Below are 40,473 nucleotides of genomic sequence, written 5' to 3'. Positions count from 1 at the left end.
TCCAGGCCGCCAGCCATGGGTGACGGTAGCGCCGCCGTTCTGCGCCCATCGCCAGTCGGTGCGCCGGTAAAGCGCATCGGCAAGCCGCCGGATTTCCAGTTCGATTCATCGTCCTCGCCAAAATAGGCGCCGGCGGCCAGCGCACCGGCAAGCAGAAGCGCCGTATCGACCGTGGACAGCTCACACTTCCAGACGCGGCGGCCGGTCTCCATGTCGAGGAAATGGTAGTAGAAGCCCTTGTGGCCCGTTGCGTCGGCTTCGGGCCCTTGCGGCGCGTTCCAGAAGAAGCGAAGCGTGGCGAGCGTCCGTTCAGCGGCGGCGGCGCGCGTCATGAAACCGCGCTCGACACCGACGGGATAGGCCGACAGGGCGAGCCCGACGGCGGCGATGCTGGCTGGTGACGCCGGGGTGTTGCGGTCGGCGATCAGGCCATTCGCCGGGTTGGCCTCTTTGAGAAAATAGTCGAAGGACAGGCGCTGGATGTCCGAGAGAAGCTCGTCGTTCGGCGGGTGGTCGCTCGATGCATCCATCGCTGTCGATATAGAGGGGTTTCGCCGAGCTTCCCACCTTTTTGGTCGACTTGTCGCCTTTGGGTCATGTCACGACGATGCTCGCGCTGGCCCAGGTGTCTCTATAACTAGGTTCGAACACCAGAAGCTGGGCCGGATGCTGTTTCCTCGAGGATTGCAATGATCGTACATTTAGTAGACGGCACATACGAGTTGTTTCGCCCTTCTACGGCCAACGCCGGTTCAACAACGGCCAAGACAAGCCGTTTGGCGCCGTCGTCGGCGTGCTGAACACAGTGCTGGAGATGATCGAGAATGGCGCCACACACATTGGGGTGGCTACCGATCATGTAGTCGAATCGTTTAGAAATCAGCTCTGGCCCGGCTACAAGACCGGGGATGGCATCGAGCCGGCATTGCTCGCGCAGTTTGACCCGCTCGAGGAAGCCTTGGCGGGGATGGAGTGGCGGTCTGGCCGATGATCGAGCTGGAAGCCGACGACGCGCTGGCCTCCGCGGCGCACAGCGCGGCTACCGATGCGCGTGCAGAAGGTGTGCATCTGGACGCCGGACAAGGATCTCGCGCAGTGTGTGCGCGGTGACCATGTGGTCCAGATAGACCGCAGGACCCAGAAAATTCGCGATGCCGCCGGTGTACGCGAGAAGTTCGGAGTTGAGCCCGCCATGATTCCAGATTTCCTCGCGCTCGTCGGTGATGCCGCCGATGGTTATCCGGGTCTCGAAGGCATCGGCCTAGTCTCGCCGCCCGGCGGCGACCGCGGATGAGCTGTGTTGGGTTGATCAGGGGCGGTTCTTGAAGCACGGGACGATGCCCGCACCGACCTGAATGTCCCGTCTTGAAAACTTCGTAGCCCGAAGCTGCCTGCCGCTACCGGCCCATTTCAGTCGTGGCGATCGCAGGCAGGGGCGTGAAATCGGCGTCGCATTGTGGGCAGGGAAGGGCGCATTTCTTTCCCCAATAACGCCCCCGGTGGACACTGGCTACTTTTGCTTCTATCAACCGTCGCGCGCCAGTTTGGCGTGCGCGACATAGATGCTCAAGTCACCCATTTCAAAGCGAATTTTGACTAAGGCGTGACACAGCGTGACTCAGCATGCCCGACGGGTATGCAGCGGGATCATTATGCGTCGAACCACTGTGGCACATTCATGTTATTTATCAATCGCTTGTAACTTTCTTGCGGAAAAGTGGTGCCGTCAACTGGGGCATGTATCGAGTGACCACTTGTGATCTTCCACGCTTGGGCATGATCGCGTTTGCTCAGCTCTCTGACGTCCCGATCAACCACGGATTCCGAACGCCCATTTTCTCTAACCAACGCCTCTTGGACCGAATGAACCGCCTCTCTGCTACTCTGGCGGTGCACTCTTTTCCAGCGGCAGTGCACGTGTGGGTCTGCAGACGACGAGGATCGATTTGTCCCAGCGATCCAACTCGCCCCTCGGATAGAGGCTTGATTTGCCGATCTTGAGGAACGATGGCCCGATCCGCAGGCAACGCCAGTTTCGAAGAGTCCCTTCGCTTACCCGTCCCCGATAGCGAGCCATGACTTCTTCAGGCATGAGGTTCGGGTCAGGCATGGGCGTTAGAGATAGCAGAGTTGTGCAACAGATTGTTGCACCCGCGACCCCGTCGTCTAGAGAACTGAGGAAAATGCCGGCGGCGTCACCGCAGACTTCTCGTCGTGACCCGAAGCTGTCAATAGGGCTCCCGCGATGACCAAATCGGTCGTAGAGTTCTACTTTGCGAGTGCCCGAAAGCTGACATTCGGGCGACCGCGCTAGAGAGCCGCCAACCACTCAATTGTCTGGGAATTACCAAGCGTCGGCTATCCGGAACAAATTACCCGACAGCAGCTTTGGCCAATCGAGTTAACGCTCGTGTCGCGGGTTCACCAATCGAAGTATGCCGCCGCGAACGAATGCGGCCTCGGCCGGCAGGAGAAACCCGATGTTTGCAGATCAGATTGCAACAAGACGCCTGAAAATGTTGGTCGAGCAATATGTCGAAACCAGAAAAAAGCGACATGACGTCATTTCTACCTCGACGGCAGAATCCGCAATTCGGGAGGTACTCCCGAACTGCCCGATTTCCGGAAAAGCCTTTGATGACCTGATAGCAGCCAGCGCCATCGCACATGGTCTAGGCGTATGGTTTGACAGATCGATCTCAACGGAGAGCCCTGGCTGAGTAAGCTATCGACGGGTTCACGCGGCCGCGTGGATATCCACGTTTGGTACGTTTCCGACGCTATTCAACATGCGTGCCGCATTTAAAAGTCGAGCAACGCGGAGCAACCATGCCGAGATTCTTCTTTCACATTCGGACCCGGGACGGCCAGCTCCTCAAGGATCCAGAGGGGCAGGAGTGCGCAAATTTGCAAGTGGTAGAAGACGATGCCATGGCCTCCGCCAAGGAAATCCTGGCCGAAGGACTGTTGGCCGGGAAGCCGGTCCTCACCGGCAATTCGTTCGAAATCTTCGATGAGCGCGACGTGCTGGTCTTGGAATTCCCCTTTTCACGCGCGGCGGAGAAGCCGGGTGCCCGACCGTAAATGCCTAGCGTGATTAGGCGTTGTTGCCCGCAGAACCTATATGTGACCTATCGTTCGCACGTTTTCACGGGCGCGAACGGCTGGGAGATCACTGAGCTCTTGCCCTATGGAGGGTGGAGTCATGTCTAACCAGCCAAACATCACCTATCGCAATGCCCTGTTGAAGCGACTTTCTCGCGCAGACCTCGACCTACTCGAGCCAGATCTGAAACGGGTGGATCTGCCGTTGCGCACTCCCCTTGAAACCGCCAAGTCCCCGATCGAATACGTCTATTTCCTGGAAAGCGGCATCGCATCCGTCGTTGCTAAGATTCCGAAAGGCCGCGATACGGAAGTGGGCCTGATAGGTTTGGAAGGCATGACCGGCGCACTGGTGGTGCTTGGCGGCGATCACGCCGCACACGACACCTACATGCAGATCGTCGGGGAGGGCTTCCAGGTGCCTGCGTCAGCGTTGTCGGCAGCCATGTCCGAAAGCGCGACGCTTAAGGCCCTGCTGCTTCTCTACGTCCAAACGCTCTTTATTCAGACCAGCTACACCGCCCTGGTGAATGCCCGGTCGAAATTAGACGAACGGTTAGCGCGCTGGCTGCTGATGTGCCAGGACCGGGTGAGGGTTGACAGATTTGCCATCACCCACGAGTTCATTTCCGTCATGCTCGGCGTGCGGCGCCCCGGCGTGACCGTCGCCATCCAGGAACTTGAGGGCAAGGGACTGATCAGGGCTACCCGGGGCGAAATTCTTATCCGGGATCGTCACGGCCTCTTGCAGATCGCCGACGGCACCTATAGCGAGCCGGAACATGAATACGAGCGGCTGCTCGGTAAAATCTAGCCATAATCGGCAGCGGCGGCGAAGGTGACGATCGCGACGACCGTCCCATCGTCGAGCGCCACCTCATACGAGGCATCACGTATCAAAGGTTTCCCCGCGCGCAATTCCTCTGCCATGAGATCCTTGGCAGCCCGAATCGCTTCGCGAATGGCGCTTTCGTTATCAGGGAACTCACTGCCTTCCGGATCAAGACGTCGCCGTCCGGCAAGAACTAGATGCAGGAAGAAGCGTGGCAACCGGTCGTCTCCGCCAGCGGCAGTCCGGCCGCTATAGGGATGTAGGCCAGGAAACAGCGACTGCAACCGTACCAACGACTGCTTTTAACGTCGACAGCGCTGTCCCAAAGTAATTAATAAGCTGGGCAAGCAGATTTTTGAGCTCCGGTTTTGGGTCGGGAACTCTACCGCCGCGGTGGGGGTATCAGTTATGGAAGAGAACGCTATCAGGCTCGAAACGTATAAGTCCTTATCGCATGTTCTTTCTGATTACCGCAGCTGCGACGTCATCTCAACGGCCGTAGTTGTTGCCGACATTCGAAATCGGCTCCCTGCCTGCGAGTGCAGCGATGAAGAGCTGGTTGAGCTGATCGTTCACGCAGTGGCAAGACAAGGGAAGGCCATCAACTTCGATCAGCGGGGTGATCTGTGGTACGTGGATACAGAAGTTGCCCGGGAAAAACGTCACCGTGATTTCCGACGCGCCACATAATCTTGCTTGCGCCCCTGGCTCCAAAGCCACGCTCTACTCCCTGCACGACGCAGGACGGCTCGCCTTCTTCGGATCGATGGCGCACCTGTCCGCGCGGCAGGCATTCGTGCGGCACCTGTCGCCGGTCCGCAAGAAGCACTGGGTGGTGTACGCCAAGGCGCCGTTCGCCGGGCCGGAGGCGGTGCTCGCCTATCTGTCCCGCTATACCCACCGGGTTGCGATCTCGAACCGCCGGCTGATCGCCTTCGACAAGAGCGGCGTCACATTCCGCTACAAGGACTACCGCCGCGACGGCGCGAGGCTCAGGTGACCTGCATGGGCAGCCCGGTAAACGGGTCCGGCAGCACGGAAGATGTCGGCGACCTCGACGAGGCGCGCACGGCTCAGATGTCGGGCGAGACCTCTCCCGGCTTGAACAGCCCGAGCTTGTCGAGCGGGCTCGTCACGGCACGCACCGTCCGGGTCGCCACCTTCGCGTAAAGGGCGCTGTTGTTGAGCTTGGCATGCCCGAGCAGGACCTGGATGATCCGGATGTCGGTGCCGTCCTCCAGCAGGTGGGTGGCGAAGCTGTGGCGTAGCGTGTGCGGCCCGACCCGCTTGGCGATGTCGGCGGCCTGGGCCGCCTCGACGACGATGCGATAGAGCTGCCGCGTGCTGATCGGCTTCATCGCGTGCTGTCCGGGGAACAGCCAGCCGTCGCGGTGCATTACACCCTGCTGGCGGCCGACCTTCCACCACTGGCGCAGCAACAAGAGCAGGTCTTGCGACAGCATGGCGTTGCGATAGCGCCCGCCCTTGCCACGCTCGACGCGCAGCAGCATGCGCTCGCTGTCGACGTCGGCAACCTTCAGCATCGACACCTCGGCGACACGCAGGCCCGCGCCATAGGCGACCGACAGCGCGGCCTGGTGCTTGAGACACGTGGTGGCGTTGAGCAGCCGGGCCACCTCGTCGCGGCTGAGCACCACGGGCAGGTTGCGCGGATGCGCCAGCCGGACAAGCCTGCGCGCCAGGTCTGGGCGGTCGAGCGTGTGGGTGAAGAAGAAGCGCAGTGCCGACACGATGCTGTTCATCGTTGGCACGGGAACGCCGTCCTCCTGCTGCTCGATCTGGAACCGGCGCAGGTCGTCGGCGGTAGCGGTGTCTGGTGAACGCCCGAGGAATGTCGCCAGGCGTCCGATGTCGCGGAGATAGTTGCGCTGCGTCTCGCGTGAGAAACGCCGCATGTTCATGTCGTCGATCAGCCGCTGGCGCAGCGGGCTGATGGGTGCATCGAGAACGGGATGGGGCATTGGTCAGGCTCCTTGTTGAAGAAGCCCGTCATGCTCTGCCCCCGCCGGACGACGCTCAACGCCAGCGCGACGACCGGTTCTTGATCACTACCTCAACCGCAGGCGCCCCTCCCGCGCAGCGGGTTCGTTCCTCGGCCCCAATGCTGCCAAACCGAAAAGTCCTTTGATGTTGGCCATTCAGAAGACGTCCCTTGGAGCTCTGCGAATTTCAAATGTACACGAAGTCTTCACGATGCGGACGCGGCAACCTCGGTTCGTACTCCGCGTCCAAACTCGACGTCCCAGCTGCGCTCCTGGGGTGCGGCTTCGCCACTCCGGCCGTGTGGGGAAAAGCAATTCGGCGACGTTCAACGCTTCTTCCAGATGCGGGTAGCCGGACGCGATGATGGTTTCGATGCCGATCTCCTGATACTCGCGAATGCGCGCGGCAACATTGTCGGGATTGCCGACCAGAGCTGTTCCCGCGCCGCCGCGCACCAGTCCAGGTCCCGCCCACAGGTTCGGGCCGAAAGTGGATAAAGAAGCGGGCGGAGACCCAGTCCCTCCCACAGCCCCCACCATCGGCGTTCATCCCGGTTCAGATTGAAAGCACTTCCGATCGGGCCTTGCTGCGACAGAGCAGCATGGCTGCGGTGGATTTGCCGGGGACTTGCGATGGGGCACGTAGGTCGGCATCTGCCGGGTCGTATCGGCGTCGCCCGTCCCGACCGACAAGCCTCACCCGCAGTTTCTGCTCATCTTCTTCCATCACAAGGTGTCCACCTATTTTGGTGGACACCTTGTATGGGGATTTCGTTGTCAAGGGGCCTTCACTGATTTCGCGGTAAAGCGGTCAGGATAGCCATAACAGAACGGTTGGTCACTGCCTTGTGCATTGGTCCGCGAGCATCAAATTCGAGGGGAGCCTGCCTTTGGGCGCATCGCATTACGCCGCAACCTTGTATTCGGTGGGTCTGCAAAAGACCCGGACCATGAAGCAGTCATTGGCTTCAGCAGCAAGGCTCCGAGGCGGCGGGCCCATTCTCATGACGGCAAATAACGCCATGGTGTCCATCGGGACACCGCCACCTCGAATCGATACGCGCGGGCGTCATTACGGCGGTTGATCCGTCAGGCGCCCTGCAGTGTGTTCAGTTCATCGGGCGCAATGTGACGCCCATCGGGATTTCGCCGACGGTAACCAATCGCCAGAGCGCGATGAGTAACTTGCGTGCGAGCGCCACGATCATCGTCGTCTTGCGGGCGCCCTGTGCCGCTCGTGCCTGGAACCATTGCGTCAGTTCGCTATTCTTTTGGAATCTCAGGAAGCGCCAGGCCAATTGGATCAGCCCGCGTCGCACCCGGGCGTTGCCTGCCTTGGCCAACCCCTTTTCGCGTCGTTTAGATCCGCTCTCGTCGGGGGAGCCTGTCAGACCGGCGTAACGCGCCACCGCGCGCCGGTCTCTGAGGTTGCGGCTAAGCACCTCGTGGACCAGCATGTCGGCTGTCTCAATCCCGACACCAATCACGCGCGCCAATAGCACAACCATTGCATTATATCCCGACGCGGGCGCCTGCTCAAGCTGGGCAATTCTGGCTTTTTCAATCGTCGTGATCTGATCGCGCACCACCGCAAGCCGAGCCATGTCGCGCCGCATCTCTTCCAGCATATTCGGCGGAAACGGCTGTCCTTCCGAAGTGCGCAGGTCCGGCAACTTCTTCGGCGCCCGGCGAAGCTCGGGCTTGAAGCCACGGATGCCGAGCCGAGCCAGCGCCCCTTTCATGCGATTGACTATCCGCGTTTTCTCGCTGACCAGGTTCTCCCGCTCGCGGCTCGGCCGCTTGGCATCCTCTTCCGCCAGTGATGGGATCGCCACCATGCGGCAGTGGCCACGCTCGCCACGCAGCCAACCCAGGAACACGCGCATCAGCATGGCCGTGTCTAGCCTGTCGGTTTTCGCCCGTCGGTGTTCACGGTTCACGGCGACGCTGGTTGAATGGATGACGTGAGCGTCTATGCCTCGCGTCTGCAGCCACCGGGCCAGCCAGAAGCCGTCTCGCCCAGCCTCGAAGGCCAGCGACCCGGTCTATCGGCATGCCCGCAGCCTCCGCCTCCGATCGCCAACGCGCGATCAAACCGAGCAATGCATTGGGATCGGGATCGAGTTTCTTGAGGGGGTGTCGCTGAACGCCGGGAAGCATTCCGGCCACCAGCCAGTTATTTTGACTCATTTCTACAACGACGAGCACAGTGCGAGCTTGATCCAATACAGTGATTGATCGGCTGAGATCGTCGACTTTGGACATGATAGTCTATCCTTCGGGTTGATCGTACGACGATGGTGCCACCTCGCCGCTCCCCCGCATAGCTTCTCATGCATCAGAGCACTCAACACCAAAAGGTGCGGGGAAATTCGCGCTTACAATTGATCCGCATGAAGAAGCGCTGCGCCGACGTACTCAGCAGCGAAGACACGTATGGCAGCGATCTGCGTCAGCTCCTGCTTGCTCATTGCGCGACGCTAAGGAGACTGTTTGGGAGTGTCGGATCGGGCCGTGATGGCTCAGACAACACTCTCCTGGCGTCACGGCCCGGGAGCCCGTCACTCGCGAGGTGGCGGGCTTCTTTGCGCAGGGAATGCTGCGCTTCACCATGCGCGTTCGTGATCCCAAATTGAGGCGGTGACAGAGTTCGTGCAACACCTCATGCGCGCCTCGCACAAAGCGCATGACATGATCCTTGGCTGAGTTTGCCGAGAGACGCTTTGTCCGGGACATAAATCCGCGTACGGGCACATTAGTCCTGCCTGTCTCGGGCACGGGACAACCTAAGCAAAGAGCGGCGGCCGCGATCCAACTGGCGCATCACTGGAGTGACCATGACACCGTGCATGACAATTGAACTCAAAACGGCGAAGCAGACGGTTACCCAAAGAGTTGTTGCACCCTCAAATTCGGCCTGCCCCAGTGCGAAGGCGAGATAGTAGAACGATCCAAGGCCGCGTATTCCAAAAAAAGCAATGAAGGCCTTTTCGCGTGATGGCGCCGGAAATCCGATCAGTCCGAACCATGCCGCGATCGGTCGCACAATGAATAGCACCAGCGCGGTAGTGGCAATCACCTGCCAGCTCAACGCGTTAAAAATCGACCCTTCAGCGATCGCTGCCCCAAAGCAGACCAGCAGGACCATCATCAGCAATCGCTCAATCTGCTCCGCGAAGTCGTGCAAGCTTTCATGATACTCATGCTGCCGTTCGATGGATCGCAGGGCGACTGCTGCGACAAACACTGCAAGGAAGCCGTAGCCGTGAAGGACTTCGGTCGAGCCGTATGCGAGGCAGGTGATACCGAGCGCAACAAAACCGTCTTTCGTCTCTGACAAGCCCGACCGTTTCGGCAGACGAAACGTAAGGTAGCCCATGACTTTTCCGCCCAGCCAGCCAATGACAAGGCCGGCTGCAATCTTCCAAAGGACATCCACGAGGACCCAATGTGTGAAGAACGGCTCGCCGGACGCTCTGAACAGCGCAATTGCGATGGCGAGATAGACGAACGGAAACGCCGCTCCATCATTGAGGCCGGCCTCTGAGGTAAGGGCAAAACGCACCTCGTCCTCCTTGCCGGATTGAGGTGGGCCAACCTGTATGTCGCTTGCCAGAACAGGATCTGTTGGCGCGAGAGCGGCGCCAAGCAGGAGTGCGGCGGCAAGACCGAGCCCCAGAATTGACCAGCCGATGAACGCAATTCCTGCGATCGTCAGTGGCATGGCGACGCCAATAAGGCGCCAGGAGGACTCCCAACCGCGCCAGCTCACTGGCCGGTCCAGCTTCAGGCCAGCCCCCATAAGGGCGATGATGACCACCAACTCGGTGAGACGCTCTGTCAGGACCCGGTTTTCAAGTGGGTTCACTCCAATGAGCGGAGAGAAAGGTGACCAAACCAAGAGAACCCCGACCGCGATGCAAACCATTGGCAGCGAAAGCGGAAGCTTCCTGAGGAGCATGGGCAACCAGGCTGTAAGGAGCACGATTGCTCCAAAGACCGCCAACACAAGGGCATAGGACTGCATGCCGGCCTAGACCGTTGAATCCGTGTTCGAGGCGCGAAGCTGCTTCCAACCCGAACACAAGCAGGCACTCCTACTCACCCAACCTTCGCCCGCCATGTGCTCCCTCCACCGTCGCTCGACCGAGGGTCAGCCTACACGGACATGCGTAGAGAATCCCAGGCACACATTTAAAGATGATCTTGGATAGGCGGTGTCGCTTAGAAAGGCTCTCCTAATCTGGCCATGAATTTGTACGACCATTTCCGCGCGCCGAGGCGACAGCAATCGTTCAGCTTGCTGCCGCCGACCGTTTGAAAGCGATGGTCACCTTCGTTCCTTTGTTGGCGCTGGACTCTACGGCTAGCTGGGCCTTGGCGTTCTCGGTCAGCGATCGCGCGATCAGCGCTCCGAGCTTGCCTGGCTTGGGCCACATCTCGCCGTCCGGCAGCCCGATTCCGTCGTCCGCCACTATAACCCGGCAGCCGTCGCCATCGACGATGCTGTGCAGCGTTATCGTGCCGCCATCGCGGCCCCGGAACGCATGCTTAAGGGAATTGGTCAGCAATTCGTTTACGACCAGTCCCGCCGGCATGGCGACGTTTATTGACACCGGATATGTATCCACCTTCATATCCAGCCGGATCCCCTCGACCGCATGCGAGCTCATGACCGCGGACGCGATCTGGCTGAGATACACACCAAGGTCGACCTCCTCCTTCGGCTCGTCGGCGGTTAGCGTCTGGTAGAGGATCGCCAATGCGTCGACGCGACCGGCGAGCCGCTCAAACCGTCTCCGGTCGGCCTCGGTCGCGTTGCGGCTTTCCAGCCGGATCAGCGCGGTGATCATCTGCAGGTTGTTCTTCACCCTGTGCTGCAGTTCGCGAAGCAGTGTGTCTTTCTCGCTGACACGCTCCTCGGCCGAGCGCTGATCTCCCACCTCGCCGTGAGCCGATACGTCGACCAGGGCCACCAGTCGGAAACAGACCTTGCCGTTGTCGTCCTCTATCTCGTTGGAATAAACGTCAACGATCGCGGGTTTATCCTCGCTGCGCTCCAGCCTGAAGGTGCCGACCAAATCGGATTCCTCGACCACCACCTCGGCTAGCGGCCTGTCCTTTTGCTGATGGAGGCCTGTGCCTAAAAGGGCCGCCCAGTTTTCTCGGGTGAGCCTTGCGGACGTCAGGCCTGACAGTTTCTCGAATTCCGGATTGGCGTAGACCACGCGCTCTTCAGCGGCAAGGTCCGAAACGGCAATGGCAATCGGCACCTGGTCAAGGAATTTCTTGAACTGTTCACTTTCCAGTGCGGTTGCAAGGTCAGGTGTATCAAGCAACTGCTCGACGGCCTCAGCCTTCTCTGAATCCGATGTCATTTGCGCGCCTTTTCTGCGCGGATCATATCAACAATGCGGCGCGCCTGCCATCGCCGAAACTTGAGCTGCATCTCACGTTTCGCATCAGACGCAGTTCCGGGTGGCAGCATGTGCGGGGCCATCGCGTACACAACTCAGACTCGAGGTGCCTGGCCGCGGCCAGACTTAAGACTCCGCTTTGGGGACGAAAAGTTTCGCGCCCAGCACAAAAGATCTCGTGGGAAGGGAGATGGCCGGCACCCATCGGGGCGTTGGGAGGGCTTGGAATAGGTGCCGGCAGGGGAACAGCCTGAGAACAGATTGCTACGCTTTTTGCAACTCAACGCTACGGTACCGGGCGGGACGACGTGGCACAAACGGCGCTTCCGAGCGTTCGCACCGTTGACGGATAAGGCTTTGCAGGGATGCTGCGGGACGGCTCGGGATCACTGCAAGCGAATTTCAAGACTGGTGCCTTATACCGCTCGGCCTCCCAGAGCGCCGGCTCCCGTCCCAGGTCTATTCTTCTGCAGGGTCGGTCGTTTGCAAGCTCACGCTCTGAACCCAGCGGGCACGATCCTTTTTGCGACAGTGATCGTCCGTTGCTCAGCAGGGCGAGTGCGTCGCTCGTAAAGCGTGGGGAAACGCGAAGCCACGTCGTCCAGCGCCGCTCGCCCGGATCTTGTCGATGAGCCCCATTCCCCGGGGTGGCTTGTAAATCGGGATATGCCTACCGCGGTATTGCCGATATTTGGGCGAGCCGTGCTCGTCGCGCTCTTGCACATCTCTGAGTGTCGCACATATGTCGCCTGAGCCCAAGTTGTCGCCTAGATTGTGACCTCATAGGTGTCGCCCGCCCGTTCCTCCGGGTAGGTGGATTTTCCCGCGACCGTCAGTCGCGTGGTGAACCGATAGAGCGGATTGTCATCATCTGAGTCCCAAGCGGATTGCGGCGTGTAGACGTTGTACTTGATGGCAGCTTCGTCACTCGCATCGCATCGCTGACGTTTGGACGAACTGCCGACCCGACAAGGTGAGTGCCAAACACCTTGTTTACGAGCTGATCTTACAAGCCCGTCGCGGCCAAATCATCTCCGTCAAAGAGACTATCGCAGACGTGCGCCGAGAGGGGCCACATCTGGTGGAATGTGACTGCGAGCTGGTGGAGCTTATTGTCGAGATTGCCCCAGCCTTTGGCCTGTTTGTCGCGTTCGACCTTCGCGAAGCCGCATGGCTCTCCACTGATTGCTCCCGCCCAGTCTACGTCAGAACCAATACTCCCGACCGGAAGCTAGCCGCAAAGCAAGTCCTTCTCTACATTCCACCCATGGCAATCCTTTGGTTCTCACCTCCGGTGTACGTGAAGACGGAGCATGACGGCTTCCGCTACGGGGTCCACCACGTTGAGGCTGCGGCCGAGGAACTCGTCTTGTGGACCAAGCGTGGCCCTAAGTGGCAAAGGCGGAGCGCGCCTGTATGAGTGCCATCAGCGGCAAGGTGTCTCCACAGCAGGCCCGTGACGCGTTCGAGGAGGCTGCCAAGGAGGAGGGCATGTCTTTCCTGAATAGGAGTTCTCATGGCTCGCCCATTGGTTCAACCCTCGGTCCCCGTCGAGACCGAGCGCCCAGGGGAAATCCGCAACGTCAACAACGCCGAGACAGCCGGCGAGGAGCTGATGAAGAGGACCAAACGTGGCCCTTGCTGGGACCTCGCAGTGCGCGTTTGCCACGCCGTGATATTCGACGAGATGTAGCCTGAGGAGGCTCGTAAGGCATTCCTGGCTGCTGCCGAGGAGGAGGGGACGTTACTCCCCCCAATGGCAACTAGCTAACTGGAACTGCGGTAAAGATTCTCTTACCAACACCCCGTTGGCGAAAGGAGTCCGCCGCCCGAAAGGATGAGGCGACGGACCCCCACAGCGGCTGCACACGCTCGAAGAATCCACCGCTGCGAACTCTAAACCCGCGACGGCCTACGTTGTTCCTTACAACCTGGGTTGATCGGTTGATCGGCAGGCTGGTTCCGCTCTAAATTTCCTCTATGGCTCTCCATTGGTTCAACCCTCCAGTCTACGTCAGGACCGACAGACCTGGCATCCGGTACGGGGTTAGCCATGTCGAGGGTGCCGCCGAGGAACTCATGAAGTGGACCAAGAGGGGGCCTACGTGGACGCTGGCGGTGCAGTCCTGCATCGACGCCTTTCAGGACCGAGTGTCACCCGACGATGTCCGTAAGGCCTTTGAGGAGGCCGCCAAGGAGGAGGGCGTGCTCGTTCTGGAGTAGGAAGCCGCGTGGCAATGTTATCCCCTCGTCTTCGTAAGGAGGTCGATTATACCCGCGATTCTCGACACTCGCGCCTGTGCGCGTGACAGTCCTCATGTGAACTTCTTCGCCGAATACGAAAGAGCTGGGCCGAGAATGTACTCCCTCCATTCGTTTCAAATTGTTTCAGAATATTTTTCCACTCGTAAGTTGCGTTCCGAAACATAGTCTGGTGTAGCAATCCAATAACTCTCCGAGATCGTTATCGCTGAAGTAGCAGGCATTGAAACTGCTGCTGTGAGGCAAGTATCAAAGGAGAGTGTCATGGCAAATTTCGTTAAGAGTTTCGCCACAGCTTTAGCCGGTGGTGCACTTGTTTTATCTCTGTCATTTCCTTCCAGTGCGGCGGGAATTAACCTCGGTGCCGGCGCATCAATTGGCGGCCCAGGCGGCATCAACGCTGGTCTCGGCGCTTCGATCGGCGGTAGCGGCGGCATCAGAGCGGGAGCCGGCGCCTCGATCGGTGGGCGCGGCGGAGTGAATGCCGGCGCTGGTGCTAACATAGGCGGCAGCAGGGGCATTACCGCCGGTGCCGGTGCTAATATTGGCGGCAGGAGTGGTGTCACCGCTGGTGCTGGCGCCAACATAGGCGGCACGAACGGCGTCACCGCTGGGGCAGGCGCTAACATAGGTGGCAGGAGTGGTGTCACCGCCGGCGCCGGCGCAAATGTAGGCGGTACTGGCGGCGTTACGGCGGGGGTCGGCGTCAACGTTGGTGGCACGGGTGGCGTCGGCGTGGGCGTCGGTGTCGGCGTTGGTGGCGGTACCGTTCCCGGCACCCCTGGCACTCCCGGAACGCCGGGGACACCTGGAACGCCAGGGACGCCGGGCACCCCGCCGAGCGTTGTTGCTCAGCTGTCCAGCAGCCAGCTGATTCGCATGAAGAAGCGCTGCGCCGACGTGCTCAGCAGCGAAGGCTCGTATGACAGCGATCTGCGTCAGCTTTGCATGCTGATTGCGCGTCGCTGAGGAGAGTGCGGCGTTAACGGGAGCGTCGAATCGGCCGTGAGGCTTTGACAACACTCTCCTGGCCTCGCGGCCGGGCCCGTCACTCGCAAGGTGGCGGGCTTCTCTTGGTTAGGGTCGTTTCGCTGGGCGGGAGGAAGCGAGCAGCGGGGCTACACTCCCTCTACTGGTCTCCTGTGTCCCTGTGCCGCCCTCGGCCCTGAGGAGAACTTCAGGGGAGACTATGGGGTACCGCGCGGCCGTCATTCCATCTCCGGGACGTCGCCGCCGACAAAGAGCGTCGTTGGCTCGCCGTATTCGCCAAGCGCAGGGTCGGCTTCACGCGACCACGCAATGACACCGGCATGTTTCCCCGCAAGACCTTGCAGTCCTAATCGCCCGGTCTTCTGTCTGCTGCTCGGCTGGCCCAAAGACAGGCTGAAGGTCGCCAATCTCATCGCGGTCGAAGACGGTAACGAGGAGGTCCTCTTTCCGCTAGGCTAAGAGCCGGTTGAAGTTGAGCGGTGGAGGGGGCAGAACCTCAGTAATCTCGAATAGAGGCACCGATAGGTCCCCTTGCTCTGGCGCTACGTGCTTTGCCTCAAGGTCCGTTATTTCCTTGTCGCGTCTGGCAATCCGGCTCTCCAGATTGGCGACACGCTCAGTCAGCAAATACCGTCCAATAGCGAACCCGCCACCTCCGAATAGCACGGCAAACGTGGCGAAGACTGCCGGGTTGGCCGCCAGCAGCGCAGAGTTGCTTCCAATGAAAGCGATAAGGTCATGCATCGAGCGCGGCCACATTCGAGGCCGACTCGTAGGGAGCAAAATGAGCTGCAAACGGTGTGGCAAGAACGACTACATGCACGCCGAGACGCAAACACGCATCGGCGCGGGAGGGGCAGGGCATTCGGGTTACGCGGCTCGCCGAGATCAGGATGCTGCGACGGGTCATCTGGAGGGATGAGGACTGAAGGCCGCCTGAGCCAGGGGCGGAACGTTCCAAAGACGGGAGATAAACAGCGGGTCTCACCGATTTGGAAATTAGTCTTTTGGCTCGATCCGAACTGAGTATCGAATGGGACCGTTGCTAACGTATCCCGAAGGGGGGCCTTCGAACTTCATCTCGATGATCTCATCGAACACAATTAGTGGTTCGAGCTTCAGTGCGATTGCCGCCAGCTTTTTTTGAACGGCGAGGCTATAGGGCCCAACGACCGGAGAAATCTGGCATCCAACAGATAGGATATGCAATCGGCGACGGTACCATACGCGGACCACTTAGTGCTGTAGTGGAGTTCCCCGAGGTTTCCGTTGTCGATAGACATCTATCCTCCGCCAATAATCGACGTCAGATTGTCGATGTTCTGGATACTGACGCCACTTCTAAAGCCAATAGTTTGCTACTTAAGGCCACACCTGGATAAAGGACGCCAAGCGGGATATGCGTGGCTTCTGTCGGGCTTTGAGATGGACCGGCAGAACTTCGAGAGCGCGGCCAAACAGGGGCGCGGCAATGATTCGGCAGCCAACCCTGTGAGCAAAGTCCCCGGTATCCACATACAAATTTCAGCGCAGGCATCAGGGAACCGAAGCTGAAAAGAGTTTTCAATGCCCAACTGGCTGAGAACGAGATACGTGCCTCCGAAAAATCACGACCCAGTGCAGCTCGATCTACTCGACTGGGCAGCGAGCGCCCGATCGCCAAGATCATCGGCGCCATCCCCGGCATCGCGGACCTGGAGGGAACGCTGCACATCGTGCCGATGCGGAGGCGGGCATGAGCCTGGCGGCCTTACTGATGCAGCCTGAGCCGGTCCATGGACGCGTTTGCTTCGGCCAACCTAGCCAGCGCTTGCTCGACCTTTTGAGCCGAGGTGTCAGTGCGCTTGATGTGCCGGATCATTTGCCGCGTCAGTCGCCCGAGCCTGGCGGCGCGATATACATCGCCATATCTCGCAGTTTCAAGGTGGAGGGTCGCGAGCCTCATGGGCGACGATTCCAATTGTCTAGCGGTAGAATTCGCGAATCCGCCTTTCGTTCCGGTGTCGACCTTACGCTTGCAACGAGCTGGCCGGAGGGCCGTGACAAATGAGAGGCCGGCCCTCACATTTTGCTGCGCGGTCTGATGCGCTAGCCGTAACACATGGGGCAGCGGCGCATCGGAAGGCTTTCACGGCCCGGATGGTTCAACCTGTGCGAACTCCATCAGCGCTGGTGGGATCGATCTTCGTCAACCGGGATCTGGCCTCCAGCACGCGCCGTTGCGCAGTCCGTATCCTGCTGCACAGCGCGATATTGATGCCGACACCGCAGTCTTCATCCAGCATTTCATTCGCACGTTTAAGGGAAAGCTCCGCTCTCTTGAGCCGCTGTCTGGCTCTCGCCAGTTCCATATCCAAAAATTCCATTATCCTGCATCCATTGCAGTCCCTTCTATTGGTAAACCGCTCGTCGTGGCCGTTGGTTCCGGCTGGCGCGAGCGTCCACCCCAAGCGTCGATATGGAATCTCCGGAGTTGGTTCAGTCGGCGGAGCTGGCGTGCAAACTTACCCGAAGCGTTCGTTCAACCCTCATAAGGCCACACAACTCCTCCGCCACCCGCAAGGAAGGAGCGTATGTGAGACCATGACGATCTGACCGCATTCCAGTTCGGCCAGGGCCTGATCAGCCCCACCGGAACCAGGTGGACGACCGCATTGCGGCATGGCTTTGACGCCGTCATCGAGACTGGTCTCATCCTCCTAAGCCCTTGCCGCCGCAGGCGGGATTATGGTGCAGCCGCTCGAACGGCGACCGGATGTGAGGTTGACACGTGCAAACGCGCAGATCAGGAAACGGGCTCAGACCTCAGGTTCATGTGGCGGTAGGGATCGCGCTGCTTGTGCCGAATGCATGATTGAAGGGCCGATGGTCAGCGTCGTTCTCGTGAGACTGTCCCTGGGATCTCTACACGACCTCTCTTCTGGCTGGTCTGGCGCAGGTCGGGCCTCTGCCTGCAACGGCTTCCCCGACCTTCTTCCCCTGACCGCGAGCGGTCATTCCTCGCGCAACAACAAGCTCGGCTGCCGCCGTCCTTTGCTGACGCTACGGTCCACAGGATGCAGTCGGCCCGATCGTCGCCTCACGACCGCTATCGAGGCCGCACAGGGCGGCTTCGGCAACTAGTCAGGAGAACGACAATGGCTACCATCGGCAACTTCCAGCAATCGGACAACAACGAGTTCAGCGGCGAGATCGTCACCCTCTCCCTCCAGGCCAAGAAGGTCCGTATCGTCCCCGATACGCGCGGCAGCGGCGAAAACGCTCCCAGCCACCGGGTCTTCGTCGGGCGCATCGAAATCGGCGCCGCCTGGTCCAAGCAGTCCAACGAGGGTCGCAGCTACCTGGGTCTCAAGCTCGACGACCCGAGCTTCACCGCTCCGATCTACGCCAACTCGTCGAGGGCGAGGACGGCCTGGGCTACAGCCTCATCTGGTCACGACCGAACCGTCGCAACGGCGACTGAGCAGCCTTGACAGGACGCCTCGGACCGAGCGGGCGTCCTCTAGAAACGACCACTCACAGCTCAGAGCCACAGCTCGCGATGGGCGCGGCCCGAGGGCGTCAAGGGCGAGTTCTCGCTCATCTGGTCCCGCCGGGGCGGCGAGTGATCCGAGCTAACACGAAGCCCCGCGCAAGGCGGGGCTTCGCCATGTTCAGGTTCGCCACTGCACCTCCATCTGGTGCAGCACGCTACGCTTTGACGGGTGTCTTGCGCGCCTTCTTCACCGGCGACTTGACTGCCGTTGCGGCTGTTGTCGCTGCTGCCGCGCGAGCAGCTCGTTTTGGTGTTTCTGCCGCAGCTATTTCTGGCGCTGCCGCCTTGCGTCCCAGGCCTATTGATTTCGCCAGGGCCGAGCGGGTGGCCGCGTAATTTGGCGCCACCATCGGATAGTCGGAGGGCAGGTTCCATTTCTGCCGGTATTCGTCGGGACTCAGATTGTAATGCGTTCCGATATGCCGCTTCAAGGATTTGAACTTTTTCCCGTCTTCCAGGCATATGATGAAATCAGGTGACACTGACTTCTTGATCGAGACCGCCGGCTCCAGTTTGGCTGCGGTCGGAGCCACAGGTGTACCGATCCCTTGCAAAGCGACATAGACATCCCCGATCAACTTCGACAACTCGCCGACCGGCAGCGGATTGTTCGAAACGTAGGCGGAAACGATGTCGGCGGTGATTGATACGAGATCAGCCTGGTCGCTTGGGTCTGGAGAAACGGTCATCGAATATTCCTCTTGTCCAAAGGGCGCTTTGAAAACGGGTGGTCTGTCTATTCACCAATCATGCAAATAATTCGTTATCCCGCCAACAAACCTCATTCCGTGCAAATATCAAGCAAGCAATTTTCGTGGGATCGTTCGGTCCGGCGGCAGACAAAGTTGCCGATCGCGTCGAGGAAGCAGGAAGGCTTTCCCGCTCGCTTCTGCGCGCGCCAAGCGCACAGCCCAACGCAACCCAGCGCCACGAATCATGGCTCCTGCGTCGCAGGATTGAGCCATGAACAATTGTCGTCGCGACACTCTGCGCCGCGACCAGGACCGCGCCGCCGGCATTGAATTGGCCGCGCGCGTATCTCTTGTGGGCTCATCCAAGCTCTTTCAGGTGGGCTGCACCGCCTCGGGCCGATCGGCAGGATGGACCTTGCTGATATGGCAGCCCGCATGCGCCCGAACGGCTGCCAGCCTACTGGCCCAACGAATAACTGACGAACGGCGTGGCGCTTTGAAGCACTTGCCATCCCGCAGCTGACAACTCGTTTGCCACCACGGCGCCGCGAGCCCATCGAGCCCTCCTTTGCAGACTCGACTTTCATCGGTGTGCAGGATCTGTCGCTGAAGATTGGAGCGCTCTACCTTGTCATCGTCGACCGAGCCGATCGTACCTATTCCCGCTGCCCCGACTGACGCCCTCAAGGCCGGCTGTGCAGAAGCAATCGAGCAGCTCTTCTCCGCGGCCGAGGATATGGTCGGAGTAACGAAGGACCGGATTTTTCGCAGGCAAGATCGCCTCCAGCTTCGCCTTGCGCTCAAGAAGAGAAAGACTTGTCAGATCCTCGCCGTCGAGCTGCAGCAGATCGAACGCATAAAAGTCGATAGTCGTCGGGGCACTCTTCAATGCATTTTGAAGCGCCTGGAAGTTAGATCTTCCTTCCGCATCGACAACCACGGCCTCGCCGTCAATCAGGGCGGAGCGCACCTTGAGCTGGCGAGCTTCGGAGAGGATCGAGGGAAAACGGCTAGACCAGTCCAGACCAGATCTGTGTAGGCTCGCGCCTCGCCACCGCCGACGGCAACGAGAATACGATAGCCGTCGTACTTATCTCATGGATCCAACGATCGCCGCCAGGGACCGTGTCCACGAGCGTTGCAAGCTAGACCGGCCGGAAAGCGGGCGGCGCAAAGGTGACCTCGTCACGAGCGGGCGACTTCGCTTGACTAGCGCTCGACGCATTGATTGCCTTACCAGACGTTGGCTCGACCACTCTGACCTAAACCATACGCAGAGACGAAACAGCGTTTTCCGCCGTCCAACGCCCGACTAATTCTTTAGTTTCGCTGCCGCCGTTTTGAGCTTTTCGGGATCATTGCCGACGCGCTTGATTAGCGCCTCGGCCTGAGGCCGTGCTTCCTGCCTCCGGCCCTTCCATTCCCGATTTTCGCGCACAGCTCACAGGCAATAATCAAGAGAAGGAACGTGCCCCCAAATGCCGCCACAGCGTATCCGCTTTCTGCCATCGGCTTTAGAAGCCCGATATTCCGGTTCCGGTCCCTAAACGGCCTGTCAGCTTCGCGCCGATATTGTTGAAACAGTCCGATACAGTTGACCGTGTCAGCCGGAAGGGCTTTGCTAGGGCGTGCGGAGACCTTGCGATGCTGTTTTCAATAAATTTTATTCGCTTTCGTCCTCTGGTCGGTTACGGTTTCGGTCTTCTCCTTACGTTTTCAACAGCCGGCGTCGCCCTCGCCGACCCGGTCGCGAGCTTCACTGGACCGGCAACGGGCGTGTTCACGACGCCGGGGAACGATGCCAGTGTCGATAGTGCCCGCGGAACGCTCAATTACACCTACAGTTTCGAGTTGCCGCAGGCGCGCGGACTCGCTCAGCCGCGCTTGTCGATCACCTATCGCTCTTCGGCCGGCGACGCGGAGGCGGGCTTTGCCTGGGGGCTCGATGTACCCAAGATCGAAAACCGGCCTCTGTCTGGCTGGCCCGAGAGAGGCAGCGGCGGCGCCGCATCGCGAGAGCGCTTCGCGATCGATGGCCGGCCGCTCGTCGCGATCTGTACGACCGGTGGTCCAAATGTCGATGTTCCCCCATGCGAACCCGACTTGCTGATCCCGAGTTGGGCACAACCCGGAGGTGCGGGTTGGATCTACTATCGCGAGCAGAACGACCGCAGCTTCAGTCGCTACTTCCTCAGTCCCGATCGGGCGACCTGGCGTGTCCAGCTCAAGGGCGGCGTCATCCAGGAGTTCGGACGGCCATTGCACATGGCCAATCTCGCGGGCGCCGCCTACGAGACCGATGGCAACACCATTGTGCGCTGGCGCCTCGTGCGCCAATTCGAGGCGGCGCGCCCCCAGAACGCGGTCGTCTATCGCTGGCGGGTTTATGGCAAGCGCGGCTTGCTCTACCTCACCGACATCTGGGACACGCCGCGCGCCGACGGAACGCTCGATGTCCGCCACTTCGCGCATCACACCCAACTCGGCTGGACAATCCCCGATTTCAGGACCATCTCATATGCGAGTCGCCTCAAGTCCACCCCCGACCTGAACTTGTCGGCGGTCGGCGTCACCAGTGCTAGCTGGGAGGCCACAGGAACGCGCGACGTCATCCGGCTCTACAATCTCGTCTACATGCAACCGCGTACCGTACCGCTCCAGTATAGCGAGCAGGCGCCGCTGTTCCAGCATTCGTTCCTGCAAGCCATCGGGATGCAGGGGCGCTGCGGCTATCGGGAGACGGACGACGGCGATCTCCCCCGGCTGATCAACTGTCCCTATCTGCCACTCACCACCTTCACCTACCAAAAGCCGGGAGGCGACGCCTATGGCGGCACGTCGACCGATAATCCCGGCTATAATCCCGGTAGCTTCGGCGGCACCATTTCGAAAGTGAACGGCGCCGATCCCGGCATCGCCCAGCGGAACGGCGTTCTGCCCTATATCAACAGCGCTGCGGTTGTGGATTTCAACCGCGATGGATTGCCCGACCTCGTACAAAGCTGGGAGGCCGAAGCGGTGTGCTTCGGTAAGGCCGGGTATGTTCGCGTCCGGTTCCCCACCAATGGTCTGCCGTCGCAACTCGAATGTGTCAACGCCACCAGCGAACGTGTCATCCGAAGCACGCGCCCGATGATGGGCTGGCTCAACACCAGTGCGTCGATTCAACCCGAGTTCACTTATCAATGCATGGATGGGGGCGGTGGGGCGCGCGGCACCTTGCCGTGGTTCATCCGCGAAGGCCTTCCACCGTCCAACAGGCCGCGCCTCGCCAGCTTCCTTGCCGGACAGGGCGCGCCGACGATCCTCGGCAATTTCGGCGACAGCCCGCTCATCTGGGGAGGCGGCGAAGCCAGCTTCCGGCCGTTCCGAGCCACACGCGTGCCGGCCGAGGCGGCGTTTTGCGACAAGCCGGATACGACGCCCGGCTGGCGTTGGGAGCCTGGATCGTTCGATCTACAGGCGTGGCCGAAGAATACGGGCATACTGGGCAAGGAGGATGGGGTCAGCGGACCGCGCTGGTTCGCCGATATCGACGGCGACGGTCTCGTCGATCAGCTGGGCAGCGCCACCGGCTCGACCTTCAACGGATATCTCGACAATACGACACCCCTCTATACGCGCCAGTACGCAGAGGGCGAACGCTTTGCCGGGGGCGGTGCCGGACCGGCCCAGGTGCCGTTCGTCTCACCAGGCAATAACAACGCCCTCGTTCCGAGCACTCGCGCCCCGGCTGGAACGCGGTTCTTCTACACCGACGTGAACGCCGATGGCCTCACCGACCTGGCGTATTTCCCGCCGGTCGGTCCGCTTGTGGTCAGGCCGGGCGACGGACGCGGCAATTTCCGCTGCGACCCCGCGCGCGAGCCGCTGGGCTGCAGCGGAGACGAATATCTTGCAACCACACCCGACGCGGCGCCGTGGAACGTCACAGGTGTAGCCTGGAACCCGCGCTTCGAGCGCTACCTCCGCGACGTCAACGGCGATGGTCTTGCCGATATCGTGATGTTTCGCGACGACACCAATCCGCAGCTGTCGGGCTTGGTTCAGCTCTGGATCAACGTCGATGGCCACACCTTCCGCTGCGCCACCGCGCCGGCCCCGGTGCCCTGCGTCGTCAGCCGGATGGTGGATGACGTTCATGGCTCGACGCTCTTTGGGGCTCACCGCGTCGATTTTGCCGACATGGATGGCAATGGCGTCGACGAGATGGTGCTGATGACGCCGGCCGGCGCTGCGGTCACGCAGTTTGAGCCCATCCTCTCCATAAGCGATTTCGGCTCGCCCCGCCTCGGTTTGCTCACCCGGGTCAGCAATGGCGTCGGTGCAATCACCGACATCAAGTATGCGAGTCTGGCGCAGTTGATGGCGCGCGCCAGCACGCCATGGAAGACTGTCGTGCCGACGCCGGCTTTGGTCGTCGACACGATTCGCACGCACAATGACGTGGCGCCGACCGAGACGGTTGCCGATCCGATCCGCTTCAGCAGACGCAAGGTCTACACCTATCGCGATCCTGCCTATGACAGCTGGACGCGTTCGTTCCTCGGCTTCCGCCAGGTCGACGTGCAGACTGGCGACGAATATGCCGTCACCCGTACGACCTATTGGTTTGGCCCCTGCCAACAGCCGACTATCACGCAGCAATGCCTTGGTGGCAGCGACAACGATCCCGAGGGACCGCGCACCGGCCTGCCGATCCGCATCGAACGTATTGTTGCGGGCACCGATCCCTACAAGCCGCAGGAGGTGCTCTCCTCCACCGACATGTCCTACGAGAACCGCGTTCTGTTCCAACGGGACCGCGAGCGCGACGTGCGAACGGCGTTCCTCGTCGGGCGCGAGACACGCGTCTATACGCCCAAGGGCCCGTTCGGTCCCGGGCTAGAGGAACAGGGAGGCGGCGGCGATGTTCGCGTGCACTCGCCGACGCAGAACGGCGTCGTCCCCGTTGCCGAAACGGCGAGCTACGACAATCTTGGGAATCTGATCAAGAGCCGGCGGCTTGGCCGGGTGCGCGACGGCGTGAACACCGGCGTCAGCAGCCCCGCCGGCCCTGATCCGGTCCTCGTCACCTGGCATGGCAGCCCCAGCGGCAGTGGCGGCGATATTCCCGGGCCGATGCGCTGCGACCGGGAGCTTTGGATCTGCTTTGACGAAGCGATCACCACCACTACCGACAAGGCGCAGGATCACGGCTACCAGACCCTCCGCAAGAAGCGGATCGGCTACACGTCGCAGGGCGATATCGCCTCCATCGAAGGCTGGCTCAATGCCGCCTACCCGCAGCTCAATCGCCATCATGTCAATGGCGCGGCGGTCGCTCCGTTGCCCACTGGCCTTACGACGGGCGCCGGCTGGCATCGGCTGCTCACCAGCAGCTACGACCAAACTTATGGCGGTCTGGTGCGCCAGCAATTGCCGGGCGACCCCGGTGGGTGCACCGGTTATGCCTATGACACGCCCTTCCGCCAGTTCGTTGCTACCGCCCGGCAGTATTACGCCGGATGCGAAGGCAGGGCGCTTGAACAGATCACGGCCTATGAACGCGCCTTCGGCTTGTTGTCTCGCTCAGTGGGACCGGCCGGGGAAACCACGTCGATCATCTACGAGACGTTCGGTCGTCCTCAAAAGGTCGAGTTGCCGCTTCCCGATGGCGCGTCCGCCGGTCAGACGGTCGAAACCTTCAACTTCACCTATGCCGACAACAAGGCGTTCAGCATGGTCTCGACGCTTCAGCATGTCGGGACCGACACGCTGGGGGCCGTCGACGTCGTCAACGCCCTTGGGGAACACATCGCCAAGATTCAGCTTATCGACACGAACTCGCTGCTGGTGAGGGACTGGGTGCAGCGGAACGGGTCGGGGCGCATCGCGACGCGCTATCAGCCGTTCCTCTCCAATGTCGCCACGATCCTCGCTGTTCCCGGCACATTCACGCTGAGCCCGGCCAGCGGCACGCTGAAACTCGAGACGTTCGAGGATTCATACGGCCGGCTGGACGCGGTGTTTCGAAATGGCGACCGCGTGCTGCGCTACGCTTATGAACCCTATGAGACCATTATCTCCAATGCTGCGCAGATCGCCGGCACGGACGGACGAACTCTCATCGAGCACGATGGGTTCGGGCGAATCGTCAAGTCGCTCGAGCAGCAGGGATCGGCGTCCATCGAGACGGAGCTGACCTACACGGCGACCGGCGAGGAGAAAGCCGTCGCGCGCGGCAGCGGCGGAAGCCTACGCACCATCACCACGCGTGAGTTCGATACGCTGGGCCGGCTCGTTCGGCAGAGCAATCCCAACAGCGGTGCCTTCACCTATGGTTGGGACGATACGGGGCGGCTGGTCGGCACCAGCGACGCGCGTGGCTGCGGCGAAAATCTGTTCTATGATGGTCTCGGCCGGCTCAGGGGTGAGGATTATTCACCCTGCGAAAGGCAGCATGCGCCCTATTCGCCGGTCACCGGCACCTCCAGTGACGGCTTCGAGGTCGCCTACACATACGATCAGTATCCCGTGCCCGTCGCGTCCGACGGGACCTTCCAATCCGCGACCGGACTGGCCCTCGGCAAGCTCACCGAAATCCGCGACCGCGGCGCGCGCTCGCGCATGGGCTACGACAATCGCAGCCGGTTGCGCAGCCTGAGCCGCGCGCTGGCCGTTCCCGGCGCACCGGCGGGCACGTACTCGCTGCCCTTCCTGCAGCGCTCCGACTATGATCTGGGCGAGCGGTTGACGATGATCACCACCGGCGCTCGGACGCCGGAGCTGTCGGTGGGCGGGACGAGCCGGTTCACCTTCGCTCATCTCCCGCGGGGTTTGATCTCTACCATAGGTAGCTCATTCGGCACCATTCTGGACAATATCGAATGGGCGCCGACCGATATGATCACGCATCTGCGTTATGGCGATATCGCCACGACCGAGGCGAAGTTCCAGTACGACCCCATCGGACGGCTTTCCGACTATGCCGTCTCCCGATCCGCGCCGTTCATCTGGATGCGGCCGCCCGGGGACTACAGCCAGCCTGATGGCACGACGACGCAGACTGATCTGTTGCACCACGTCTATTCGTTCGATGTGCTGAACCGGCCCACTGCCATTGACGATCTGAGCGCGTCCATCTGGCCCAGCGGTGCCGACCCGCAACGCTTCCGACAATACGCGTACGATGATCTGGGGCGCCTGTTGTCCGCTGGTATCGCCTACACAAGCGGAGGAAGCTGGAGCAATCCATTCGGCGCCGAGGAGGCGGGTGAAAGCGCGTTCCAGTTTCCAACGCGCAAGGCGGCCAGCCGCGCCAAATCACTGAGCTTTGCGTTCGATGCGCAGGGCAATCTCAGCCAATCGACCGACGATCTCAACCTTCCGTTCGACCGATCGCTGGGCGCCACAACTCTCGGTACGCCCGCCGCGGTCTCCGACCAGCTGACCGAGGCCGCGGCGACGTCCGCGCAGTACGACCGGTCGGGAAATGTCACGCGATTGTATGTGACGCGCCGAAGCGACTGTGCGTCGACGGTCGTCACGTGCTCCCACCTCTTCGCCTTCGATTGGGACGAAGTGGGTCAACTCGAACGCTCGCGCCGCTGGGACTTCCTGCCTGGCGGCATCCCGCTCCTCGGGTCGGGTGTCCCCGACGATACGCCGACATGGGACCGCCGCAATGGCTACAGCCTGGGCCAGCGCGTTCTTTCCGGACTGGCCCCCAGGACTGGGGCCACACACTACGATCTCGATCCGCTGGGGACCTTGCACATCAGCGGTGCCACAGTTCTGTCCGACGACTTCCAGATCGGCGCGGACAATGAAGAGGTGCGCCTCTCAAATATCGCCTCGATCCGCTACGACGCCGTTGGTAGTTTGCCAAAGCTCTCCTCCGCGCAGCAGCTGCACGTCTTCTTCCACATCCCGGACGCGCTCGGTTCACCCACCGTGACCATCGATGGTGGGACGAGCGAGGTCGTCGAGCGGACCACCTATTTGCCGTTTGGCGCGACCGACAGCGATTATCGTCCGCAGCGCTGGGGATCCTACCGCAATACGCGCCGCTTCATCGGCAAGACCGAGGATCCCGAGTCTGGACTTCTCGACTTTGGGACCCGGTTCTATTCTCCCTATCTCGGCCGGTTCCTCAGCCCCGACCCCTTGTCGGTTCACGCGCTAGATCCCGACGGCAATGCCTACGCCTATGCTGCGGGCAATCCGATCGGCAATCTCGATCGCAACGGCCTCGACCCCTATACCGACGCCAATGGCGTCGTGCATATGGATCCGGCCTATATCAATGGCACGCCACCGCCACCGCCACCGCCCGCTCCTCCGACACCGCCCCCCACCGCTGGATCCCAGGCGACTCATGCGGGAGCCGCAGGTGTGCTGCCGCTCGACCGCAATACGGCCCTCAATGCGGCGATCGACAATGACCAGCCCATCCACATTCCCTTCACGGACAATTCCTTCTTCACGATCAACCATACAAGGAACGAGATGCTGAACGGCATCATCAACGGCCTTATCGACCAGGCCGATCCGCTCGGGCTGGTCGATGGCGTGCGCACCGTCTCGGGCGGCAAGGCGGATTTGCGCGCGGCGGTGCATCAGGAGACGGGCGGCGATTCAAACGATGAGAGTAAGACCGTCGGCCGCGTTGCGCTAGTCCTGCCGCTGATCTGGAACATCCGCGGCTGGGCGGAGATTTCCGCCTTTGCCGCAGAAGACGCCAAGCTCGTCTCGATCATGAGAAACGTCGAGGCGCTGGAAAGCGCCAAGACCACCCAGCAAACCATCGCCGTAGCGGTCGGACGCGATGGCAGCATCGCTGTCGCGACATCTCGTGCCGGCTTCCTGCCGGCGACCGAAGCCTGGATCAAGTCGCAGGGTTACATCGTTTCCATACTCGAACACACGCATGCCGAAGGCACCGTCATCTCCGGATCGGGAGGCGCGTTCGTTCCCTATCGCGGCGTCGCCTCCAACATCATCTGCGGACAGTGCACCACCTGGATTCAGGACGGCCTGGGCGGCGTGCGCACCGGCCCCCGCTCATTCTTTTTCCCCCTCAGCCTGCCACGCGAGTAGACGAGCAGACCGGCAGATGTGGGGAGGTCTCGGAGGCGTGCGGCGTCGGGGCTCGGCTATGCCGGAGCGCACCTGCCGGTCGCCGAATGCGCTCATCCGCCTCGGTCGGGCGCAAGGGGCCGAGCGGCAACCGGCCCGCTACCGCGCCATTGTCACCAGGCGTCACCATCCGCAGTATCGAACGCGGCTAGCATCACGCCCACCACTCGCGCCTTGCGCCGCACATTGAGAGCCTGCGCCGGGCAGGAATGCCGGAACGATAGGGTGGACGAAAAATGGCCGCGTCAGGCCAAACAATCGGCCCGTTCCGCCCGACGGGGACCAGATGCTCCACCCGTCAAGGTCTACATTGATCGCGGGCAACTGGTTAGTGTCTGCCTTGGACCCACGTACATCGGCTGCGCAATGGTACCATCATTCCCGCCAATCTTTGTCCTGTTTCATGACCAGAGCCGGACATATCTACTGGGCCATCGACGCGTGACATATTAGCGAGGAGACAATTCCGATGAAGGCAATCGTAGTAACGGATCAGGCCGCGGGAACGGCCGGGATGAAGCTGGCCAAGCGGCCCGAGCCGCAGGCAGCGATAAACGACGTCATCGTTCAGGTTCATGCGTCAGGGTTTGTTCCGACTGAGCTGACGTGGCCCTCGACCTGGACCGATCGTGTCGATCGTGAGCGGACGCCATCGATCCCCGGGCACGAGTTGGCCGGTGTAGTCACCGCCCTCGGCTATGGCACCACGGGGCTGTCGGTCGGGCAGCGGGTCTTCGGCCTCGCGGACTGGTATCGTGACGGCACCCTGGCGGAGTATGTAGCCATGGAAGCACGCAACCTCGCGCCACTGCCGGGCGACGTCGACTTCACGGTTGGCGCGAGCCTGCCAATCTCGGGCCTGACTGCGTGGCAGGGACTGTTTCAGCACGGCCGCCTTCAGGCGGGGCAGAGCGTCCTCGTGCACGGTGCGGCCGGCGCAGTCGGTTCGATGGTAACGCTACTCGCACGAGAGGCCGGCGCCTACGTCATTGGCACCGGACGCTCTGCCGACCGTCAGAAGGCGCTCGACTTCGGCGTGAAGGAGTTCGTCGACCTCGAGAACGACGCCCTGGAAGACGTCGGCGGCGTCGATCTGGTGTTCGATATCATCGGCGGCGACATCGGGAAGCGGTCCGCGGGCCTGGTTCGATCTGGAGGAACGCTGGTGTCCATTGTCGGGTCGGTCGAGGTGCGGCCCGCCGACGGCCTGGCGATCGACTTCGTTGTCGAGTCCGATCGTGCCCAACTGAGTGAGATCGTCCAGCGGGTGCGGGACGGGCGGCTACGGACAAACATCGGCAACGTCTCGACCCTCGATGACGCCGTCGCCGCATTCAACTCGACCGAGCGGCGCACGGGGAAGACGATCATCCGCGTTCGTCCGTGAGGGCCTGGGGACGGCGAGGGGTTCTGCCCTCATTGGAGTCTGAACAGGCTGGTAGCGGCACGGAAGTGCGCCGCTCCTCCGGAACTGTTCGGCCGCTTCTTCGCGCATGCCTACCTGCAAGTGCATCATGATTTCGTCTGGTTCGCTGCGATCGATGGCGACCATTTCCATCTCTCGCCGAGCTGGCAGATCAGTCGCAAGCCGCGTTCGCAAGCCGAGATGCCCCACTGGATCTGCGCTCGGCCCGGTGAACTGGCGATCGGAGAAGCCAAGGGCTCCCATCAGAAGAGCAACGCGACGCGTGGGGGTATGCCGGCCCGATGAAGACCGCCGATGACCAAATCAGAGGTGTGCGCGTGCAAAGAGGGTGCGCCCCGGCCTGCGAACGACGTCGCAATCCAAGCAGGTGAAGGGATGGGCAATGATGTCGCGCTGGGGCCTCGCCAATCCTCCGCGCGGCCCTTTCCTCTAGGCCCTCGACCGGAGACCGATGGCGAGAACCTCAACCCCGAGGAGATCGATGAGCTGGTGCAGGCCGTCGCCCAACAGACCGCGTTTGGTCTCGGCCTCCTGAAGGCGTTCGATGACGACACCGCGCCCGTGCCCCGTCACTGTGTCCGCGTCGCCGACGACCAAGAGAAGCGGTTCTTCGGGGGAGCAATCATCACGCCCTTTGGCCCGCTCGACGTGGCTGGCCTGCTTTGACCACCGCAGACATTACATTCTTCCCAGACATATCGATTCGCGTGCTGATGCCATTTCCGATACTATTCGCGAAAGAAGAGATGAGAAGGGGCCACCCGGCTCACGCGCTCATTGAGTATGGGGAGGGGTGGCTGCATGACCGAGGTTCAATTCACCAACCTAAAGGGGGGGACGGTCGCCCTTTCAACCGAAACTCTAACAGCGCTACGACCGCAGCTTCGTGGCACCTTATGCCTGAAAGACGAAGCCGGTTACCACGAGGCGCGTACGATCTGGAATGCCATGATCGACCGGCGGCCAAGCGCGGTAGTGCGCTGCCACGGCGCAAGTGACGTGATCCAGGCAGTGCGCCTCGCCCGCGACAACGGTTTACTTGTCGCGGTGCGCGGCGGAGGCCACAACATTGCCGGAAATGCGGTCTGCGAGAGGGGTCTCTTGATCGACTTGTCGCCAATGCGCTCCGTCCGTGTCGATCCGAAAAACCGAACGGCGCGAGTGGAGCCGGGCGTTACGCTCGCTGAGTTCGACAAGGAGGCGCAGGCCTTCGGTCTTGCTACGCCGCTGGGCATCAACTCGACGACGGGGGTCGCCGGGCTCACACTTGGCGGCGGCTTCGGGTGGCTGAGTCGTAAATTCGGATTCACGGTAGACAATCTGATCTCCGCGGATGTGGTAACCGCTGACGGCGCTCTCGTTCAGGCAAGCGCGGCGGAGAACGGCGACCTTTTCTGGGCCATTCGCGGTGGTGGCGGCAATTTCGGAGTGGTAACATCGTTCGGTCCCGATCTAACGTCGGGACTAATCGTTCACCCATTTGCCCGCGCTCGGGAGCTTCTGGCCGGCTACAGCAAGGTGGCGGCGGCCGCTCCCGACGACCTCACCGTCTGGGTGGTATTGCGCAAAGCGCCGCCCCTGCCGTTCCTGCCGGCCGAGGTACATGGTAAGGAGATACTGGTCTTCGCCGTCTGCTACGCTGGCGATCCAGGGAAGGCGGAGAGCGCGTTGGCGCCGCTTCGCGCGCTCGGCGAGCCGATCGCCGACGTGATCGGCGTGCAGCCCTACGCAGCGTGGCAGTCTGCATTCGATCCGCTGCTCACACCTGGGGCCTTCAATTACTGGAAGTCACACAACTTCACCGCTCTCAGCGACGGACTGCTTGACACAGTGGTCGAGGCGGTCTGGACGTTGCCCACGGGGGAATGCGAGATCTTCATCGCCCAACTCGGCGGCGCCAGCAGCCGCGTGGCCACCGACGCAAGCGCTTATCCTCATCGCGATGCTAACTTTGTGATGAATGTACACACAAGGTGGCGAGACCGCAGCGACGAAAAGGCTTGCATCAAATGGGCTCGCGAACTCTTTGCGGCGACCGCGCCGGACGCGACCGGTGGTGTCTACGTCAATTTCATGCCGGAAGATGAAACAGACAGAATAGCGGGGGCTTACGGCGGCAATCACGTGCGCTTAGCGTCACTGAAGGCCAAATACGATCCGGACAATCTCTTCCGGCTGAACCAGAACGTCACGCCGCAAGCGTAGCAGACGACGGACTGCATTCGAACCGTCTAGCGGAGGGCGCACGGAGGCGACTTGGACATCGGACAATGGCTACGCGACCTCGGCCTGCAGTCTTATGAGCAGGCGTTTCGTGACAACGGGATCGACCTCGATGTCTTGCCCCGCCTAACGGCGGACGACCTGAAGGAGATTGGTGTTTCGGCGGTCGGCCACCGGCGGAAGATTCTTGACGCGGTTAGCGCGCTCGAGGCAGTGCGGCCCGTGGCGGCAGGCCCAAAGATCCCCGATCGGGCAGAGCGACGACACCTCACGGTGATGTTTTGTGACCTCGTTGGATCGACGGCTCTCTCCGCCCGGCTCGACCCTGAGGACTTGCAGGAATTGCTGCAGGTTTATCACGCACGCGTCGGGGACGTCGCCGGACGGCACGGGGGATTCTTGGCCAAGAACCTGGGCGATGGCGCGCTCATCTATTTTGGCTACCCGCAGGCCCATGAGAACGACGCTGAGCGGGCGGTGCGGGCAGGGCTCGCTTTGGTCGAGGGCGTTTCAGAACTGATGGCGGTGGGCGATCATCTCAGCGCGCGTGTTGGCATTGCTACCGGGCTGGTGGTGGTCGGGGACCTTGTCGGCGCAGGCGAGGCGCAGGAGCGAGGCATAGCGGGCGAGACGCCCAATCTCGCGGCGCGGCTTCAGAGTTTGGCCGAGCCCGGCGCTGTGATAATCGCCGACACCACCCGGCGGCTTCTCGGCGACTTGTTCGAACTCGTTTCCTTAACCCCATCGGCGCTCAAGGGCTTCTCCCAACCAGTGCCGGCCTGGAGGGTGATCGGCGAGGGACGGGCGGAAAGTCGATTTGAAGCGCTGCACGGCACGCAGCTCACCCCGCTCGTCGGCCGCGCAGAGGAGCTTGACCTCGTGCTGTCGCGCTGGCGGCAAGTAAAGGAGGGGGCCGGGCAGGTGGCGCTCATTTCAGGCGAGCCGGGCATCGGCAAGTCGCGGCTAGTCCTTGCGCTGCGCGAACGGCTGCAGGGAGAGTCGAAGGCATCGCTTAGCTATGCTTGCTCGCCGCACCATACGAACAGCGCGCTCTTCCCGTTTGTTACGCAGCTCGAGCGAGCATTGGGATTTTCGCCAGATGATGCCTCAGAGGTAAGGCTCGAAAAGCTTAAATCGCTGCTGCAGGAAACGGCTACAGAGCCGACCCTGTCAGTGGCGCTCTTTGCTGACTTGCTCGGAATTGCGAACGGCTCGGGGCACGTACTGGCGGCGATGGCGCCGCTGGAGAGGAAGGGCCTTCTTTTCCGGGCTTTTCTCGCGCAGATCGAGCGGCTGACAGCGGGCGGCCCGGTGCTGGTGATGCTGGAAGACGTGCACTGGCTAGATCCGACTTCGCGGGAGCTTTTCGATCAAATGGTCGAGCGCCTTCAGCGTCTGCCGGTGCTGTTCGTCGCGACGTTTCGCCCCGACGTGCCGCCACCCTGGATTGGTTTCCCACATGTCATGCTGCTTACGCTGAACCGTCTGGCGCAAGCGCAAGCCCGATCGCTTGTCGAGAGGGTCACTGGCGGCAAAGCGCTCCCTCGGGAAGTGCTCGACCAGATCTTGGCGAGGACGGAGGGCGTACCGCTCTTCACCGAGGAACTGACTAAAGTCGTGCTCGAATCCGGATTGCTCCGGGATGCTGGCGATCGCTACGTTCTCGACGGCCCCCTCCCGCTGCTGGCGATACCTGCAACGCTGCACGACTCACTAATGGCGCGTATCGACCGGCTCTCCTCAGTGAAAGAAGTAGCCCAGATCGGTGCCTGTATTGGCCGAGAGTTCGAGCACGAGCTGCTCGCGACGGTTGTCCCACTGCCGGGGGCCGAGTTGACAACTGCGCTGGATCGTTTGGTCGCGGCGGAGCTGGTTTTTCGCCGCGGTGTTCCGCCGGCGGCAACCTACATTTTCAGGCATGCGCTGGTGCGTGACGCTGCTTATCAAAGCTTGCTGCGCCGGCGCCGCCAGGAATTGCATGCGAGGATTGCCAACGCGCTTGAAAGAGATTTTCCGCAAACGATCGAGGCTAGGCCCGAGCTCGTCGCCCATCATTTCCAGGAGGCAGGACTCCTTGAGAAGGCGGTCGGATACTGGTTGCTGGCGGGCCGTTTGGCGGCCGCCCGCTCGGCTAACGTGGAAGCAATCGCACATCTGCGATCGGGGCTCGCAAGCCTTGCGTCGCTACCTATCGACGAACTGCATGCGCAATTGGAGCTGTCACTGCAACTGGCGCTCGGCGGCCCATTGCTGGCCACTAAGGGGTTTGCATCAAACGAAGCTGAGGCAGTCTACCAACGCGCCCAGCAATTGAGCCGGGAGCTTGGCAACGACGCGGATCTCTTCACCGCGATACGAGGGCTTGGATATGTCTATCACGTGCGCGCAAATTTCCGCGAAGTTCCGCAGTTGATCGACGAGGCGATCGCCCTTGCGCGTCGAATTGGTGACCCTGCTGTGCTCGTCGAAGCTTACTATTTCGCCGGAGCACCGACATTCCATCTCGGCACATTTCAGGCCGCTCGCGATTGGATTCAGCAAAGCATGGAAGTTGGCGACTATCGCGGCCGTTTTCATTCGGAGGTATATGGTATCAATTTGGGTGTTTTCAGCCGCTCATATATCGGCCATTGCGACTGGCATCTCGGCTTTCCCGACCGCGCCCTGCAAACCGCCAAGGAAGGGCTCGCAATCGCACGGGAACTCGCACACCCCTTCAGTTTGGCGATTGCGCTCGATTACCTCGCAATGATGCATCAGTTCCGACGCGAGCCGGAGGCGGCGCTTAGGATCGCTGAGGAGGCGCGCGGCCTCTGCCAGGAGTATCGGTTCGACTACTACGGGGCATGGAGCGCGCTAGTGCGGGCATGGGTCATAGCAGAGCAAGCCCCGTTCGAAGAAGGGCTTGCGGTTTATGAGGCGGCATTGGTCGAATTCGAGAAGACCGGGGCCCTCGTACGAATGCCGCACTATCTTTGCCTGCTGGCCGCCATTCATCGTAAGGCTGGAAGACGTGCCTCCGGGCTCAGATGTGTAGCCGAAGCGGCGCAGATCGCTGAGAGAACTCTGGAGAGCTGGTGCGATGCAGAGCTCGAACGCGAGCGCGGCGAACTATTGCTTCTTGACCCTAGTGACCAGGCCCGCAGTCAAGCCGATTCTGCCTTCAAGCAGGCAATCGAAATCGCCGTCGCTCAGGGCGCAAAGATGCTTGAACTGCGGGCTAGCACTGCCCGCGCTCAGCTCTGGGCTGCGCGTGGCGAACCCCAGAGGGCCTTTGACACGCTGTCGCCAGTCTGTGGCTGGTTTACGGAGGGCTTTGAGACGCCCGACCTGCGCTTGGCCAAGACGCTGCTTGGTGAGTTGCGACAGTCTGAGCACTGAGAGGGGCGCGACTCGACCGGCCGCACTTTCAATTTCCAACGCGGAGGCTCAACATTGGAAGGGGGCGAACGTCTGCTCCTGAGCCGGCAAGGTCTGCCGTGTGTGGTGAACGGTCCGGCAGCTATCAGGACAAGAGAAGCGCTGTCGATAGCTGCCGTCCACGTGCCCCGGTTGCGAGCGCAGATCTGCAGACGATCCGACTGCCGCTCTACGCTCGCCGGCGTACTTTGCTACTCGTCCATCAAGCCACGTTCGCTCAGGACGTCGTACTTGAGAATTTCACCCGTAATGGTGTCGCCCCATCGACCAACGAACGCCATCGTGTCGGTAGCATGGAGATGTGCAGTGAGTGCGGCCTGGTCTCTCCACCGTTCGGCGATCAGGAGGCGGCCGGCAAGCGGATCGTCCACAGCCGAGTCATAGGAAAGATTTCCGTCCCGCTGCCGCGTAGCGATGGCGAGGTTCTGGAGATCCTGGACAAACTCGGCGACCGACGAGGGCTCGACGTACATATAACCGGTAACAATCAGCATCATGGCTAACCTTGGTGGATCCCGCTCGGCCGTCTGCACTTCCGACGATCGGGCGGCTGACAGCAACAAATCAGACGGCCAGCACGATCTTGCCTTGAATACTGCCGTCGGCGGCGCGCTCATGTGCGCGCGATGCCTCGGCCAGCGGGAATGTGCTGTCGATGACGACACGCACAATCCCGTCGTCGAGCAGGTGGGCGGCTTTTGCCAACTGCGCGCCAGTGGATCGAACCTGTGTAGTTGAGACCGTGATCCCCAGCTTCTCTGTCTCCTCGTGACCAGCGAAGCCCAGCGGGTTGACCAGGAACAGCGCGCCACCCGGCTTCAGAACATGGAAGAAGCGCTCCATGTCCGCGCCGCCCACCGCGTCGAGGACAAGGTCGACGTCTCGGACGACATCTTCCGCCCCGGTTGTCTTGTAGTCGATGAACTGATCCACGCCGAGATCGCGCATCAGCGCCTCGTTCTTGGCCGATGCCACCGCGATGACGCGAGCGCCCCGCCATTTCGCCAACTGGACGGCCAGATGCCCGACACCGCCTCCGGCACCGTTGATGAGCACCGTCTTGCCGTCGAGGGGCACCGGCTCATGCCGGAAGGGCTGGAACGGATTCGGCTCGTCGTGGCCAAGTTCGATCAAGAACTGCCATGCCGTCAGAAGCGACATCGGCGCGCCGGCCGCATGAATATGGTCGATGCCGGCTGGTTTCAACGCAACATGCGATGCCGGCACACTGACATAATGCGCATAGGCATTGCTACCCGTCATTAGGTCATCGGGAAAGCGAACCATTGCATAGACCTCGTCGCCGATGCTGAACTCAGCGACGTCGGCGCCAACCGCTTCAATGACGCCCGACACGTCCGTGCCAAGAATCAGTGGGAAGGATGCGTTCGGTCGCCATTCTGGCGGCAGTGCGCGATAGCCGTCCCGCAGATACCAGTCGGGCGGATTAAGCCCTGCCGCCTGGACGCGGACAAGCACCTCGCCGGGCTTCACATCCGGCCTCGGCGCGTCTTCGTACACCAGCACCTCGGGACCACCGAATGCGTGCAGACGGACTGCCTTCATCTTGTCGCTCATTGGTCAAATCTCCGCTCATGTTGTTGGAGCGAATCTAGCGGCATCACTGCCGGTTGATAATCGGTGCCGATGGCGCTTAAGTAGTGCCATGGCGGAACATATCACTTTGGATCGGCTCACTGGCATCATCGCCTTCGCGCGTGCCGGATCGCTGGGCAGCTACACGGCAGCGGCGCGCGCGCTGTCGATTTCCCCGTCGGCCGTCAGCAAGAGCGTTCAGCGGCTCGAGCGGCATTTGGGGGTCTCGCTGTTTACGCGTACGACGCGCTCGCTCACCTTCACGCCCGAAGGGCGCGACCTGCATGAGCGCGCGCTGCGTCTGCTACGCGAGGCGGAGGAAATCGAGCAGGCAGCAATGACCGCGCGCTCCGAACCATCGGGCACGTTGCGCGTGGCCGCGTCGCTGCCGATCGGACTCCACCTGATCGCTCCGGCTTTACCGGCTTTCCGTCGGCTCCACCCTAACCTGGTCGTCGATCTCAGGCTGGGTGACCAGATAGTGGACATGATTGAGGAAGGGATCGATGTCGCCATACGCATCGGTGATCTGGCTGACACCCGGCTACTATCACGGAAGCTCGCACCCCATCGGCTTTGCTGCTTCGCCTCGCCAGCCTATCTCGAGGAACGCGGCACCCCGACCCATCCGGATGAGCTGGGAGGGCACGAAACCGTCAACCTTCGGTATCAGAGCACAGGCCAGACCTTTCGCTGGCCCTTCCGGATTGGCGACCGCGAAATCGAGATCGTGCCCAATGCCGGTGTGGTCGCCGATGCCAGCGATGCCGTGCTCATCATGCTGGCAGCCGGTGGCGGGATAGGCATAGGCGCCTCCTTCATGGCGGCTCCCTATGTGAAGCGCGGCGATCTGGTCCCGGTGCTGTCCACGTTCGCTATCGAGCGAAATAACGTCACCGTGCTCTGGCCGGCAAGCCGACGCGCCAACCCCGCGGTGCGCGCCTTTCTGACCATGCTCGACGCCGCTTTCATGCAGCGAATGCCAGCTTCAAGCATCGACTGATCTGGCGCGGAAGGGTCGCTTATGGGCGGCCGGCGCGATGGCACGCACACCATCATTGCTCAGCTAAGTCCGCAAAGCGCCTCATGTCGGGCGTAGAGGTCAGCTTTGCCGCCGCCCTGAAGCAGACAGCGCCAACGACAGCTGGTGGTGCGAGGCGGACCTTAGACGCCGATGAAATGAACGTCCGTACCTGGCGCAACCGCCACCTGCAGCGTAATTCACTTTCAATCCAGGTCCCGCACAGCTGTATTTGAGGCTGTCTCGGAATTCAGGCTTTCGAAAGTCGCCTTGGAAAACGGGGGTTCTGTAGATCAGTCTGTGCTATGTCGATTAATCGACAGGAGTGGACAAAGTGAGCGAGACTCGGAAGCTTGCGGCGATCCTGGTCGCCGATGTGGTCGGATATAGCCGGCTGGCGGCGTCGGACGAAGATCGAACGCTGGCGCGACTCCGAGCGCTCCGGAGCGATCTCATCAATCCCACCATCGCCGTGCACAGGGGGCGCGTCGTGAAGCTCACGGGCGACGGGACCCTCGTAGAGTTCCGGAGCGTTGTTGACGCCGTGCGTTGTGCAATCGAAATGCAGAACGGTATGGTCGAGCGCAACGCTGGCGTACCGCCTGGGCGACGCATTGAATTTCGCGTCGGCATTCATCTCTGCGATGTTGTCGAGGAGAGCGACGGCGACCTGATGGGCGATGGTGTCAATATTGCCGCCCGTCTAGAAAGTGTCGCTGAGCCGAACGGCATCTGTTTATCGGCCGCCGCTTACGAACAGGTGCGCGACAAAATGAAGGAAGAATTTGTCGATCTGGGCGAAAAGGAGCTCAAAAATATCGCACGCCCTGTGCGGACCTATGGTCTACGTTTGCGCGATACAGTGCCAAAATCCGAAGCGGCTGCGTCGGCCGGGTCCTCCGAAAACTTGGCGCTACCGGACAAGCCTTCGATTGCTGTTCTGCCATTTCAGAACATGGGCGGCGACCCGGAGCAGGAATACTTCGCCGATGGCCTTGCCGAGGACATCATTACTCGGCTGTCGCGTCTTCGTTGGCTCTTCGTGTCAGCCCGCAACTCTCTGTTCACTTACAAGGGAAAAGCAGTCGACGTCAAACAAGTCGGTCGAGAGCTTGGCGTTCGGTATGTGCTCGACGGAAGTGTAAGGCGCTCAGGGCATCGCCTCCGGATAGGCGCGCAAGTCAGTGACACATCGACCGGCGTCCAAGTGTGGGCTGAACGATACGATGTAGAGTTGTCGGAATTCTTCGCGCTTCAGGATCAGATTGCCGAGAGTGTCATCGCCGCGATCGAGCCGCGGCTCTATACGGCGGAACAGCAACGCTTTCAGAGCAGTTCCCCCAACAGTCTTGACGCTTGGGGATTCGTCATGAAGGCGATGCCATATGTCTGGACCTGGAGTTCGGCGACCGAAATCGAGATTGCACAAGGATTTTTGAAGCAGGCTACGGACCTCGATCCTAACTATCCCCGCGCTAACAGCCTGTTGGCGTGGGCTCACGCGGCCCGCGTTCTGTCAGGGTGGGCCAACGCAGTGGACATTCTGCCCACCTCTCGCGCCCTCGCGCAGCGGGCGATCCAACGCGACCCCGAGGACCCGTGGACTCATTTAGCGGCAGGGTTTGTCCACATGGTTTCGCGAGGCTTCGACTCTGCTGTGAGAGAACTAAATGAAGCAATCGAGCTAAACCCGAGCTTCGCGTTTGCGCATTCGATCCTGGGCTCAACTTACGGATATGGCGGAATGCCAGCCGACGGGCTCAACCACCTTGAAATTGCGGGAAGGCTAAGTCCTCGCGACCATACCTATGCGGCGAACTTCTCCATTCTTGGGTTATGTCATTTCATGGCCGGACGGTATGCAGACGCGGTCGAATGCGAATGTAGGGCGGTGGAACTCCGCCCCCATTTCGGGTCGGCATGGCGGACGTATGCGACGGCCGCTGGTATGGCCGGTGAACTGGACATCGCGGTTCATGCGCTTTCGGAGGCCAAGCGCCTTCAACCGTCCCTGTCGCTCCAATGGGTAGAAAAATTTCATCCGATCGTTCACGACAAGCACCGTGCCCTCTATGTAGAGGGGCTGCGAATTGCCGGGCTTCGATAGTTGCGGATGCTACTGAAATAGTGCTTGTGCTCGTTTTTCGCCGTCGACCAGCTGTGCCGCCATACACGACTCTCCGAGCTGCGCCTAGGCCGGTTGAAAGAGATCAGTGTGCGACTTCCCGAAAACAGACCTCCGCCCCTACGCCCAATCAATTCGGATCGCGACCCTGAAGATAGGATCAGTCCGCTGGAGGGCCTAGTCGTACTTTTCGTGGTACCAGCCGAGTGCGTCAATACCCGCGGCGCATGAGACGGCGTTGAACCCGACTTTGTGTGGCTGGCCACGGTTCACATTGCATCACGTTCAAGAACCTAAAATTGTTGATTGCGAGCGAAATCTCGCCTCCCAATGCCGCAGGTCCGCATAGTACGACGCGTGTCATTCTCGTCGGCAAGCCGGGCTGAAAGCGTCTGACATGCATCGAGATCGTGTTTACGCGGGGCAAATTCCTGCTAAAACAGATTCACCCTTTGGACCGGGTCGTCGTCGGTTCCCATGCTGGTGTCAATGACGCTTTCTCAATCGCGCGGGAGAAACATAGCCCCTGGTCTCATTGGCGGAATGAAAAAAACCTTCGTAGGCATCAGCAACACAACAAAAGGCTTTCTTCGTTCAATCGACGGCGATTCGAGCTATTAGGGCCGTCTGCGAGTCCTTATGCTCCTCATCGAAGCGGATCGGCAGCGACACGCCGACGTCGGCATGGCTCAGTGCAACAACGTTC

Annotated in this window: 27 protein-coding genes and 6 pseudogenes; 17 read left to right on the top strand and 16 right to left on the bottom strand. The window is 61.1% G+C overall.

Translation table 11 applies throughout. The annotated features are described in order from the left end of the window. A pseudogene (locus NKH49_RS30430) lies at nucleotides 1–530 on the bottom strand (glucoamylase family protein); the annotation flags it as partial. A 185-nt stretch (nucleotides 531–715) separates the two neighbouring features. On the opposite strand from NKH49_RS30430, the gene NKH49_RS30425 reads away from it, so the two are divergent. Both NKH49_RS30425 and NKH49_RS30420 read left to right on the top strand, forming a co-directional pair. Continuing rightward, nucleotides 716–991 carry a hypothetical protein gene (locus NKH49_RS30425; RefSeq protein WP_352929175.1) on the top strand — a complete coding sequence of 92 codons (276 nt, stop codon included), beginning with the start codon at nucleotides 716–718 and terminating at the stop codon, nucleotides 989–991. Nucleotides 992–1,045: 54 nt separating this feature from the next. Beyond that, nucleotides 1,046–1,294, top strand: coding sequence for a hypothetical protein (locus tag NKH49_RS30420; protein ID WP_352929171.1), 249 nt, complete (start codon nucleotides 1,046–1,048; stop codon nucleotides 1,292–1,294). A 585-nt stretch (nucleotides 1,295–1,879) separates the two neighbouring features. Here NKH49_RS30420 and NKH49_RS30415 read toward each other — a convergent pair. Then, nucleotides 1,880–2,110: a DNA-binding protein gene (locus NKH49_RS30415; protein ID WP_352929169.1), complete on the bottom strand. Its 231-nt coding sequence runs from the start codon at nucleotides 2,108–2,110 to the stop codon at nucleotides 1,880–1,882. 370 nt (nucleotides 2,111–2,480) lie between these two features. Here NKH49_RS30415 and NKH49_RS30410 point away from each other — a divergent pair, with 370 nt between their 5' ends. The 3 genes from NKH49_RS30410 to NKH49_RS30400 all read left to right on the top strand — a co-directional run bounded on the left by NKH49_RS30410 (nucleotide 2,481) and on the right by NKH49_RS30400 (nucleotide 3,919). Beyond that, nucleotides 2,481–2,720, top strand: a complete 240-nt coding sequence (locus NKH49_RS30410; RefSeq protein ID WP_352929167.1) for a hypothetical protein — start codon at nucleotides 2,481–2,483, stop codon at nucleotides 2,718–2,720. 109 nt (nucleotides 2,721–2,829) lie between these two features. Further along, the gene (locus NKH49_RS30405) at nucleotides 2,830–3,084 is read left to right on the top strand and encodes a DUF6894 family protein (RefSeq protein WP_352929165.1); all 255 of its coding nucleotides are present in this window, start codon (nucleotides 2,830–2,832) and stop codon (nucleotides 3,082–3,084) included. A gap of 121 nt (nucleotides 3,085–3,205) precedes the next feature. Continuing rightward, entirely contained in the window at nucleotides 3,206–3,919 is a 714-nt protein-coding gene (locus NKH49_RS30400; RefSeq protein ID WP_352929163.1) for a Crp/Fnr family transcriptional regulator, read from the top strand. On the opposite strand, the gene NKH49_RS30395 is transcribed toward NKH49_RS30400, so the two are convergent. Beyond that, nucleotides 3,916–4,155, bottom strand: a complete 240-nt coding sequence (locus tag NKH49_RS30395; protein WP_352929161.1) for a DUF6894 family protein — start codon at nucleotides 4,153–4,155, stop codon at nucleotides 3,916–3,918. The genes NKH49_RS30400 and NKH49_RS30395 overlap by 4 nt on opposite strands. Nucleotides 4,156–4,426: 271 nt before the next feature. Further along, a complete protein-coding gene (locus NKH49_RS30390; protein WP_352929159.1) occupies nucleotides 4,427–4,603 on the bottom strand; it encodes a hypothetical protein in 177 nt (58 codons plus the stop codon). A 55-nt stretch (nucleotides 4,604–4,658) separates the two neighbouring features. Here NKH49_RS30390 and NKH49_RS30385 point away from each other — a divergent pair. Further along, a pseudogene (locus tag NKH49_RS30385) lies at nucleotides 4,659–4,925 on the top strand (transposase); the annotation flags it as partial. A gap of 85 nt (nucleotides 4,926–5,010) precedes the next feature. On the opposite strand, the gene NKH49_RS30380 reads toward NKH49_RS30385, so the two are convergent. From NKH49_RS30380 to NKH49_RS30355, 5 genes and pseudogenes are all read right to left on the bottom strand, one after another. After that, entirely contained in the window at nucleotides 5,011–5,919 is a 909-nt protein-coding gene (locus NKH49_RS30380; protein WP_352929157.1) for a site-specific integrase, read from the bottom strand. Nucleotides 5,920–6,096: 177 nt separating this feature from the next. Beyond that, nucleotides 6,097–6,423 (bottom strand): annotated as a pseudogene (locus NKH49_RS35015) (hypothetical protein); the annotation flags it as partial. Between the two features lie 626 nt (nucleotides 6,424–7,049). Beyond that, a pseudogene (locus tag NKH49_RS30370) lies at nucleotides 7,050–8,205 on the bottom strand (IS110 family RNA-guided transposase). A gap of 490 nt (nucleotides 8,206–8,695) precedes the next feature. Then, nucleotides 8,696–9,967 (bottom strand): cation:proton antiporter, encoded by a 1,272-nt coding sequence (locus tag NKH49_RS30360; protein ID WP_352929153.1) that lies wholly within the window; start codon nucleotides 9,965–9,967, stop codon nucleotides 8,696–8,698. Between the two features lie 268 nt (nucleotides 9,968–10,235). Continuing rightward, entirely contained in the window at nucleotides 10,236–11,318 is a 1,083-nt protein-coding gene (locus NKH49_RS30355; RefSeq protein WP_352929151.1) for a sensor histidine kinase, read from the bottom strand. Nucleotides 11,319–12,873: 1,555 nt separating this feature from the next. On the opposite strand from NKH49_RS30355, the gene NKH49_RS30350 reads away from it, so the two are divergent. From NKH49_RS30350 to NKH49_RS30340, 3 genes are all read left to right on the top strand, one after another. Then, entirely contained in the window at nucleotides 12,874–13,050 is a 177-nt protein-coding gene (locus NKH49_RS30350) for a hypothetical protein (RefSeq protein ID WP_352929177.1), read from the top strand. A 287-nt stretch (nucleotides 13,051–13,337) separates the two neighbouring features. Further along, nucleotides 13,338–13,580 (top strand): DUF982 domain-containing protein, encoded by a 243-nt coding sequence (locus tag NKH49_RS30345; RefSeq protein WP_352929149.1) that lies wholly within the window; start codon nucleotides 13,338–13,340, stop codon nucleotides 13,578–13,580. A gap of 303 nt (nucleotides 13,581–13,883) precedes the next feature. After that, nucleotides 13,884–14,588 (top strand): hypothetical protein, encoded by a 705-nt coding sequence (locus NKH49_RS30340; RefSeq protein ID WP_352929147.1) that lies wholly within the window; start codon nucleotides 13,884–13,886, stop codon nucleotides 14,586–14,588. A gap of 239 nt (nucleotides 14,589–14,827) precedes the next feature. On the opposite strand, the pseudogene NKH49_RS30335 reads toward NKH49_RS30340, so the two are convergent. Together NKH49_RS30335 and NKH49_RS30330 are read right to left on the bottom strand one after the other, a co-directional pair. Beyond that, nucleotides 14,828–15,047, bottom strand: a pseudogene (locus tag NKH49_RS30335) (hypothetical protein); the annotation flags it as partial. Between the two features lie 1,706 nt (nucleotides 15,048–16,753). Further along, the gene (locus NKH49_RS30330) at nucleotides 16,754–16,975 is read right to left on the bottom strand and encodes a hypothetical protein (protein WP_352929145.1); all 222 of its coding nucleotides are present in this window, start codon (nucleotides 16,973–16,975) and stop codon (nucleotides 16,754–16,756) included. A 771-nt stretch (nucleotides 16,976–17,746) separates the two neighbouring features. On the opposite strand from NKH49_RS30330, the pseudogene NKH49_RS30325 reads away from it, so the two are divergent. Next, nucleotides 17,747–18,072 (top strand): annotated as a pseudogene (locus NKH49_RS30325) (DUF736 domain-containing protein). Between the two features lie 227 nt (nucleotides 18,073–18,299). On the opposite strand, the gene NKH49_RS30320 reads toward NKH49_RS30325, so the two are convergent. The 3 genes from NKH49_RS30320 to NKH49_RS30310 form a co-directional block, all read right to left on the bottom strand. After that, nucleotides 18,300–18,833, bottom strand: a complete 534-nt coding sequence (locus tag NKH49_RS30320) for a Ros/MucR family transcriptional regulator (RefSeq protein ID WP_352929143.1) — start codon at nucleotides 18,831–18,833, stop codon at nucleotides 18,300–18,302. 375 nt (nucleotides 18,834–19,208) lie between these two features. Beyond that, the gene (locus NKH49_RS35010; protein WP_502907964.1) at nucleotides 19,209–19,523 is read right to left on the bottom strand and encodes a ThiF family adenylyltransferase; all 315 of its coding nucleotides are present in this window, start codon (nucleotides 19,521–19,523) and stop codon (nucleotides 19,209–19,211) included. Beyond that, entirely contained in the window at nucleotides 19,468–19,833 is a 366-nt protein-coding gene (locus NKH49_RS30310; RefSeq protein WP_502907966.1) for an ATP-dependent DNA ligase, read from the bottom strand. Before NKH49_RS30310 ends, NKH49_RS35010 begins: the two co-directional genes overlap by 56 nt. 854 nt (nucleotides 19,834–20,687) lie before the next feature. Here NKH49_RS30310 and NKH49_RS30305 point away from each other — a divergent pair. From NKH49_RS30305 to NKH49_RS30285, 5 genes are all read left to right on the top strand, one after another. Beyond that, on the top strand, nucleotides 20,688–27,917 hold the full coding sequence (locus NKH49_RS30305) for an RHS repeat-associated core domain-containing protein (protein WP_352929141.1): 7,230 nt from the start codon (nucleotides 20,688–20,690) through the stop codon (nucleotides 27,915–27,917). 508 nt (nucleotides 27,918–28,425) lie between these two features. Beyond that, nucleotides 28,426–29,343 (top strand): NADP-dependent oxidoreductase, encoded by a 918-nt coding sequence (locus NKH49_RS30300; protein ID WP_352929139.1) that lies wholly within the window; start codon nucleotides 28,426–28,428, stop codon nucleotides 29,341–29,343. Between the two features lie 333 nt (nucleotides 29,344–29,676). Next, on the top strand, nucleotides 29,677–30,048 hold the full coding sequence (locus NKH49_RS30295) for a hypothetical protein (RefSeq protein WP_352929137.1): 372 nt from the start codon (nucleotides 29,677–29,679) through the stop codon (nucleotides 30,046–30,048). A 135-nt stretch (nucleotides 30,049–30,183) separates the two neighbouring features. Then, the gene (locus NKH49_RS30290; RefSeq protein WP_352929135.1) at nucleotides 30,184–31,587 is read left to right on the top strand and encodes an FAD-binding oxidoreductase; all 1,404 of its coding nucleotides are present in this window, start codon (nucleotides 30,184–30,186) and stop codon (nucleotides 31,585–31,587) included. Nucleotides 31,588–31,638: 51 nt separating this feature from the next. Beyond that, complete coding sequence (locus NKH49_RS30285) at nucleotides 31,639–34,986, top strand: AAA family ATPase (protein ID WP_352929134.1); 3,348 nt, start codon at nucleotides 31,639–31,641, stop codon at nucleotides 34,984–34,986. A 230-nt stretch (nucleotides 34,987–35,216) separates the two neighbouring features. Here the strand turns inward: NKH49_RS30285 and NKH49_RS30280 are convergent, their stop codons facing one another. Together NKH49_RS30280 and NKH49_RS30275 are read right to left on the bottom strand one after the other, a co-directional pair. Beyond that, nucleotides 35,217–35,522: a putative quinol monooxygenase gene (locus NKH49_RS30280; RefSeq protein ID WP_352929132.1), complete on the bottom strand. Its 306-nt coding sequence runs from the start codon at nucleotides 35,520–35,522 to the stop codon at nucleotides 35,217–35,219. 67 nt (nucleotides 35,523–35,589) lie between these two features. After that, nucleotides 35,590–36,603, bottom strand: coding sequence for an NADP-dependent oxidoreductase (locus tag NKH49_RS30275; RefSeq protein ID WP_352929130.1), 1,014 nt, complete (start codon nucleotides 36,601–36,603; stop codon nucleotides 35,590–35,592). A gap of 88 nt (nucleotides 36,604–36,691) precedes the next feature. On the opposite strand from NKH49_RS30275, the gene NKH49_RS30270 reads away from it, so the two are divergent. Both NKH49_RS30270 and NKH49_RS30265 read left to right on the top strand, forming a co-directional pair. Beyond that, the gene (locus NKH49_RS30270) at nucleotides 36,692–37,624 is read left to right on the top strand and encodes a LysR family transcriptional regulator (RefSeq protein ID WP_352929128.1); all 933 of its coding nucleotides are present in this window, start codon (nucleotides 36,692–36,694) and stop codon (nucleotides 37,622–37,624) included. Nucleotides 37,625–37,976: 352 nt separating this feature from the next. Continuing rightward, nucleotides 37,977–39,749, top strand: coding sequence for an adenylate/guanylate cyclase domain-containing protein (locus NKH49_RS30265; protein WP_352929126.1), 1,773 nt, complete (start codon nucleotides 37,977–37,979; stop codon nucleotides 39,747–39,749). The last annotated feature ends 724 nt before the right edge of the window (nucleotides 39,750–40,473 follow it).

The sequence above is a fragment of the Mesorhizobium sp. M1088 genome (genome assembly GCF_040318575.1).
Classification (GTDB): Bacteria; Pseudomonadota; Alphaproteobacteria; order Rhizobiales; family Rhizobiaceae; genus Mesorhizobium.
This window is presented reverse-complemented; position numbering and strand designations above follow the sequence as displayed.

Excerpts from the sequence above, each read along its gene's own strand:
- NKH49_RS30420 (WP_352929171.1), top strand. The coding sequence starts at position 1,046 with ATGCGCGTGCAGAAGGTGTGCATCTGGACGCCGGACAAGGATCTCGCG.
- NKH49_RS30415 (WP_352929169.1), bottom strand. The coding sequence starts at position 2,110 with ATGCCTGACCCGAACCTCATGCCTGAAGAAGTCATGGCTCGCTATCGG.
- NKH49_RS30410 (WP_352929167.1), top strand. The coding sequence starts at position 2,481 with ATGTTTGCAGATCAGATTGCAACAAGACGCCTGAAAATGTTGGTCGAG.
- NKH49_RS30405 (WP_352929165.1), top strand. The coding sequence starts at position 2,830 with ATGCCGAGATTCTTCTTTCACATTCGGACCCGGGACGGCCAGCTCCTC.
- NKH49_RS30400 (WP_352929163.1), top strand. The coding sequence starts at position 3,206 with ATGTCTAACCAGCCAAACATCACCTATCGCAATGCCCTGTTGAAGCGA.
- NKH49_RS30380 (WP_352929157.1), bottom strand. The coding sequence starts at position 5,919 with ATGCCCCATCCCGTTCTCGATGCACCCATCAGCCCGCTGCGCCAGCGG.
- NKH49_RS30360 (WP_352929153.1), bottom strand. The coding sequence starts at position 9,967 with ATGCAGTCCTATGCCCTTGTGTTGGCGGTCTTTGGAGCAATCGTGCTC.
- NKH49_RS30355 (WP_352929151.1), bottom strand. The coding sequence starts at position 11,318 with ATGACATCGGATTCAGAGAAGGCTGAGGCCGTCGAGCAGTTGCTTGAT.
- NKH49_RS30350 (WP_352929177.1), top strand. The coding sequence starts at position 12,874 with ATGGCTCGCCCATTGGTTCAACCCTCGGTCCCCGTCGAGACCGAGCGC.
- NKH49_RS30345 (WP_352929149.1), top strand. The coding sequence starts at position 13,338 with ATGGCTCTCCATTGGTTCAACCCTCCAGTCTACGTCAGGACCGACAGA.
- NKH49_RS30340 (WP_352929147.1), top strand. The coding sequence starts at position 13,884 with ATGGCAAATTTCGTTAAGAGTTTCGCCACAGCTTTAGCCGGTGGTGCA.
- NKH49_RS30330 (WP_352929145.1), bottom strand. The coding sequence starts at position 16,975 with ATGGAATTTTTGGATATGGAACTGGCGAGAGCCAGACAGCGGCTCAAG.
- NKH49_RS30320 (WP_352929143.1), bottom strand. The coding sequence starts at position 18,833 with ATGACCGTTTCTCCAGACCCAAGCGACCAGGCTGATCTCGTATCAATC.
- NKH49_RS30300 (WP_352929139.1), top strand. The coding sequence starts at position 28,426 with ATGAAGGCAATCGTAGTAACGGATCAGGCCGCGGGAACGGCCGGGATG.
- NKH49_RS30295 (WP_352929137.1), top strand. The coding sequence starts at position 29,677 with ATGACCAAATCAGAGGTGTGCGCGTGCAAAGAGGGTGCGCCCCGGCCT.
- NKH49_RS30290 (WP_352929135.1), top strand. The coding sequence starts at position 30,184 with ATGACCGAGGTTCAATTCACCAACCTAAAGGGGGGGACGGTCGCCCTT.
- NKH49_RS30280 (WP_352929132.1), bottom strand. The coding sequence starts at position 35,522 with ATGATGCTGATTGTTACCGGTTATATGTACGTCGAGCCCTCGTCGGTC.
- NKH49_RS30275 (WP_352929130.1), bottom strand. The coding sequence starts at position 36,603 with ATGAGCGACAAGATGAAGGCAGTCCGTCTGCACGCATTCGGTGGTCCC.
- NKH49_RS30270 (WP_352929128.1), top strand. The coding sequence starts at position 36,692 with ATGGCGGAACATATCACTTTGGATCGGCTCACTGGCATCATCGCCTTC.